The sequence below is a fragment of the Nocardia puris genome, from assembly GCF_036051655.1.
Classification (GTDB): Bacteria; Actinomycetota; Actinomycetes; order Mycobacteriales; family Mycobacteriaceae; genus Nocardia; species Nocardia puris.
In genome coordinates this window covers 2,293,849-2,351,519 of the sequence record NZ_CP107943.1, presented here as the reverse complement: position 1 = coordinate 2,351,519, position 57,671 = coordinate 2,293,849, and the positions used below count along the sequence as shown (strand labels likewise).

At 70.5% G+C, this 57,671-nt stretch carries 47 protein-coding genes (1 of these 47 running past the window's edge); 23 read left to right on the top strand and 24 right to left on the bottom strand.

Annotation, left to right across the window (positions count from 1 at the left end):
* Positions 1 to 72 precede the first annotated feature (72 nt).
* The 10 genes from OHB21_RS10495 to mnhG all read left to right on the top strand — a co-directional run bounded on the left by OHB21_RS10495 (position 73) and on the right by mnhG (position 10,895).
* Entirely contained in the window at positions 73 to 420 is a 348-nt protein-coding gene (locus tag OHB21_RS10495; RefSeq protein WP_195124587.1) for a UBP-type zinc finger domain-containing protein, read from the top strand.
* A 310-nt stretch (positions 421 to 730) separates the two neighbouring features.
* Positions 731 to 1,162, top strand: coding sequence for a hypothetical protein (locus OHB21_RS10490; RefSeq protein ID WP_195124586.1), 432 nt, complete (start codon positions 731 to 733; stop codon positions 1,160 to 1,162).
* A 32-nt stretch (positions 1,163 to 1,194) separates the two neighbouring features.
* Entirely contained in the window at positions 1,195 to 3,450 is a 2,256-nt protein-coding gene (locus tag OHB21_RS10485) for an AAA family ATPase (protein ID WP_067511402.1), read from the top strand.
* A 69-nt stretch (positions 3,451 to 3,519) separates the two neighbouring features.
* The gene (locus OHB21_RS10480) at positions 3,520 to 4,857 is read left to right on the top strand and encodes a hypothetical protein (protein ID WP_067511403.1); all 1,338 of its coding nucleotides are present in this window, start codon (positions 3,520 to 3,522) and stop codon (positions 4,855 to 4,857) included.
* Between the two features lie 92 nt (positions 4,858 to 4,949).
* Positions 4,950 to 7,787 (top strand): Na+/H+ antiporter subunit A, encoded by a 2,838-nt coding sequence (locus OHB21_RS10475; protein WP_195124585.1) that lies wholly within the window; start codon positions 4,950 to 4,952, stop codon positions 7,785 to 7,787.
* Entirely contained in the window at positions 7,784 to 8,164 is a 381-nt protein-coding gene (locus tag OHB21_RS10470; protein ID WP_067511405.1) for a Na(+)/H(+) antiporter subunit C, read from the top strand. Before OHB21_RS10475 ends, OHB21_RS10470 begins: the two co-directional genes overlap by 4 nt.
* Positions 8,161 to 9,765 carry a Na+/H+ antiporter subunit D gene (locus OHB21_RS10465; protein WP_195124584.1) on the top strand — a complete coding sequence of 535 codons (1,605 nt, stop codon included), beginning with the start codon at positions 8,161 to 8,163 and terminating at the stop codon, positions 9,763 to 9,765. Before OHB21_RS10470 ends, OHB21_RS10465 begins: the two co-directional genes overlap by 4 nt.
* Positions 9,762 to 10,298 carry a Na+/H+ antiporter subunit E gene (locus tag OHB21_RS10460; RefSeq protein WP_067511407.1) on the top strand — a complete coding sequence of 179 codons (537 nt, stop codon included), beginning with the start codon at positions 9,762 to 9,764 and terminating at the stop codon, positions 10,296 to 10,298. Before OHB21_RS10465 ends, OHB21_RS10460 begins: the two co-directional genes overlap by 4 nt.
* Positions 10,299 to 10,302: 4 nt before the next feature.
* The gene (locus tag OHB21_RS10455) at positions 10,303 to 10,563 is read left to right on the top strand and encodes a monovalent cation/H+ antiporter complex subunit F (protein WP_067511408.1); all 261 of its coding nucleotides are present in this window, start codon (positions 10,303 to 10,305) and stop codon (positions 10,561 to 10,563) included.
* The gene (gene mnhG / locus OHB21_RS10450; protein ID WP_067511409.1) at positions 10,560 to 10,895 is read left to right on the top strand and encodes a monovalent cation/H(+) antiporter subunit G; all 336 of its coding nucleotides are present in this window, start codon (positions 10,560 to 10,562) and stop codon (positions 10,893 to 10,895) included. The genes OHB21_RS10455 and mnhG overlap by 4 nt, the downstream gene beginning before the upstream one ends.
* Positions 10,896 to 11,120: 225 nt before the next feature.
* On the opposite strand, the gene OHB21_RS10445 is transcribed toward mnhG, so the two are convergent.
* From OHB21_RS10445 to OHB21_RS10425, 5 genes are all read right to left on the bottom strand, one after another.
* A complete protein-coding gene (locus OHB21_RS10445) occupies positions 11,121 to 12,440 on the bottom strand; it encodes a phosphatase PAP2 family protein (RefSeq protein ID WP_407675235.1) in 1,320 nt (439 codons plus the stop codon).
* A 106-nt stretch (positions 12,441 to 12,546) separates the two neighbouring features.
* Positions 12,547 to 13,689: a glutamate--cysteine ligase gene (locus OHB21_RS10440; RefSeq protein WP_067511410.1), complete on the bottom strand. Its 1,143-nt coding sequence runs from the start codon at positions 13,687 to 13,689 to the stop codon at positions 12,547 to 12,549.
* 15 nt (positions 13,690 to 13,704) lie between these two features.
* Entirely contained in the window at positions 13,705 to 14,406 is a 702-nt protein-coding gene (gene sodC / locus OHB21_RS10435; RefSeq protein WP_067511411.1) for a superoxide dismutase[Cu-Zn], read from the bottom strand.
* A gap of 126 nt (positions 14,407 to 14,532) precedes the next feature.
* Positions 14,533 to 15,099 (bottom strand): LytR C-terminal domain-containing protein, encoded by a 567-nt coding sequence (locus OHB21_RS10430; protein ID WP_067511412.1) that lies wholly within the window; start codon positions 15,097 to 15,099, stop codon positions 14,533 to 14,535.
* A gap of 61 nt (positions 15,100 to 15,160) precedes the next feature.
* Positions 15,161 to 15,487 carry a DUF3263 domain-containing protein gene (locus tag OHB21_RS10425; RefSeq protein ID WP_067511413.1) on the bottom strand — a complete coding sequence of 109 codons (327 nt, stop codon included), beginning with the start codon at positions 15,485 to 15,487 and terminating at the stop codon, positions 15,161 to 15,163.
* A 132-nt stretch (positions 15,488 to 15,619) separates the two neighbouring features.
* Here OHB21_RS10425 and OHB21_RS10420 point away from each other — a divergent pair, with 132 nt between their 5' ends.
* The 3 genes from OHB21_RS10420 to OHB21_RS10410 are packed head-to-tail and all read left to right on the top strand — an operon-like array spanning position 15,620 to position 18,041.
* On the top strand, positions 15,620 to 16,210 hold the full coding sequence (locus OHB21_RS10420) for a peptide deformylase (protein ID WP_067511414.1): 591 nt from the start codon (positions 15,620 to 15,622) through the stop codon (positions 16,208 to 16,210).
* Positions 16,200 to 17,180, top strand: coding sequence for an N-acetylglutamate synthase, CG3035 family (locus OHB21_RS10415; RefSeq protein WP_067511415.1), 981 nt, complete (start codon positions 16,200 to 16,202; stop codon positions 17,178 to 17,180). The genes OHB21_RS10420 and OHB21_RS10415 overlap by 11 nt, the downstream gene beginning before the upstream one ends.
* Positions 17,181 to 17,210: 30 nt before the next feature.
* Positions 17,211 to 18,041, top strand: a complete 831-nt coding sequence (locus OHB21_RS10410; RefSeq protein WP_067511416.1) for an exodeoxyribonuclease III — start codon at positions 17,211 to 17,213, stop codon at positions 18,039 to 18,041.
* Between the two features lie 63 nt (positions 18,042 to 18,104).
* Here the strand turns inward: OHB21_RS10410 and OHB21_RS10405 are convergent, their stop codons facing one another.
* On the bottom strand, positions 18,105 to 19,064 hold the full coding sequence (locus tag OHB21_RS10405) for an oxygenase MpaB family protein (RefSeq protein WP_067511417.1): 960 nt from the start codon (positions 19,062 to 19,064) through the stop codon (positions 18,105 to 18,107).
* A 32-nt stretch (positions 19,065 to 19,096) separates the two neighbouring features.
* Positions 19,097 to 21,013, bottom strand: a complete 1,917-nt coding sequence (locus OHB21_RS10400) for an acyl-CoA dehydrogenase family protein (protein WP_067511418.1) — start codon at positions 21,011 to 21,013, stop codon at positions 19,097 to 19,099.
* Positions 21,014 to 21,262: 249 nt separating this feature from the next.
* Between OHB21_RS10400 and OHB21_RS10395 the strand changes: the two genes are divergently transcribed.
* From OHB21_RS10395 to fahA, 3 genes are all read left to right on the top strand, one after another.
* Positions 21,263 to 21,889: a TetR/AcrR family transcriptional regulator gene (locus tag OHB21_RS10395; protein ID WP_067511419.1), complete on the top strand. Its 627-nt coding sequence runs from the start codon at positions 21,263 to 21,265 to the stop codon at positions 21,887 to 21,889.
* Positions 21,890 to 22,169: 280 nt separating this feature from the next.
* Positions 22,170 to 23,366, top strand: a complete 1,197-nt coding sequence (locus OHB21_RS10390) for a homogentisate 1,2-dioxygenase (RefSeq protein ID WP_067511420.1) — start codon at positions 22,170 to 22,172, stop codon at positions 23,364 to 23,366.
* The gene (gene fahA / locus OHB21_RS10385; RefSeq protein WP_067511443.1) at positions 23,363 to 24,562 is read left to right on the top strand and encodes a fumarylacetoacetase; all 1,200 of its coding nucleotides are present in this window, start codon (positions 23,363 to 23,365) and stop codon (positions 24,560 to 24,562) included. Before OHB21_RS10390 ends, fahA begins: the two co-directional genes overlap by 4 nt.
* A 7-nt stretch (positions 24,563 to 24,569) precedes the next feature.
* On the opposite strand, the gene OHB21_RS10380 is transcribed toward fahA, so the two are convergent.
* Positions 24,570 to 25,250 carry a TetR/AcrR family transcriptional regulator gene (locus OHB21_RS10380; RefSeq protein WP_067511421.1) on the bottom strand — a complete coding sequence of 227 codons (681 nt, stop codon included), beginning with the start codon at positions 25,248 to 25,250 and terminating at the stop codon, positions 24,570 to 24,572.
* Positions 25,251 to 25,345: 95 nt separating this feature from the next.
* On the opposite strand from OHB21_RS10380, the gene OHB21_RS10375 reads away from it, so the two are divergent.
* The 4 genes from OHB21_RS10375 (at position 25,346) to OHB21_RS10360 (ending at position 29,976) form a co-directional block, all read left to right on the top strand.
* Positions 25,346 to 26,725, top strand: a complete 1,380-nt coding sequence (locus tag OHB21_RS10375) for a lipase family protein (protein WP_067511422.1) — start codon at positions 25,346 to 25,348, stop codon at positions 26,723 to 26,725.
* Between the two features lie 222 nt (positions 26,726 to 26,947).
* Positions 26,948 to 28,582, top strand: a complete 1,635-nt coding sequence (gene thiC / locus OHB21_RS10370; protein ID WP_067511423.1) for a phosphomethylpyrimidine synthase ThiC — start codon at positions 26,948 to 26,950, stop codon at positions 28,580 to 28,582.
* Positions 28,583 to 28,745: 163 nt separating this feature from the next.
* A complete protein-coding gene (locus tag OHB21_RS10365) occupies positions 28,746 to 29,075 on the top strand; it encodes a type VII secretion target (protein WP_170160793.1) in 330 nt (109 codons plus the stop codon).
* Between the two features lie 61 nt (positions 29,076 to 29,136).
* Positions 29,137 to 29,976: a WXG100 family type VII secretion target gene (locus OHB21_RS10360; protein WP_067511425.1), complete on the top strand. Its 840-nt coding sequence runs from the start codon at positions 29,137 to 29,139 to the stop codon at positions 29,974 to 29,976.
* A gap of 1 nt (position 29,977) precedes the next feature.
* On the opposite strand, the gene OHB21_RS10355 is transcribed toward OHB21_RS10360, so the two are convergent.
* From OHB21_RS10355 to OHB21_RS10285, 15 genes are all read right to left on the bottom strand, one after another.
* Positions 29,978 to 30,850, bottom strand: coding sequence for a hypothetical protein (locus tag OHB21_RS10355; protein WP_195124582.1), 873 nt, complete (start codon positions 30,848 to 30,850; stop codon positions 29,978 to 29,980).
* Between the two features lie 197 nt (positions 30,851 to 31,047).
* Complete coding sequence (locus OHB21_RS10350; RefSeq protein WP_067511427.1) at positions 31,048 to 33,528, bottom strand: ABC transporter permease; 2,481 nt, start codon at positions 33,526 to 33,528, stop codon at positions 31,048 to 31,050.
* A complete protein-coding gene (locus OHB21_RS10345) occupies positions 33,525 to 34,247 on the bottom strand; it encodes an ABC transporter ATP-binding protein (protein ID WP_067511428.1) in 723 nt (240 codons plus the stop codon). Before OHB21_RS10345 ends, OHB21_RS10350 begins: the two co-directional genes overlap by 4 nt.
* Positions 34,248 to 34,511: a hypothetical protein gene (locus OHB21_RS10340; protein ID WP_067511429.1), complete on the bottom strand. Its 264-nt coding sequence runs from the start codon at positions 34,509 to 34,511 to the stop codon at positions 34,248 to 34,250. It lies immediately after the preceding gene.
* Complete coding sequence (locus OHB21_RS10335; protein ID WP_067511430.1) at positions 34,508 to 35,053, bottom strand: monooxygenase family protein; 546 nt, start codon at positions 35,051 to 35,053, stop codon at positions 34,508 to 34,510. The genes OHB21_RS10340 and OHB21_RS10335 overlap by 4 nt, the downstream gene beginning before the upstream one ends.
* Before the next feature lie 14 nt (positions 35,054 to 35,067).
* On the bottom strand, positions 35,068 to 35,931 hold the full coding sequence (locus OHB21_RS10330; RefSeq protein WP_195124581.1) for a class I SAM-dependent methyltransferase: 864 nt from the start codon (positions 35,929 to 35,931) through the stop codon (positions 35,068 to 35,070).
* 16 nt (positions 35,932 to 35,947) lie between these two features.
* Positions 35,948 to 36,751 (bottom strand): hypothetical protein, encoded by an 804-nt coding sequence (locus OHB21_RS10325; RefSeq protein ID WP_067511432.1) that lies wholly within the window; start codon positions 36,749 to 36,751, stop codon positions 35,948 to 35,950.
* Complete coding sequence (locus OHB21_RS10320; protein ID WP_067511433.1) at positions 36,748 to 37,548, bottom strand: class I SAM-dependent methyltransferase; 801 nt, start codon at positions 37,546 to 37,548, stop codon at positions 36,748 to 36,750. The genes OHB21_RS10325 and OHB21_RS10320 overlap by 4 nt, the downstream gene beginning before the upstream one ends.
* A gap of 15 nt (positions 37,549 to 37,563) precedes the next feature.
* Positions 37,564 to 38,409, bottom strand: coding sequence for an alpha/beta fold hydrolase (locus OHB21_RS10315; protein WP_067511434.1), 846 nt, complete (start codon positions 38,407 to 38,409; stop codon positions 37,564 to 37,566).
* A gap of 11 nt (positions 38,410 to 38,420) precedes the next feature.
* On the bottom strand, positions 38,421 to 40,034 hold the full coding sequence (locus OHB21_RS10310; protein ID WP_067511435.1) for a PfaD family polyunsaturated fatty acid/polyketide biosynthesis protein: 1,614 nt from the start codon (positions 40,032 to 40,034) through the stop codon (positions 38,421 to 38,423).
* The gene (locus OHB21_RS10305; protein WP_328438437.1) at positions 40,031 to 44,905 is read right to left on the bottom strand and encodes a hypothetical protein; all 4,875 of its coding nucleotides are present in this window, start codon (positions 44,903 to 44,905) and stop codon (positions 40,031 to 40,033) included. Before OHB21_RS10305 ends, OHB21_RS10310 begins: the two co-directional genes overlap by 4 nt.
* A complete protein-coding gene (locus tag OHB21_RS10300; protein WP_195124580.1) occupies positions 44,895 to 51,014 on the bottom strand; it encodes a type I polyketide synthase in 6,120 nt (2,039 codons plus the stop codon). Before OHB21_RS10300 ends, OHB21_RS10305 begins: the two co-directional genes overlap by 11 nt.
* A 379-nt stretch (positions 51,015 to 51,393) precedes the next feature.
* A complete protein-coding gene (locus OHB21_RS10295) occupies positions 51,394 to 52,851 on the bottom strand; it encodes a carotenoid oxygenase family protein (protein WP_067511807.1) in 1,458 nt (485 codons plus the stop codon).
* Between the two features lie 70 nt (positions 52,852 to 52,921).
* Entirely contained in the window at positions 52,922 to 53,329 is a 408-nt protein-coding gene (locus OHB21_RS10290) for a VOC family protein (protein ID WP_195124859.1), read from the bottom strand.
* Positions 53,330 to 53,616: 287 nt separating this feature from the next.
* On the bottom strand, positions 53,617 to 54,264 hold the full coding sequence (locus OHB21_RS10285) for a TetR/AcrR family transcriptional regulator (RefSeq protein WP_067511811.1): 648 nt from the start codon (positions 54,262 to 54,264) through the stop codon (positions 53,617 to 53,619).
* A gap of 89 nt (positions 54,265 to 54,353) precedes the next feature.
* Between OHB21_RS10285 and OHB21_RS10280 the strand changes: the two genes are divergently transcribed.
* Both OHB21_RS10280 and OHB21_RS10275 read left to right on the top strand, forming a co-directional pair.
* Positions 54,354 to 55,439 (top strand): epoxide hydrolase family protein, encoded by a 1,086-nt coding sequence (locus OHB21_RS10280; RefSeq protein WP_067511813.1) that lies wholly within the window; start codon positions 54,354 to 54,356, stop codon positions 55,437 to 55,439.
* A gap of 113 nt (positions 55,440 to 55,552) precedes the next feature.
* Positions 55,553 to 56,176, top strand: a complete 624-nt coding sequence (locus tag OHB21_RS10275) for an NAD(P)-dependent oxidoreductase (RefSeq protein WP_195124579.1) — start codon at positions 55,553 to 55,555, stop codon at positions 56,174 to 56,176.
* A gap of 224 nt (positions 56,177 to 56,400) precedes the next feature.
* On the opposite strand, the gene OHB21_RS10270 is transcribed toward OHB21_RS10275, so the two are convergent.
* Positions 56,401 to 57,549 (bottom strand): GTP-binding protein, encoded by a 1,149-nt coding sequence (locus tag OHB21_RS10270; RefSeq protein WP_067511817.1) that lies wholly within the window; start codon positions 57,547 to 57,549, stop codon positions 56,401 to 56,403.
* A gap of 81 nt (positions 57,550 to 57,630) precedes the next feature.
* Here OHB21_RS10270 and thiD point away from each other — a divergent pair, with 81 nt between their 5' ends.
* On the top strand, positions 57,631 to 57,671 hold the 5' end (the start) of the coding sequence (gene thiD / locus OHB21_RS10265; protein ID WP_067511819.1) for a bifunctional hydroxymethylpyrimidine kinase/phosphomethylpyrimidine kinase. 805 nt of this gene lie beyond the right edge of the window; only the first 41 of its 846 coding nucleotides appear in the window; the start codon lies at positions 57,631 to 57,633; its stop codon lies off the right edge, out of view.

The following is a 57,671-nucleotide window of genomic DNA, read 5'->3' as shown; positions in this document are numbered from 1 at the left end:
ACACAGCCCCGTAAACCCGCTTCACCCACCAAAGCATCAACAGAATGCGCCAACCACCCAGGAGGTCACGCGATGTCCATCGAAGGGATCGATCCGACCGCGGCGCCCAGCGGCCCCGGCTGCCTGGAATGCGAAGCGGCGCAAGGCTGGTGGGTGCATCTGCGCCGCTGCGCGGAGTGCGGGCACGTGGGGTGTTGCGACAGTTCGCCGTCCCAGCACGCCTCCAAGCACGCGAAGGACACCGGGCACCCGTTCATCCAGAGCTACGAGCCGGGTGAGGACTGGTACTGGGACTTCCGCACCGACGAGATGTTCAGCGGCGGGCCCGAACTCGCGCCCCCGCACAGCCACCCGGCCGACCAGGGCGTCCCCGGCCCGCGCGGGCGGGTGCCCGCGGATTGGCAGTCGCACATCCATTGACCGCGCGCCCTGCGATCAGCGATCGTTTGGGCGTTCACAAGCCACCGGGCGCACGGTGGTGGCACAAGGCCGTGCCCCCACTGGACAGCCGCCCACCTCCAACCCCATCATTGCGACCCGACCAGTAACATCCGCACCCTCCCAACCACAACGGAGGGGGCCTGACGACCGACCGTTCGCGGCCGTCTCGCGGACCAGCGCTCGAAGCGCATGCGCGCCAGCGCGAGCCTCGAGCGCTGGGACGCGAGACAGGAAGGGCCGCGAACCCGCGCGCCCCGGCGCGCCAACAAACACAGAGGTTTTACGAAGAATGAAGCGAGTTTCCGTCCTAGTCCTGGCGGTCGGCGCGGTGGCCCTGGCGGCGACCGGGTGCGGCGGCTCCGACGAATCGACCGACGCCAGCGGCCTGCGCAAGGGCAACACTTCGGCGAGCGCGCCCGCGGACCCGTCGACGCCCGCGTCCGCCCCGGCGGAACCGGCCGAGGACACGGAATCCCCGGAGTCCTCGCCCACCTCGCCGGTGGACACCTCGTCACTGGGCCCGGCCTCGCGCACCACGTGCGGTGAGTTCAAGGAGCTCGACGGCGACGCGGAGAAGGCGCTGATCGAGCGGATCCTCGCGGAGAACCCGGACAGCCCGTTCGCGGGCAGCCCGAATGTCGCCCTCGGCACGGCCAAGCTGGTGTGCCTGGCGCCGGACAACGAGGACAAGCCGGTCGCGGTCGCGGCGCGGATCGTCTAGGCGGCCCCCGCCACCGCGGCGGCGCGGGCACAATGGCGTGCGTGGCTGAACTGGCGTTGACCGCTCGACTGAATCCGTCCGCCGCCGATGCCAGGCGGGGGGTGGTGCGGCTGCATCCGGAGGCGCTGGCGGCGCTCGGGTTGCGCGAGTGGGACGCGATCGCGCTCACCGGTGCGCGGCGCACGGCGGCGGTGGCCGGTCTGGCCCCCGCGGGCACCCCGGCGGGCGTGGCGCTGCTCGACGATGTGACGCTGTCGAACGCCGGTCTGCGCGAGGACGCGACGGTGGTGGTGGCGCCGGCCCCGGTGGCGGGCGCCAAGCAGATCTCGGTGAGCGGCTCGGTGCACGCCACCCGCAGCATTCCGGCGGCGACGCTGCGCCAGGCGCTGCTGGGCAAGGTGGTGACGGTCGGCGACGCGGTGTCGCTGCTGCCCCGCGAGCTGGGCCCCGACATCCCGACTTCGACCGCGACGCAAGCGCTTTCGCGCGCGTTCGGCATCGCGTGGACGACCGAGCTGCTCACCGTCACCGCGACGGACCCGGCGCGCGGCCCGGTGAGCGTGCAGCCGAACACGGCCGTGGTGTGGGGCGCGGGCGCGGTGGCCGCGATGGACGCCGCCGACCGCGCGGCGACCGGGCGCCCCATCCCGGCGGGCGAGGCGTCGCTGGTCGCGACGGAGGCCACCCCGGATTTCGTGAACGGTCGCGCGGCGGCCGTGCGCGACGAACCGCCGGTGCCGGTGGAGGATCTGGTGGGCGTGCACACGCAGGCGGCCAAGCTGGGCGAGTGGCTGAGCCTGGCGCTGGACGAGCCCGAATTGCTCAAAACCCTTGGCGCGTCGCCGCATCTGGGCGTGCTGATCACCGGCCCGGCGGGCGTGGGCAAGGCGACGCTGGCGCGGTCGGTGATCGCGCCGCGCCGGTTGATCGAGCTGGACGGCCCCACGGTCGGCGCGGCGGAGAGCGGCGCGCGGCTGCGCGAAGTAGCCGCGGCGGTGGCCGAAGTGGGTTCGGGGCGCGGCGGCGTCCTGCTGATCACCGACGTGGACGCGCTCCTGCCCGCCGATCCGGAGCCGGTGGCCACGCTGATCCTGGACCAGTTGCGCGCGGCGGTGGCCGAACCGTGCGTGGCGTTCGTCGCGACGACGGCGCACCCGTCCGCGGTGGACGCGCGGCTGCGCGCGCCGGACCTGTGCGACCGCGAGCTGGCCCTGCCGCTGCCGACGGCGGCCACCCGCCGCTCGCTGCTGGAGCTGCTGCTGCGCAAGGTGCCGACCGGAGATCTGAAACTGGACGAGATCGCCTCGCGCACACCCGGTTTCGTGGTCTCCGATCTGGCCGCGCTGTGCCGCGAGGCCGCGCTGCGGGCGGCCTCGCGCGCCAGCAAGGAGCAGACCGATCCGCTGCTCACCCAGGAAGATCTGCTCGGCGCACTGGGGGTGATCCGGCCGCTGTCGCGTTCGGGCACCGAGGAACTCGCGATCGGCAGCCTCGGCCTGGACGATGTGGGCGATATGGTCGAGACCAAACAGGCGCTCACCGAATCGGTGTTGTGGCCGCTGCGGCACCCGGATTCGTTCGCCCGCCTGGGCATCGACCCGCCGCGCGGCGTGCTGCTCTACGGCCCGCCCGGCTGCGGCAAGACCTTCCTTGTGCGCGCGCTGGCCGGATCGGGCCAGCTCAGCGTGCACGCGGTCAAGGGCGCCGAGCTGATGGACAAGTGGGTCGGCGCCTCCGAGCGCGCGGTGCGCGAATTGTTCCAGCGCGCGCGGGATTCCGCGCCCTCGCTGATCTTCCTGGACGAGGTCGACGCGCTGGCCCCGCGTCGCGGGCAGAGCTCGGATTCCGGGGTCTCCGACCGGGTGGTCGCGGCGCTGCTCACCGAACTCGACGGCGTGGAGCCGCTGCGCGACGTGGTCGTGCTGGGCGCGACGAACCGGCCCGAGTTGATCGACCCCGCGCTGCTGCGGCCGGGTCGGCTCGAACGGCTGGTGTTCGTGCCGCCGCCCGACGCCGAGGCGCGCCTGGCCATCCTGAACACGGCGGGGCGTGCGGTGCCGCTCGCGGACGATGTCGACCTGGCCGCGCTGGCCGCGGATCTGGACGGCTACTCCGCCGCCGACTGCGCCGCGCTGCTGCGTGAGGCGGCGCTGGCGGCCATGCGCCGCGACGTGGACGCCGCCGATGTCACCGCCGCGGATCTGGCGCTGGCCCGCGCCACCGTGCGCCCCTCGCTGGAGCCCGAGCAGGTCGAGCGTTTGCGCAGGTACGCGCGCAATCGCGGCTGATCCGCGCCGCGCGGCCCGGTCGGGGCCGCAATCGCGAACAGCGGGGTGCGCGGCGGGTATGTTGCCGTAGTGCGGCAACGTATCGGTGCGGCGGTCGACGCGACAGCGGCGTTCTTCGGGGCCTCGGTCGCCGGTATCGCGCTGCTGTTGCCGATCGCGTTCTCCTGGACGGCCGCGGGCACCCCGACGCACGTCGCGGGCCTGGTGGCCAGCGTGCCGCGTGGCGCGACGATCGGCATGGTCGTCGCGGTCACCGTCGCGGTGCTCATCTGCTCGTTCGCACGGCCCGCCACGGGCTGGCTCGTGGCATTCGCCGGTGCGCTCGGCATCCTCGTCAATCATTCGGCCGGACGTGCCGCCACCTCCGCCGATCTGCTCATCACCCAGAACTACGTCGACTCGGTCTGCGCGGGCGTCGCGCTCGGCGCGCTGGGCGCCGCCGTGCTGCGCACCTCGTTGCCCGCCCTCGGTTTCGCGCTGGGCGCGGGCGGTGTCGTCGCTGTCGGCGACCTGGCCGACGTGCTCGGCATCCCCGGCCAGGACCCCTGGGCCGTCTTGGAGACGCCGCCGCGCTGGTTGATCGCGGCGGCCGTGCCGCTGCTGCTCATCGCGGCGATTCGCCACCGCGGTCGTGCGACATCGGACGAGGGCGACAGCGGTGCCACCACCACAATCGACCTGCCGATCACGCCGATCCTGGCCTCGCTCGTGCTGGGACTGGTGATACTCGCGGCCAGTGAGTGGCTGTCGCGTCAGTACAGCCACGTATCGGCGCCAGGTGACAACCGTCTCGACATCGCCATCGCCGTCGCGGCCACCGTGGTGGCCGCGTTCGTCGCGGCCATGCTACTGCCGGGCCGTGACGGGGCGGGAGTGCTGCTGGCCGTCGCGCTCACCGCGGCCGCCGATGCGCTCGGCGCCGCCCCGCGGCCGACGTGGAGCCTGTTCGCGGTGATCGTTCTCGTCGCGCTCGGGTTGTACGCGGGCTTGAAGGCGCCCGCGCCGTTCGCCGCGCTGGTGCTGATCGCGGGCTTGTGCGTGCTCGCATCCACCCTGACGAATCAGGGCGACAAGACATTCGTCGCGGGCACCGCCGCGCTCGCGCTCACGGTCGGCTACAGCTGCGGCGCGGCCCGTCCGCGTTACGGTCCGAGCGGCGTACTCGCCCTCGGCGCGTTGTACCTCCCGAGCGTGGTCACGGCCCTGCCGGTCGACGGAGCGGTGTGGCCGCCGCGCGACAACACCGCCGACCCGGCGACACCGGGCCGGGTCGCCCTGATCGTGACCGGCTGCTGCGCGCTCGCGTTACTGATCTTGTACCGGATGCGCCCACGCCCCCGGACCAGCGGCAAAGCCACCGATCCCGGCGTCGGCGGCGACGTGCGCAACACACGTTCCTGGCCGTAAAGAAATCATAAGTAGGGGGTGCGACCAATGATTTCGGCGGCACGTAGGATGAAACCGCACCACCTGGCCGAAACGACCGATGGAGCGCTGGTTTGCTCGTAATCCTTCTCGCACACGCTGTTGCCGCGGTCGCCGCACCGATGTGCGTACGAGCATTGGGGCGCAACGCGTTCGGCGTCCTCGCGCTCGCCCCGCTGGCCGGTCTGGGCTGGGTCGTCGCGAATTGGGGTACGACACAGCAGGTTCGGATCACCTGGGCGCCGTCCATCGAGATGAACATCGACCTGCGCTGGGACTCGCTCTCGGCGATCATGGCCGCGCTCGTCCTCGGCATCGGCACCCTGATCCTGATCTACTGCGCCCGGTACTTCACCGACGACGAACCGCGCCTCGGCGCATTCGCCGCACAGCTGGTCGGCTTCTCCGGCGCCATGTTCGGCCTGGTCACCAGCGACAACATGCTGTTGCTCTACATCTTCTGGGAAACGACCACGGTGCTGTCGTTCCTGCTGGTCGGCCACAACGCGGAGAAGGCCGCCAGCAGGCGCGCGGCCATCCAAGCGCTGCTGGTCACCGGCGCGGGCGGCTTGGCCATGCTGCTCGGCATCATCATCATCGGCCAGAGCTTCGGCACGTATCAGCTCTCGGAACTGCTCGCGATCGGCGTCGCCCCCGACAATGTGGCGGTGCAGGTGGGCGTGGTGCTGCTGCTGGTCGGCGCGCTCAGCAAGTCCGCGATCGTGCCGCTGCATTTCTGGTTGCCCGGTGCCATGGCCGCGCCCACCCCGGTCAGCGCGTACCTGCACGCCGCAGCCATGGTGAAGGCGGGTGTGTACCTGGTCGCGCGGCTGGCGCCGCTGTTCGCGTCCACCGCGCCGTGGCACCCGATGGTGCTGATCCTCGGCGCGGCCACCATGCTGCTCGCCGGTCTGCGCGCCCACCAGGTCACCGACCTGAAATTGCTGCTCGCCTTCGGCACGGTGAGCCAGCTCGGCTTCATGATCGTGATGGTCGGCATCGGCACGCCCGACGCGGCACTGGCCGGCGCCGCGCTGATCGTGGCGCACGCGCTGTTCAAAGCGTGCCTGTTCATGGTCATCGGCATCATCGACCACGGCACCGGCACCAGGGACCTGCGCGAACTGTCCGGGCTGGGGCGCAATTCACCCGTGCTGTTCGGTGTGGCCGCGCTCGCCGCGCTGAGCATGGCGGGCATCCCGGTGCTGCTCGGCTTCGTGGGCAAGGAGAGCGCACTCGCCGCCATCCTCGACGCGGGCAATCTCGCCGAACCCGCGCGGGTCGCGCTGTGCGTGGCCATCGTGCTCGGCTCGGTGCTCACCGTCGGATACTCCGCGCGCTTCGTGTGGGGCGCGTTCGCGGACAAAGCGGGCATCCCCCCGTCGCCGTGGCACGCGCCGGGCCCGATCATGCTCGGCCCGGCCGCGCTGCTCTCGGCAGCCGGACTGGTGGCGGGACTCGGCGCGAGCCAGCTGGACAAGCTGCTGAACCCGTACGCGGAGACCCTGCCCGGCGTACTGCACACACACCTGGCCCTCTGGCACGGATTCACCGTGCCGCTCGCGCTCACCGCCGTGATCATCACGCTAGGTATAGCCCTTTTCCTGGTCCGCAAAACCATCGGCGAATCCGAACATCCGCGCCTGGGTAACGCCGACCGCGTCTACGACGCCACCCTGCGCGCGATGGACAAGGTCTCGCTGCGCATGACCGGTTCCGTGCAACGCGGTTCGCTGCCGCTGAGCCAGGCCACCATCCTCGGCACCATGGTGATCCTGCCCGCGGTGCTGCTGGCCCTCGGCACCCGCACCGGCGTGGAGCTGCGCCTGTGGGACTCGCCGCTGCAACTGGTCATCGCGGCCATCATGATCGCTATGGCGATCAGCGCCACCGTGTTGCGCAACAGGCTCGCCAGCGTGCTCGTCGTCGGCGTCACCGGCTACGGGTGCGGTGTGATCTTCGCGCTGCACGGCGCGCCCGACTTGGCGCTCACCCAATTCCTGGTGGAGACGCTCACACTGGTCATCTTCGTGCTGGTGCTGCGGGTCTTCCCCGCCGAGATCGAGGAAGGCCGGATGGCCAGCCGGTTCAAGCTGGGCCGCGCGGCGCTGGCCGTGGCCGTCGGCTTCACCGTCGCGGTGCTGGCCGCCTTCGCCACCGCCGCCCGCAGCGCCGAACCGATCTGGCACCGCATCCCCGAGGCCGCCTACACCTTCGGCGGCGGCAAGAACGCCGTCAACGTGCTGCTGGTCGACATCCGCGCCTGGGACACCCTCGGCGAGATCTCGGTGCTCATCGTGGCCGCCACCGGCGTCGCCTCGATGGTGTTCCGCACCCGCCGCTTCGGCAGCGCCCCGCGCGCGGCCGACGCGCCGAACTACAATCCGGACCTGGTCAGCTGGCTGCCCGCGGCCCGGTTGGTGGACCGCAAGGAACGCTCGATGGTCCTGCAGGTCACCACGCGCCTGATCTTCCCCACGATCATGGTGATGTCCATCTACTTCTTCTTCGCCGGCCACAACGCGCCCGGCGGCGGGTTCGCGGGCGGGCTGACCGCCGGTCTGGCGCTCACGCTGCGCTACCTGGCGGGCGGGCGCTACGAACTCGGCGAGGCGCTGCCCGTCGACGCCGGGCATCTGCTGGGTGCGGGCTTGGCGCTGTCGGCGGGCACCGCGGCGGCTTCGCTGCTGCTGGGCGCGCCGCCGCTGTCCTCGGCCATCATCGAGGTGACGCTGCCGATCTTCGGTGACGTGAAACTGGTGACCGCGCTGTTCTTCGACCTCGGCGTCTACCTCATCGTGGTCGGCCTTGTGCTCGACGTGCTGCGCAGCCTCGGCGCCCGCCTGGACACCGAACTCGGCGACACCGCCGCCGAGGAAGAGCCCGCCGCGATGTCGGGAGGCCGCTCGTGAGCGCGAACCTGATCCTGCTGATCCTGATCGGTGTGCTCACCGCGTGCGGTGTGTACCTGATCCTGGAGCGCGCCGTCTCGAAAATGCTGCTGGGCATGATCTTGTTCAGCAACGCGGTCAACGTGCTCATCCTGACCGTGGGCGGGCCGAGCGGCCATTCTCCGATCGGCGGCCCCGACCAACCAGTCGACGGCATGTCCGATCCGCTGGCGCAGGCGATGATCCTCACCGCGATCGTCATCACCATGGGCTTGTCGGCCTTCGTGCTGGCTCTCGCCTACCGGTCCTACACCCTGACCACCACCGACGACGTGCAGAACGACCCGGGCGACGAAGAAGTCGCCGCCCGGCGTGATGGAGAGGACCCGGAAGATTGAGCCTCTCCCCGGAACTGCTGCCCGCGCTCGCACCGCTGCCGGTGCTGCTGCCGCTGCTCGCGGCGGCCGCCACGCTGGTATTCGGCCGCAGGCCGCGCACCCAGAGCGCGCTCACCCTCGGTACGCTCAGCGCGACCGTCCTCATCTGCGGCGCGCTGCTCTTCCTGGCCGACCAGCACGGCACCACCGCGGTGCAGGTGGGCGGGTGGGACACCCCGATCGGCATCACCTTGGTGGTGGACCGGCTCTCGGCGTCCATGCTGCTCATCTCCTCGATCGTGCTGCTGGCCGTCTCGATCTACGGCGCAGGCCAGAACATCCGCGACGGTGACGACCGCCAGCCCACTTCCATCTACCGGCCGACCTACCTGGTGCTGACCGCGGGCGTTTCCGCGGCCTTCCTGGCCGGCGACCTGTTCAACCTGTTCGTCGGCTTCGAGATCCTGCTCGCCGCGTCGTTCGTGCTGCTCACCGTCGGCGCGACCGCCGAGCGCATCCGCGCGGGCATCGCCTACGTCATGGTGTCGATGCTGTCGTCGGTGATCTTCCTGGCGGGTATCGGTCTGGCCTACGCCACCACCGGCACCCTCAATATCGCCCAACTGGCGGTCCGACTCGGCGAGGCGCCCGAGGGCGTGCGGACCGCGGTCTACGCCGTGCTGCTCGTCGCGTTCGGCATCAAGGCGGCGGTGTTCCCGCTGTCGAACTGGCTGCCCGACTCCTACCCGACCGCACCCGCGCCGGTCACCGCAGTCTTCGCCGGCTTGCTGACCAAAGTCGGCGTGTACGCGATCCTGCGCACGCATACGCTGTTCTTCCCCGACGGCGGCTTCACCACCATCCTGATGGTGTGCGGTCTGCTGACCATGCTCGTCGGCATCCTCGGCGCGATCGCTCAGAACGACATCCGCCGACTGCTCTCGTTCACCCTGGTCAGCCACATCGGCTACATGATCTTCGGCGTCGGGTTGGCCAGCACCAGCGGCCTGGCGGGCGCGGTGTTCTACGTCGCCCACCACATTCTGGTACAGACCGCGCTGTTCCTGGTGGTGGGCCTGATCGAGCGACAAGCCGGGTCCACCTCGCTGCGCAGGCTCGGCGGACTGGCCACGGCGAGCCCGCTGCTGGCCATCCTGTTCCTGATACCCGCGCTGAATCTGAGCGGTATCCCGCCATTCTCCGGCTTCATCGGTAAAGCCGCGCTGCTACAGGCGGGCGCCCTGGATGGCAGCGTCCTGGCCTGGGTGTTGGCCTCCGGCGCGGTGGTGACCAGCCTGCTCACCCTCTACGTGGTGGCGCGCGTGTGGTCCAAAGCGTTCTGGCGGCCCCGCGTCGAGGCGCCCGAAGGGCACCTCACGGCGGCGCGCCCGCCGACGCTGGTCGAGGACTCGACGGATGTGCTCTACGACGAGCGCACCGATCCCGGGCGTATCCCGGCGCTGATGCTGTTCGCCACCGGCGCCCTGGTCGCGGTGAGCCTGAGCCTGACGGTACTGGCCGGGCCGATGCTGTCGATCGCCGACCGGGCCGCGGAAGATCTGCACAACCCGGCGGTCTACATCGGCGCGGTGCTCGGCGGTGGGGAGGAGGGCTCACGATGACGAACTGGCGTCCGAGCAAGGAGACGGTGCTGCGCGTCGCGCTCCTGCTGTGGCTGGCGTTCGTGTACATGCTGTTGTGGGGACATCTGACCGTCGGCAACCTGGTCGCCGGCCTGGCGGTCGGCGCGCTGGTCATGGTGGCGCTGCCGTTGCCGCGCATTCCGGTCGCCGGGCGGTTGAATCCACTGGCGATCATCGAGGTCGCCGCCGTGATGACCTATTACGGCATCGAATCGAGCTTGCAGATCGCCTGGTTCGCCGTCCGGCCGGGTCCACCGCCCGTTTCCGGAGTGCTGCGGGTGGGCCTGAGCACCCGGTCGGATCTGGTGTTGGTGCTGATCGTCGACCTGTTGAACCTCATTCCGGGGACCATGGCGCTCGAGATCGACCGGCACCGATGCCTGGTCTACGTCCATGTGCTCGACGTCGGCAGCGAGGCCGCGGTAGCGAAGTTCTACCACCAGACCCGCCGTATCGAGCGCCTGCTGATCTCCGCTTTCGAGCGGCCCGTTCTCAAACCAGTGCGGAGGTGATTCGGTGACTGTCGTCGCGATCGTCGCGGCCGTGCTGCTGTCGGCCGCCGCAATCCTCACCAGCTATCGGATCTTGGCCGGTCCCAGCACCCTCGACCGGGTGGTGGGCATCGACTCGCTGATGGCGATCGCCATGGCCGGGCTGGCGGTGTGGGCCGCCTACTCCGGCGACACCGCGGTGGTGCCCGCCATCGTGGCGCTGGCGTTGGTCGGCTTCCTCGGTTCCGCGGCCGTGACCCGATTCCGTGTGAGGGACGACCGATGACCGCTTGGCAATGGGTGTCCTCGGCCTTGATCCTGAGCGGCTCGGTGCTGGCGTGCACGGCGGCGATCGCGATCGTCCGATTTCCCGACACTTTCACCAGGATGCACGCGGCTACCAAACCGCAGGTCGTCGGGCTGGTGCTGGTGCTGACCGGCACCGGCCTCGAGATCAGGGACAAGAGCGCCGACGTCTGGATGCTCGCCTTGGTGGCGCTGTTCGCCCTGCTCACTGCCCCCGTGATCGCCCATCTGATCGGCCGCACCGCCTATCGCGAGCAGCGGCACCGCGACGGCCTCCTGCGTGTCAACGAACTCGGCGACGAGCTGGACTGAGGGCCCCGCGCTGTTCCCCGTGCCATTTCCCCCCATGACCACGGACGAGGCGATGCTGGTGGGCACCGCACGCGCGCACCGGCGGACGTGAGCGAGTCCACGGAGACCGGCTCGGCGAACTGTCGTGCGCGCCCGTGCCGCCGAGGCGCCGACCGACCTTACGGAGCACTGGAATGCCCAGCGGTGATATCCCTCGCCGCCGGCCTCACACTCCGAGTGGCGTTCTCAGGAACGGGTCGACAGGGACGCCTTCTCGACGGGCGCCGCCACGGTCCGCTCCACGAACCACGTCGCGTGGAAGGCGGCCGCCATACCCGCCAGCATGGCGAGCAGTACGGTGCCCGCCGGGACCGCGTACTCCGCCATCGGCACCGCCAGGTATCGGTAACACAGCAGCAGGCCGACGAACAGCAGCGCGCCGCCCGCGACCAGCCGGATGCGGAACCAGCCCCAGCCGCGCTCCGGATCGCGCAGCGCCGACTCCACCGTCAGGCAGAGAACCGCGCCCGCGATCAGGTCGACACCGTAGTGGTAGCCGAACCCGAGGGTGGCGGTCACCGTGCACACCAGCCAGAACGTGCCGCCCCAACGCAACCAGCGCGGCGCGGGTGAACCGTCCGGGGCACGGCGGGTGTGCAGGAACACCGACAGCGCCCACGCCGTATGCATGGACGGCATGCAGTTGCGGGGGGTGTATTCGTCGAACGGCAGCGGCGCGGGGTTGCGGTCCAGCGGCGGCAGCGCGTCGGGCCAGTAGTTGCCGATCTGGAAGCCCTGCCCGTCGGCGCCGAACGCGAACATCGGGCCCACCACGGGGAAGAACACGTACACCAGCGGGCCGACCAGGCCGAGCACCAGGAACGTCCGCACCAGGTAGTGGCTCGGCCAGCGTCCGGAATCGGCCACTCGCCGCAGCTGCCAGGCCGCCACGACGATCGCCGCCACCGGCAGCTCGATGTACACCCAGTGCAGCACCGCGTACACGACCGGCCCGAGCGTGTCGATCACCCGGCCGAGCACCCACGAGGGATCGCCGAGCGCGTGGTCGGCCAGCAACAGGTACTCGTCGAGCACATCCGGCTGACTGATGACGGTGATGTGCAACCACACGTCGCCGACCTTGGTGGCCAGGATCAGCAGCGCGCCCAGGGCGGCGGCGTGCAGCGCGTTGCGGCGCTCGACGCCGGTCCACCGCCACCACGCGACGACCGCGAGTCCGGTGAGCACCAGGGTGGGACCGTTGCCGACGGCGAACGGCCCACCGGCCAGCAGCCGCGCCCCGGCGAACACCGCATCGATGCCGACGGCCAGTCCGACGGCGACGAGCCTGCACCGCGCGGTGATACCCACCAACGCGAGCAGGAATCCGGCCCACGGCACGGACATGGATTTCGGGGTGCCCGCGTAGTCGCGCCACAGGCTCGCCAGCGGGCCTTCGAAACCTTGCCGGACGGCCACGACCTGTAAGCCGATCAGCAGGACGGGCACCGCGGCGACCGCGATCGTCAGCAGGAGCCGCGCCGGCGGTATCCCCCACCGCCGCACCGCACTTCCCACATCGGAATTCGGGTCTTCGACAAGCACCCGACCATAGTAAACGGGAGATTACGAGGGTCATCCGGCGCTGTGAACGGCCGGCGACCGAAAGGCGCTACTGGTTGAGCTCTTCGACCAGTGCGTCCACCACCGCGACCAGATCGCCCTGGGCGGCGGCCGCCACCTTGCGCTGACGCTGGTAGGAGGCCCCACGCTGGGGAATCTCGGCGACAGCTGCGAGCTCGTCGGCGCAGCCGAGTCGCTTCGCGGTGGGCTCGAGCCGGTTCAGGAGGTCGTTCAGGTCGTCGGTCACCAACCGCTCGTTGCTGGCCGCGTCTGTGATGACGATCGCATCCAAGCCGTAACGTGCGGCGCGCCACTTGTTTTCCTGTACGTGCCAGGGCGGCAGCACGTCGAGTTGTTCGCCCGCCTCCACGCGCCGGTCCAGATCCACCACGAGACAGTGGATGAACGCCGCGAGCGCCGCGAGTTCGCGCTGGGTCGAGATCCCGTCGCAGACGCGGATTTCGATGGTGCCCCACTTCGGGGCGGGCCGGATGTCCCAGTGCATCCCGCCGAGTTGTTCGAACACACCGGTTTTCAGCTGGTCGTGCACGAAAAGCTCGAACTGGCGCCAATTCTCGAACTGGAACGGCAGCCCGGCCGTGGGCAGCTGCTGGAACATGAGCGTGCGGTTGCTCGCGTAGCCGGTGTCGGTGCCCGCCCACATCGGCGAGGAGGCCGACAGCGCCAGCAGGTGCGGATACGCGGAGAGCAGCGAGTTCAGGATCGGAAAGACCTTCTCCCGGTGCGAGACTCCGACGTGCACGTGCACGCCCCAGATCATCATCTGGCGGCCCCACCACTGAGTGCGCTCGATCAGTTCGTCGTAATGCTCGGAGCGGGTGAGCTGCTGGGCCGACCACTGCGCGAACGGATGGGTGCCCGCGCAGAACAGGTCCACGCCGAGCGGGTCCGCGGCGCGGCGCACCGTATCCATGGTGGCGCGCAGATCGTCCACCGCGGCACCGACCGTGTCGTGCACACCGGTGACGATCTCGACGGTGTTGCGCAGCAGTTCCTTGGTGAGCTGCGGGGTGCCGTCCCAGGCGCGCACGTCACCGACGGCGTCGAACACCGCCGAGGCGGTGTTCGACAGGTCGCGCGTCACCTTGTCGACGAGCGCGATCTCCCATTCGATGCCGATCGTCGGCCGAGGCGATCCTGGAAAAGGAACATGCTGGATAGCCCCGCCCATCTGCGCCTGCCTCGTCTACTGGATCACGCCGCAGGCGACGCGGCCGCCCGCGTCACCTGTCGCGAGAGTGGTTTCATCCGGCCCCGTAGCGCCTTCGCCATGGGTGTACCGGTCCGGGATGTTGGCGAAGTTGTCGGCGCCCGCGTGGATGATCAGCGCGCGGTCGGTGAGGTCGTCCAGGGTGACCTTGTCGGTGGTGGTGACCAGCTTGCCGCGGCCGTCCTCGCGGATCTGCAGCGAGGTCAGATCACCGCTGGCCGGGTGGCCGGAGGCGCCGCCGACCTGCAGGTGGCCGCCCGCGGACAGGAAGTCGCCCGGCGCGCCGCCGGTCGGGGCCACCGAGTTGGTCTCACACCTGCCCACCTGGTGGAAGTGCAGGCCGTGGAAGCCGGGGCGCAGGCCGGTGGCTTCGACGGTGATGACGAGGTGCCCGCCCTCGGCGGCGATATCGGCGGTGGCGACCGTGTTGCCCCCCGCGTCCTTCACGTCCACCCGCTTGGCGTCGGAGGAGGACGAATGGCCGCCCTCGTCGCCGTGCCCGTGCCCGTCGCCGTCGCCGTGGGCGGGTTCGGGGGCACCGGTCCACACCGGCGGCGTCGTACCCTGGACGTCACTCGACTCCTGACTGTTCGTGCAGGCAGCGAGGCCGAGGACCGCGATCGCAAGCGCCGGGGTCACAGTCAACCAGGACGGGCGACGAGTTGTGGACGGGGCCATCGGAGAACTCCTTTACGAGTACCGAGTTTACGAGTAAAGCTGGGTGGACACGTTCGTTACCGGACAAGATGATGCCACGGCCGCCGTGTCGCGCCGCGCATGGGTTGGCCGCACGAGGCGTGGCTCTCAGTTGCCCGTCAAGATCACCACGACGCCCGGGGCGCCGCTCGCCAGCCCTGACGTCTTCGGTTCGGCCACCGCGCCGATTTCCTCGGCGATAGCCACCGCCGCTTCCCGCTCCCCGGGTGAATTCCCGTAGTACACAGTCGTTCTCGCCAGATTCTCGCCCGCGTAGTTGCCCGCGGTCACGTTGGTCCAGCCCGAGGCGGTCAGCTGGTTCGCGGTGCGCTGGGCCAGGCCCGCCACCAGACTGTTGTTCAGCACCCGCACCGGCACCGCGCGATCGGCGGCGGCCTCGGTGGTCGTGGTCGTCGTGGTGGTGGTGGTCGGCGCCGCCGTGGTCGTGGTGGGCTCATCGGTGGTGGTGGGCGCGGCCGTCGTCGTGGCGGGGGCCGCCGTGGTCTGCGAGGTGGCCTGCGGCGCGGCCGTGGTCTCCTCGCCGGGCGCCGCCTCGGAGTCCGAACTCGACAGCGACATCGCCCCGAGTCCGGCGAACACGATGGCCAGCGCGATCAACACCATCGCCAGCGCGCGCAGCGGCGGCCCGCCGGAGGTGGGATTGGGGTAGCTCACGCCATCGACCCTAGTCCCACACCGGGCTCTCGCGCCCGTGTCACGCCGGGATCGATCGCCGTCATACCTGGAAACCGAGACGCCGTGCCGCCCTGGCCTTCTGCCTGCTGGCGCGCAGCCTGCGCAGGCGCTTCACCAGCATCGGGTCGGCGGCCAGCGCCTCGGGGCGGTCCACCACCGCGTTGAGCACCTGGTAGTACCGGGTGGGCGACATGCCGAACAGTTCCCGGATGGCTTCTTCTTTGGCCCCCGCGTACTTCCACCACTGTCGTTCGAAGGCCAGGATGTCGAGTTCGCGGCGGCTCAGGCCGCTCTCGTCCGCCGTGTCGTGTTCGCTCGCGGGGCCGTTGGGGATCGCGGAAAGGTTCCGAGCCGCTGCGCCGTCCATCTTGCTCCCTCGCCGAGTTGCCACCAGACGAAAAATGGTGCTTGTACGTCGCGGATCATTGAACCACGCGGCGGCGGGGTTGCTCCCCCTTCACCCCGGCGTGTTGTGTACCCGCAGGTAGGATTCGTGCCCATGGCCATCCTCCCCATCGTCATCGTCGGTGATCCCGTGTTGCACAACCCGACCGCTCCGGTCACCGAGACCCCGGAGGAGCTGGCCGGGCTCATCGCGGACATGTACGAGACGCTGGACGCCGCCAACGGCGTCGGGCTGGCGGCCAACCAGGTCGGCGTCGGCAAGCGGCTGTTCGTCTACGACTGCCCCGATATCGGTGGCGACGGCGTGGCGGTGCGCAGGCGCGGGGCGGTGATCAACCCGGTGCTGGAGACCTCCGCGCTGCCCGAGACCATGCCCGACCCCGACGACGACGAAGAGGGCTGTCTGTCGGTGCCCGGCGAGCAGTTCCCGACCGGTCGCGCCGAGTGGGCGCGCGTCACCGGCACCGACGAGCACGGCGAGCCGGTGGATATCGAGGGCAAGGGTTTCTTCGCCAGGATGCTCCAGCACGAGGTGGGACACCTGGACGGGTTCCTGTACGTGGACATGCTGATCGGCCGCAACGCCCGCGCCGCGAAGAAGGCCATCAAGCGCAACGGCTGGGGCACGCCGGGGCTGAGCTGGGTGCCCGGCACCGTCCCCGACCCGTTCGGGCATGACGACTGAGCCCGCGCACCCGCAGATCCCGCTCGGCCGCCGCGTCGTCATGCGCTACCGGCTGCCCGCCGGCTATCCCCAACCGCTGACGGATGTGATCGGCGAGCTGCTGGCCACCGACCCGCCGACCGTGCGCGCAGCCGACGGCACCGTCGTGTCGGTCGCGCCGGATCAGGTGGTGGCGTTGAAAGCGCTGGGGCCCAGGCCGATTCGCACGCGCGAGATCCGGGCGCTGGAATCGGCCGCGGCCGACGGCTGGCCGGGGGTGGAGCACGCGTGGATCGACGGCTGGTTCGCGCGTGGCGGATACGATTACACGCAGCGAGCTAATTCTGCTGTACCGCTGGGGATCTCGGGACAACCCGCCGCGCTCACCGCCGACACGCTGGACCGGATCGTCGCGTGGTACGCCGAGCGCGGGCTGCCCGCGACGCTGCTGCTGCCCGACCGGCTCGCGTCGGCGCCGCCCGGGTGGAACACCTGGAACGAGACGCTCGTCCTCGGCCTGGACATCGAGAACTTCGTTCTGCCGCAAGGCCCTTCGATGGTGCGCTTCGCCCCCGAGCCCAGCGCCGAGTGGTTGCGGATGCACCGGTATCGCGGCGAGGACCCGGCCACCCACACCTCGCGCGAGCCCGTCGTCGAGGTGCTCACCGCCGTGCGCGACGGGAATGTCACCTTCGCCACGCTCGGCCTGCCGCAGCCGATCGCGATCGGGCGCGGCGCGCACACGGTGGCCACCGACGGGCGGCACTGGGTGGGCCTGACGTGTGTGGCGGTGGCGGCCGAGCACCGCAGGCGTGGCCTGGCCGCGCTGATCTGCGCCGAGCTGATCCGCTGGGGTCACGAGCGCGGCGCCACGCACGCGTACGTGCAGGTGGAGGCGGGGAACGCGGCGGCGCTGGCGCTGTATCGCGAGCTAGGTTTCGTGGAGCACCACTCCTACCGCTACGCGGTGCCCGGCACCGGCGGACAATAGACATCACCCACCCACTGCGAAAGGCATCTCGTGCGCTTGGCGACCTGGAACGTCAATTCGATCCGCTCCCGGCTGGACCGGGTGGCGGCCTTCCTGGACCGCCAGGACATCGATGTGCTCGCCCTGCAGGAAACCAAGTGCCGCGACGACCAGTTCCCCTTCGAGCGTTTCGAGGAACTCGGGTACGAGGTGGCGCACCTGGGCGTGAACCAGTGGAACGGCGTGGCCATCGCCTCCCGCGTGGGCCTGGCCGACGTGGAACTCGCGTTCCCGAACCAGCCCGGTTTCGACAAGGACGCGGGCGAATCCCTGCTCAGCACACCGGTTGTCGAGTCCCGCGCATTGGGCGCCACCTGCGGCGGGGTGCGGGTGTGGAGCCTGTACGTGCCCAACGGCCGCGCGCTGGACGACCCGCACTACACCTACAAACTGGAATGGCTCGCGGCGCTGCGGGACAACGCCGCCGCGTGGCTGGCCGCCGAGCCGGAGGCGAAGATCGCCCTGGTCGGCGACTGGAACATCGCCCCCACCGACGACGACGTCTGGTCGGTATCGTTCTTCGAAGGCAAGACCCACACTTCCCAGCCGGAGCGCGACGCCTTCACCGCCGTACTCGACACCGGCTTCGCCGACGTCATGCGCCCCTTCGCCCCCGGCCCCGGCGTCTACACCTATTGGGACTACACCCAGCTCCGCTTCCCCCGCAAAGAGGGCATGCGCATCGATTTCGTCCTCGCCTCCCCCGCCCTGGCCGCCACGGCCACCGACGCCCTGGTCGACCGCGAGGAACGAAAAGGCAAGGGCGCCAGCGACCACGCCCCGGTGATCACCGAATTCGCCCTCCCCGCAGACCTTTCCTGAGAAACGGAGGAGACCGCGCACCGGGGGTCCGCGGTCTCGCCGACTGACCGGTCGGCGACCGGATCAGCCCGTCGAGGCGGTGCCGCGGGCGGCGCGGCCGTAGCGGGTGCGGGCTTCGGCGGGGGTGACGGTCACAGGGTTGCGCGGGACGTCCGCCGCGAGGTGTTCGCGGTAGAGGCGGGCGGTCATGGGGCCCAGGAAGTTTCCGAGGACGGCGAGTTTGGCCGACTCGTTGTGCAGGGCCTTGACCGCCGTGCGGACCAGCGGGCGGTAGCCCTTGTCGACGAAGGCCGGGTGGTCGAATCCGCCGGTGACGCGCATCCACTTCGGGAGGGTGGCGATGGCGGCGGGGGCGACCAATCGGCTTCCCGCCCACAGCTTCACACCGCGGTCGCGCGGGGTGTGCAGCAGGTAGTGCATGCCCTGGTGGGCGCGTTCGGAGGTGCACAGGCGGGGACGCGCCTCGGCGAAGTACTCGCGCACCTCGGCGCGCGAGCGCGGCACGTCGGCGGCTTTGCAGGTCTGCAACTCGGCCGCGATCACGCATTCGGCCCAGTACCGGTCCTCCTCCTCGGGCGTCAGCGGCCCCGGCCCGTACATCTCGTAGCACTTGAGCACCGAGTGCCACCCGGTGACGTGGATCCACAGCTGCGAAGCGGGATTGTTGGCGCTGTAGCGCTTTCCGGTGATCGGCTCGATCCCCGTGGCCTTCGCGTGCACCGTCATCAGGTGCTCCGACGCCTCGATCGCCATGCGGCTGTCGGCGACGGCGGCGATGAGGAAGTAGGCGAAGGTGTGGTCGAGACGTCCTCGCGGATCGCGGTAGATGCCGTGGACATCGGCCACCGCGGCGGTGAGATCCGGATCGAAGTGCTCGAGCACGACCGACCGCTGGAACCCGATCACGGCGGTCGGCGCGGTCCACACCTTCCATGTCGGAGAGTCCGGCCCGAAGAAGCCGTAGTCGACTTCCCGGATGGTGCGCGCGGGCGCGGCGAACTGGGGGCGCGCGGTGTCCGTCATGGTCTGCTCCTTTGCTCGACCGTCGGTCCGTCTCAGGGGTTCATCTCGTAGGCGCCGGCGTTGGCGCGCGCCGCGCCGAACACCAGGGCGAACCGTTCGGCGTCGGCGGCGGGCCTGCGCACCAGGTCCAGCGCCCTGACCTGCTGCGCCTTCGTCGCGGCGGGCTTGCCGTGCAGGGTGAGCGCGTGCCGGGAGAAGTCCCGCACGAAGTTGTCGAAGAGCTGGTCCAGCACGGCCGGATCGGTGCCATCGAGCGCGGCCTGCTCCAGGATGAGCTGCGCGTACGGGATCGCGGTGAACAACTCGCCGAGCACGAACAGGAAGTCCACGTCACGCTGCTGGGTCGCGGTCGGCTCCGCCGCCACCAGCAGCGACTGGAAGGCGAGCGCCTGCTCCAGGAAGATCGCCACGTTCGGCACATGCGCGAACTTCTCGAACACCGGCCGCCAGTCGGCGAACCGGATGCGCCCGAGCCCGGCGCTGGGTCCCTGCCGGAACAGGAACTCGTCGTCGGCCGCGTCCCGGCGCGTGGGCACCGGAACATACCGCGCCGCAGCGAGTTCCGAGTGCAGCTTGGGCACCGCGCCGCCCGCGCGCGGCACCGCCTTGCGGCTGGCCCAGCTCAGCGCCGTCGCGGCCGCGCGCACCGCGCCCTTGGGTGTGGCCGTCGGCAGCGCGCGCAGCGCGACCAGTCCGGCGTCGGCGGGGTGGAACATGTAGTTGGCCATGAACTTCAGCGACAGCGCCATGTTCACGTGCACCGTGCCCTCCAAGCGCGGGAGCCCGAACAGCCCGAGAATCGCCATGGGGAAGTACATGTCGTTCTCGAACCCGCGCGCGGCGATCACGTCGGCCAGGTCCTCGACGATGCGCTGCCCCTGCCGCGTCACCGTCATCTTCTCGATGGCGTTGAACAACAGGTAGCGCCGGTCCCGCGGCGAGGCCGACCGCATGTAGTCGACGGCCCGCTCGCTGTAGAGCTTCATCCCGATCAGCCGCGCGTAGGAGTCGGTGAGCAGCGAGCGCACCTGCGGGAACTCGGTCACCTTGTGCCCGAACAGGATTCGATTGTCGGCGTGATTGATCGCCTCGTAGAAGGCGTGCTCGCAGGCGCCGATGGCGCCGAAGCCGAGGTTGAACTTGCCGACGTTCACCGTGTTCATCGCGGCGTGGAAGGCGGCCTCGCCCCGGTGCAGCACGTCCTCCTCGGCCACCGGGTACTTCTCCAGATCGAAAGCGGCCACGTACATCTGGCTGTCGACCACGTTCTTGCGGAGCTTGTAGTTCTTGTGCGAGCTGTCCGCGACGAAGAACAGATACCCCTCGTAATCCTCCTGCGTCGGTTTGCTTTCCAGCGCTTTGGCGCTGTCGATGATCGGCTTGTCGGCGCGGCGGCCGAACACCGAGACCATCGCGGCCAGGTTGCCGTTGCCGATGTAGTACTTGCCGCCGTCGGCGGTGAAGCCGCCGCCCCGGCGCGGTGTGAGGACCATATCGGTGGAGTACACGTCGGCGCCGTGCTCGCGCTCGGACAGACCGAACGCGAAGATCTCCCCGGAGTCGAGCAGCGCCGCGGCCTTGCGTTTGGCGGCCTCGTTCTCGCTCTGCCAGATCGGGCCGAGCCCGAGGATGGTGACCTGCCAGACGTACCAATACGACATCCCGTAGAAGCCGAGCACCTCGCTCATCTTCGCGATGCGCGCGGTGTCCCAGCGCTTGTCCGGGTCGCCGTCGGCCAGCGCGGCCGGGGTCAGGAAGGTCGCGAAGACCCGCTCACGCTTGACGAAGTCGAGGAACTCGGCGTACCAGACGCGATCCCGGTCATCCCGCTTGAGCGCCGCTTTGCCGCGCGTCTCGAACCAGTCGACGGTGGCGCGCAGAATGCGCCGGGTCGACTCGTCGAACTCGGCGAAATCGCAGGTCTTCGGGTTGAACAGGGTCGCGGTCATCGGTGACTCCTCGGCCGTGACGCTCGGCCACGGCGTCCGTTCGGGGCATTTTCCTTCACAAATGTAGCATTATTATTCATCAATGTAGGAACCTGAACGCGACAACGGATCCAGCGAGAACATGGGTAACTCGTCGGGTACGGGCTGACCCAACCCGCTCCACCGAGAGACGGCAGCTCGAGTCACCCCAACTCCTGACGCAGCCGCCTTATACGCGGAGAGGCGGACCAGCCAGCTATGTTGGTGGTTATGGGTTCCGAGCACGCCGTCCGTTCGCGTCGGCGCGCGGCCCATCTAGGTCCGGAGCGCCGCCGCCCGCAGGTGCTCGACACCGCGCTGGCCATCGCCGTGGAGCACGGCGTCGCGGCGGTCACCATCGCCGCGGTGGCCGAGCGCATGAACGTCACCCGCCCCGTGGTGTACGCGTGCTTCGCCGACCGCGTCGAACTCATCCAGGCGCTGCTCGCCCGCGAAGAGGACTACCTGGTGCGCGGCCTGTTCGAGGCCACGCCGAAGCGCGCGGTGGACGCGGGCGAGTCGGTGTTCGTGGAGGGCTTCCAGGCGCTGCTCCAGATCGCGGCCAAGCGGCCGGATTCGTGGCGGCTGCTCTACGGCAACCCCGATCCGGCCGTCGCCGGTTCGTTCGGGCGCGGGCGCGCGCTGGCGGTGCGGCGCTGCACCGAATTGCTGCGGCCCACCTTGCGCGCCTGGGGCACCGAGGACGCCGAACGCAAGCTGCCGGTGCTGGTGGAGCAGTGGGTGTCGGCGGGCGAGGGCGCGGTGCGCTCCCTGCTGGCCGACGAGGGCGACTGGACGCCGCAGACGCTGGGCGCGTTCGTGGGCGCGGCGGTGTACCGGGCGCTGCGCAACGCCTGAGGCGCGGCAGCCCGGACACCGCCGAACCCAACGCCGGCGTGCGCCGCCGATGGCGGCGACCGTGGACGGGCAGAGCCGCCGGCCTTCCCGCCCGCGCGGAAACCTGAGCGATCCGGCAATTATTCGGCCCTCGGGACTCGCAGCCGCTGATTCGACTCCCCAGTGCGCATCTCAGCGTCAATCTTTCTCCCGTCGCCGCAGCGATTTCCGATCATCGATCCACCCCGCTCACTACCATGGGTGGCGAGATCCGACCGGTGTCCTGGCGGGAGGTGCGACGATGACGTTCTACCGGCGCGTGGGTGCCGTGCCGCCGAAACGGCACACCCAGCATCGCGATCCGGACGGCGCGCTCTGCTACGAGGAGCTGATGGGCGAGGAGGGCTTCTCCGGCGACTCCTCGCTGCTGTACCACCGCGGACTGCCGCCCGCCATCGTGGACTCCCGGGTCTGGGAGCCGCCCGACCAGTCCACGACGCCGAATCATCCACTGCGACATCGCCATCTGCGCCTGCACGACCTGTTCCCGCCCGAGGTCGCCGCGCGCTCGGACCTGGTGACCGGCCGCCGTCTGCTGCTCGGCAACGCAGACGTGCGCATCTCCTACGTGGCGGCGAGCGGCGTTTCCCCGTTGTACCGCAACGCGATCGGCGACGAGCTGGTGTATGTCGAATCCGGCGCCGCGACGGTGGAGACCGTGTTCGGTGCGATCCCCGCCCGCCAGGGCGATCACGTGCTGATTCCGCGTGCCACCACCCATCGCTGGCTCCCCGAGGGCCCGGATCCGTTGCGCGCGTATGCGATCGAGGCCGCCAGCCACATCACGCCGCCCAAACGCTACCTGTCGAGATTCGGGCAGCTGCTGGAGAATTCGCCCTACTGCGAGCGCGACCTGCACGGACCGGACGAGCCCTTGCTCGACAGCGGCACCGACGTGCCGGTGCTGGTGAAGCACCGGCCGGGCGGACAGGTCGTGGGCACCGAGTTGATCTACGCCACCCATCCCTTCGACGTGGTGGGCTGGGACGGCTGCCTGTACCCGTTCACTTTCAATATCGCCGACTTCGAGCCGATCACGGGCCGCGTGCACCAGCCGCCGCCCGTGCACCAGGTGTTCGAGGGCGGCAACTTCGTGGTGTGCGATTTCGTGCCACGCAAGGTGGACTACCACCCGCTGTCCATCCCGGTGCCGTACTACCACTCGAACGTCGATTCCGACGAGATCATGTTCTACTGCGGCGGAAACTACGAGGCGCGCAAGGGTTCCGGGATCGGGCAGGGTTCGGTGTCGGTGCATCCGGGCGGCTACGCGCACGGCCCGCAGCCCGGCGCCTACGAGCGCAGCATCGGCGCGGAGTTCTTCGACGAGCTCGCGGTCATGGTGGACACCTTCCGCCCGCTGGAACTCGGCGAGGGCGCGCTGGCCTGCGAGGATCCCGAGTACGCGTGGACGTGGTCGGGCCGGGGGCCGCGGTGACGCGCCCGGAGGTGGCGCCGGACTCGCCCTTCGGGGCGGACAACCTGCCGTACGGGGTGTTCGCGCCGCGCGGCGGAACAGCCCGCTGCGGTGCGCGTTACGGGGATTACGTCCTCGATCTCGCGGTGGCGCTGGACGATCCGATGTTCGCCGCGCCCACACTGAATCCCTTTCTCGCGCAAGGCCCTACGCGCTGGCGCGAAGTACGCGAGCGGCTGCGCGCTCTGGTCGACGGCGAAATCCCGGCAGCCGCGGTGCATGCGCTGAGCGATGTGCTGCTCGGGCTCCCGATCCGGATCGGCGACTATGTCGACTTCTACGCCAGCATCGATCACGCCACCAATCTCGGCCGTCTGTTCCGCCCGGACGCCGAACCGCTGCTGCCGAATTGGCGGCACCTGCCCGTCGGCTACCACGGGCGCTCGGGCACCGTCGTGGTGTCGGGCACCGAGATCATCCGGCCGCAGGGGCAGCGCGCAACACCTTCCGGGACACCGGAATTCGGTCCGTCGCGGCGCCTGGACATCGAAGCCGAGCTCGGTTTCGTGGTGGGCGCCGGTTCCACGCTCGGCGTCCCGATCGGGGTGGACGACTTCGCGGAGCACGTGTTCGGCGTCGCCCTGGTCAACGACTGGTCGGCGCGCGATATCCAAGCCTGGGAGTACCAGCCGCTCGGCCCCTTCCTGGGCAAATCCTTCGCCACCTCGATGTCGGCCTGGATCACGCCGCTGGACGCGCTGGACGCCGCGCGCGTCCCGCTGCCGGAGCAGTCCCCGCCGCCACTGCCCTACCTCACGGCCGCCGAGCCGTGGGGTCTCGACATCGACCTGCGCGTCGACTGGGACGGCGTCACCGTCGCCCACCCGCCCTACCGCCGGATGTACTGGTCACCGGCGCAGATGCTGGCCCACCTCACCGTCAACGGCGCGGCCACCCGCACCGGCGACCTGTTCGCCTCGGGCACCATCTCCGGCCCCGGCCGCGACCAACTCGGCTCGTTCATCGAATTGACCAGGGGCGGAACGGAACCCGTCGATCTGAACGGTGCGCCGCGGACATTCCTCGAGGACGGCGACGAGGTGGTCATCACCGCCACCGCCCCGGGAACAGGCGGCACCCGCATCGGTCTCGGCGAAGTGCGCGGGCGCATCCTTCCGGCGGGCTGGATCCCGCCGCAGCCGCAATCGGAAACCTGAACTCCGCTCAGCGCGACTCGCGGCCCGCCTGCACCACCTGCACGAATTCCGTCAGGTCCGCGATGAGCGTCTCCACGCTGTCGCGGTCGCCACCGTCGTCGTGGTGGTGCAACCAGTCCGCGACGAGTTCGAACATGCCGCCGATGGTGGCCAGCGCGAGGGCGAGGCGCCGGCGCGCGGCGCGCTCGTCGGGGGCGGGGCCCGGTGACCACTGCGCGTCCAGGAACGCCGCGGCCCAGCGCCGGTTCTCGCGGCGCTGCCGCTCCACCGCGGGAGAGATGCCGCCCGCCTCGCCGAAGGTCACCTTGGCCAGGCGCGGATCGTCCGCGATGGCGTGCACGAACGCCTCGACCACGGTCGCCGCGAGCTCGGGCCACTCCTTGCCCGCGCTCTCGGCCGCCACTTCGGCGACCCGTTGCTGGATCTGCGCGGTGATCTGCCCCAGCAGGGCGACGTAGCACGCCTCCTTGCTGTCGAAGTGGTCGTAGAACCCCTTCGTGCCGACGTAGGCGCGCTGGCAGATCTGCTCGATCGAGGTGCCCGAATAGCTTTGCTCGGCAAACAGTTCGGTGGCCGCGGCAAGGAGCTGGCTGCGCCGCTGGGCGCTGCGCTGCTCGGCGTCGAGGCCGCGGATCCGGCGGCGCGCCGGTGCCGGAGCGGGCCGCGCGGCAGAGTTGCTGCGGGTCATGCCACGACGATAGTCGGCGCAGTTTCAGAAAGAAGTCTTGTTGATAACACGGCATCGTGCTGTAATCGCTGTCACAGTCGAGGAAGGGACCGCACGTGTCAGCGATCAAAGGCGATCCGGCCGGGCTCCGGCGCGCGTTCACAGCACTGCTGGCGGCGATGACGCTGGTGCTCATGGGCGCGGTCGCCGCCCCGCGAGCGGCGGCCGTGCCACTGCCGCAGCATGATTCGTTCTACGCGCCACCCGAGGGTTTCGAGTCGGCCGAACCCGGGACCGTGCTGCGGTCGCGTGAAGTCCAGCTCGCGGTGCTGACCGCGTTGCCGCTGAACGTGCGGTCCTGGCAGTTGATGTATCGCACGACCGACCTGTTCGACCGGCCGACCGTCGCGGTGTCCACCGTCGTCCTGCCCGCCGGGGCGGACCCGAACCGGTCGCGGCCGCTGGTCTCGCTCCAGTTCTATTACGACAGTGCGAGTCCCGCGTGCGCGCCGTCGTTCGTGTTGCGGCAGGGCGCCGGACTGCCCGGACTCGAAGGCATCCACTCCAACAGCGAGCTCATCGCGCTCGCGGCGCTGATCAGCAAAGGGTGGGCGGTGTCCATCCCCGACTACGAGGGGTTGAACGGGCATCTCGCCGTCGCGAAGGAACCCGGCTACATGACCTTGGACGGCGTCCGGGCCGCGCAGCGTTTCGAACCCCTGGGGCTCGACGGCGCGAATACCCCGGTGGCCCTGTGGGGTTTCTCCGGTGGCGGTATGGCGTCGGGCTGGGCCGCTGAGATGCACCCGGCCTACGCGCCCGAGCTGAACATTCGGGGCATCGCGATGGGCGCGCCCGTCTCCGACGTGGAATCGCTGCTGCACGTGAACGGTTCGATGTTCTCCAGCCTGATCGGCATCGGCATCGCCTCGCTGTCGAACGCCTACCCCGCGTTCAAGGAGGTCACCTACCGCCACCTCACACCGGAGGGCCGAGCCCTCATGGACCGCACGAACGCGCAGTGCCTGCCGCGCAACGCGCTCACCCAGATGTTCGTGGATTACCAACGGCTGCTGACGATTCCGATCGCCGAGTTCCTGGCGCTACCCGAGATCCGAGAGGTCTTCGACGCCACCGTGCTCGGCAAGAACACACCGACCGCGCCGATCTTCCTGTACCAGGGCGTATTCGACGAAGGCGTGCCCGTGTGGACGAATGATCGCCTGGCCCAACAGTATTGCGAGGGCGGCGCCTCGGTCGTCTACACCCGTGACCACCTCAGCGAACACCTCACCCTCCCCACCCTCGGCATGCCCGCCACCTTCAACTGGCTGAAACAACGCCTCGACCCGACCGCCACCACCCAGTCCGGCTGCCGCACCGACAACGTCGTCTCCATGCTCGCCGACCCCACCGCCCTGCTCACCCAACTGGAGATCAACCTCAACGCCACCTTCGGCGCCTTCGGCTACCCCATCGGCCCCCACGAACGCTGACCCGCCGCACCGGTCGGGGTGATTCACGGTGAATCACCCCGGCCTGTGAGCCCCGGACGTGCGCGGATCGGGGGTTGCGGGGCGCGGTATGGTCGGTCGGGACAATTTCATCGCCAACGGGGGCTCGCACCAGCGGGCTGAGAGGACGGCTAGCCCGCGAGGGCGGTCAGGGCCGTCGACCGTATGAACCTGACCGGGTAATGCCGGCGTAGGGAGGAAAGTATGGCTGACATCCGCGCGTCCGTGGACACCGTCACCACCGGCCCCATCGAGGGCAGCGTGAAGCACTACCGCGAGGTCGACGACCTGCGGATTCCAGTGCGCCGCATCAATCTCACCAACGGCGACACCTTCGACGTGTACGACACCTCCGGGCCGTACACCGACGACAACGCGACCATCGACCTGGAAGCCGGGCTGCCGAAGCTGCGCGCGAGCTGGGTGACGCCCGACGTGCCCGGCCCCCGCACCCAGCTCAACTGGGCCCGCCAGGGCGTCATCACCCCGGAGATGCGGTTCATCGCCGCCCGCGAGGAGGTCGCCCCCGAACTGGTGCGCGAGGAGGTCGCCGCCGGCCGGGCGGTGATCCCCGCCAACCACCGGCATCCGGAGCTGGAGCCGACCATCATCGGCAAGAAGTTCCTGGTCAAGATCAACGCCAATATCGGCAACTCGGCGGTGTCGTCGTCCATCGCCGAGGAGGTGGAGAAGATGGTGTGGGCCACCCGGTGGGGCGCCGACACCATCATGGATCTGTCCACCGGCAAGAACATTCACGAGACGCGCGAGTGGATCCTGCGCAACTCCCCGGTACCGGTCGGCACCGTGCCGATCTACCAGGCGCTGGAGAAGGTGAACGGCGACCCGGTGAAGCTCACCTGGGAGATCTACCGCGACACCGTGATCGAGCAGTGCGAGCAGGGCGTGGACTACATGACCGTGCACGCTGGCGTGCTGCTGCGCTACATCCCGCTCACCGCCAAACGCGTCACGGGCATCGTGTCGCGCGGCGGGTCGATCATGGCGGCGTGGTGCCTCGCGCATCACCGGGAGTCGTTCCTGTACACGCACTTCGAGGAACTGTGCGAGATCCTGGCCCGCTACGACGTGACGTTCTCCCTCGGCGACGGACTGCGCCCCGGCTCCATCGCCGACGCCAACGACGCCGCCCAGTTCGCGGAGCTGCGCACCCTGGGTGAGCTCACCAAGATCGCGAAATCCCATGGCGTGCAAGTGATGATCGAGGGCCCCGGGCACGTGCCGATGCACAAGATCGTGGAGAACGTGAAGCTCGAGGAAGAGCTCTGCGAGGAGGCGCCCTTCTACACGCTGGGCCCGCTGGCCACCGATATCGCGCCCGCCTACGACCACATCACCTCCGCCATCGGCGCGGCGATCATCGCGCAGGCGGGCACCGCCATGCTCTGCTACGTGACGCCGAAAGAGCATCTGGGCCTGCCCAACCGGGACGATGTGAAGGTCGGCGTGATCACCTACAAGATCGCCGCCCATGCCGCCGATCTCGCCAAGGGCCACCCCCTCGCGCAACGCCGCGACGACGAATTGTCCAAGGCCCGTTTCGAATTCCGCTGGCGCGACCAGTTCGCCCTGTCCCTGGACCCCGACACCGCGCGGGAGTACCACGACGAAACCCTGCCTGCCGAACCCGCCAAGACCGCCCACTTCTGCTCCATGTGCGGCCCCAAGTTCTGCTCCATGCGCATCTCCGCCGACGTCCGCGACTACGCCGAGAAACACAACCTCACCGACGTGGAAGCCCTCGAAGCGGGCATGGCCGAGAAGTCCGCCGAGTTCGCCGAAACCGGAGGAAAGGTGTACCTGCCGGTGGTGTCGTAACCGGACCGCCGCGCCGTCGCCCGAACGGCGGCGCGGCGCCCATCCGGCGCAAACCTCACGGATTCATGGAACCGATCCGACCGATCGTGCGTCGAAGAACTATGAACAGATGTACCGGGCGGTCGGTCGCCGCCCCCACGCCGTACGGGTGAAGGAGCGGACCGTGAGCGATCAAGTCCAAGTCAGCCCCCGGCAGTTGTCCGGGCACTCGAAGCAAGTGGCGGGCATCTCCGACCGCATCCACGCGGTCGCCGAGGCCGCCAGGAGCGCGACGCAGTCGGCGGATCTGGCCATGGCATTCGGCATCCAGGCACAGCCGATCGGCATCATGTTGCGGACCTTGATCCAGGAACCCGCCGCCGAGCAGATCGGCCAGATCAGCGCGGCGTTGCAGACCGCTGCCGACCGGCTCGCGACCTGCGCGGACCAGTTCTCGGCGGTCGACGAAACTGCCGCGTACCGGATAGGCAACCAGAAGGACGGTCTGACATGAGCCGATCCGACCGACCGCACCACAACACTGCGCATCAGCTCCCTCGGGAAGGTGGCCACCGGTGCTGAATCCGAGCACGATCGACGTACAGGGCAACGACGCAGGCGACTACATCGGCGTCACGGCGGTCGAGGCGCTGGTCCAGATCGGCCACGGCGCAAGCAGCGGCAGCATCTTCAATGCGTTCTCCGGTGCGGCGGCGCTGAGCATCGACATGCTCAGCGCCGCCACCGACCCCATCGGCTACGTCTCGGGGCAGTTGATCTCCTGGATGATCGAGCACTGTGAGCCGATACGCGAGGCGTTCAACTCGGTAGCGGGCGATCCCGGTGTAATCAAGGAATCCGCGGCCGCGTGGTCCGCCATCCAGCAGGAGCTCACCCAGCTCGTCGCCGACTTGTCCACGACGGTCGAAGCCGGTACCACCAACTGGACGGGCGCCACGGCCACCGCCTACGGCACTCGCTCGACGGACCTGGTGCAGCACCTCACGGCCGCCGCGCAGACCGCCGACATCACGGCGCAGCTCACTATGAGCGCAGGGGAATTCGTCGCGGGTATACGCACCGCGATCCGCGACGTCCTGGCGGCGCTGGCCGGCGGACTGGTCACCGACGCGCTCATCATCATGGGCACGCTGACGACCGGGACGCCCGCGGTCGTCTCGCGTGCCCTCGCGCGGATCGCCTCCTCGACGTCGAAGGTGGTGCAGATCTTGAACACGCTGATCCAGGCGATCAAAGCGCTCGGCCCCGCCGCGTCCTCGGTTCGTGACCTGATCGATGGCACGTTCAAGTCGCTGGCGGTCTTCGTGAACTCAAACCCGGCACTTGCCGGCGTCGCCGCCGACATCGGAAAGGATGTTCTGCTGCCGCCGGGGATCGGTGCGATGGTGCGCTGAGTTACGGCGCCTCCGCACGGGTGCGGAGGCGGTGGATGCGGCGGGTGAGGATCTCGGTGGCGGCGTGGGCGTCGTCGACGGGGATCGCGATGGGGTGCGGGGAACGGTGGGTGCGCAGGACGACGGCTTGATCGTGGTGGGGTGGCCAGGCGTAGCCGTCCGGGGATACGTACCAGCGATGGGTGCCGTCCCGTGGGGCGTGGACCGGCCATACCGCGGCGATGTCCGCGTACGACACTTCGATGCGCTCGGCGGGGAACAGCGGTAGGTTGCCGCGCGCGTCCAGCCAGTGGATCCGGTCGCGGTACGCGTAGACGATGATCGCCCGGACCCCGTGCTTCATCGGGTCGATGCGGTGCTCGAGCTGACGGGTGAGCACGAGATCGATGTCGAGATCACCGAGTTCGGCGCACAGCGGCACCGTCATGCGTTTGCGCGCCAGCCCCGCGCAGATGTAGCCGACCATCGGCACCACCAGCCCGCCGGGAATCGCGGTCCGCACCTCGAACGCCGACAGGTTCGTCCCCGGCAGCGCCAAGAACAGCACCGCCGCCACGGCGACCTGCCCGTAGCCGCTGAGCATCACCCTGGTCCATTGCAACCAGTCCCGAATACCTTTGCGGTACAACCAGAGCAGTGCCCATACCGCCGGCACAGCCACGCACACCGCGCATACCACCCCCGCCGCGAGCCCGGCCGCGTCCACCGGCCTGCCCTCCGGCACCCCCGCCACACCGGCCCACACCACCAGCAGCGCCGGAATCCCGATATAGCTGAGGTAGAGGAGCCGACGAGCCCGCCGCCAGCGTCGCTGCAATTCCGGCGCGGCAGCCGGGTCGGTGAAGTTCGGCACGACCGCCGGGAAGAGGCTCATCGACGCCGATCGTATCGACCGGCCGAACGCACCGGGGCGCGGCAGCCGTCGCGCGTGAAGTTCGATCACCGGGTCGACCGGGACGGGATGTGGGTTGCCCCAACGAGGCCGCCTACGTCAGGGAAGCCGGTCGCCGTGCTGAGAACTGTCGAGTCGACGCGGCTTCGACCGCGCGCGGAGATGCCCGCGGGCCCCGGTCAGTCGACGGCGATGGCCGCCACAATCGGGAGGCGCACCGCGCGCAGTGCGGGCGGTACCGCGCCGATCAGCGCCAGGGCCAGCGCCGCGACGGCGTAGACGACCAGCAGGGGGCTGGGTTCGTAGCGCACGTCCACCGTCACCGCGTGCGACATCGCCGAGGTCGCGATGTACTGGGTGAGGGCGCCGACCGCCAGCCCCAGGCCCGCACCGGCCACCCCGATCCCCGCGGCCTCGGCCAGCACGGAACGCAGCACGAAGCGCCGCCCGGCGCCCATGGCGCGCAGGACACCCAGTTCGCGGCGGCGTTCCAGCACCGAGAGCATCAGCGTGTTCAGCAGCGCGACCGCCGCGACCAGCACCACGATCCACAGGATGGCGTTGCTCATCGCCGCGCCCTGGCCGACCGAGGCCGCGATCGCGTCCAGTGCCTGCGCACCCGACTCCACCGCGTACTGCGGTGGCACCACCGCGCGCACCCGCTCGAGCACCGCCGCCGCGTCGGCGTCCGGTTCGAAGAACACGTTGAGGACGGTCGCGCCGTCGCTGCGGTACCACTGCCTCATCACGTCCAGGTCCATGACGACGATGCCGCCCAGCGCGGAGAAGTACGGAACCACTTGGAGCACTTCGACATCGCGTGGCCCGGTGGGCGTCGGCAGCACCAGCCGCGCGCCGGAACCGGCGTCCAGCGAGGCGGCCACGTCCCGGGAGAGCACCACGCCCTCCCCCGCGATCATCCGTTCAGCCACCCCCGGCTCCAGCGCGTGCAGGACGTCGTTGGGCGTCCCCGGCTGGAAACCTTGCAGCACCACGCGATCGCGCCCGAGCGTGGCGTAGGCCATCTGCCCGGGACCGACGGAGTCGACGCCGGGCACCGCCTCGATCCGCGCGCCCAGATCGCCGGGCAGGGCGGGACCGGTCGGGAAACCCCGCATGCCCGACGGCGTGACGAACGCGTCGATCCGCGCGAGGTCGTCGAATGTCTCGGTGGCCGAATCGATCATGTTGGCCGAGGCGCTGCCCAGCGCCACCGTGGCGGCGACGCCGATCATCACCGTCATCGTGGTCGCCCAGACCCGCCGGGGCGCGCGCTCGAGCGTGACCGCGGCGAGCGCGCCCGGCGCACCGAAACGCCGCGCGACCGCCGCGCAGCAGGCGACGATGGGACCGGTCGCGGCGAAACAGGCCGCCAGCGCGGCGCCGAAGGCGAGCGTGATCGCCGCCAGGGAGTAGCGGCCGAAGTCGATCCACGCGACGGCGACCGCGGCTACCGCGGTGACCACCGCGACCAGCACCGCGCCCCACCGCAGCACCGGCGACACGGCGTCGGCGCGCCCGACCCCCACCGGCGCCAGAGCCTCGATGGGTTCGACCCGGTACACCTGCCGCGCGGCGACCGCGGCGGCGCACACGCCCGCCGCCACGCACGCGACGATCGCGATCGGGATGGCCGTCCACGGCACCACGTATTCGGTCCGCGCCTCCACCGAATCCACGATCGCGGCGGGCAGCGCCGCCAGGGACAGCTGCCCGGCGAACACGCCGACCACGGCCCCGCCGACGGCGCCGTAGGTGGCCAGCAGCGCCGCTTCGAGCAGCAGGTCGCGGACCATCGGCCGCTTGCGTCCACCGAGCACCCGCAGCGTGGACAGCATCGGGCGGCGTTGGGCGACAGCCATGCTCATCGCGTTGTAGATCAGGAACGCCGACACCACCAGCGCGGCCGCCGCGGCCATCAGCGTCGAGTACCGCACGAGCGCGATCGCCCCGCCCGCCTGCGCCGTGCGCAGGCCCGGATCCGCCACGACCGCCTGCCCGCCCACCGCGGTGACCAGGTCCGCGCGCAGCCGCTCCACGTCGGCGCCCGGTTCGGCGACGATCTGGATCGAGTTCAGCTGATCGGTCTGTCCGGCCAGCTGCTGGGCGCGGTCGAGGATCGCGACGACCAGGTGGCCGCCGTTGAGCCGGTCGGATACGTCCTCGGCGAGCACGCCGGTGACCCGCGCCGCCCGTCCGTCCACCCGCACCTCGTCGCCGACCTGGTATCCGGTCGCCGCGCCGACCACCACCCCGCTGAGCAGTTCGGTGGCCAGTCCGCGCAACGGCTCGGCGAGGTCGCTCTCCAGCGCGGTGACCGAGGCGTCGGCGCCGACCAGCAGCATCGGCCCGCGCTCGGTGCCGATCCTGGTCCGCACCATCGGCACCGCCGCGTCGACCCCGGGCACCGGCGCTACCCGCGCGAGAACCGCCTCGTCGAAACCGGTGCCGGTGATGCCGGTGATCTCGAGGGCGGCGTTGCCACCCAGGCCACGGGCCAGGCGGTCCACCGAACCGGTCACCGAGCCGGAGATGCCGAGCATGGCGACCAGCAGCCCGGCCGACACCCCCATGACGACCATGGCCATCAGCGTCCGGCCGGGATGGGCGATCAGCTCCCGGATGTGCAGGATCCGGAATCGCGTCCACGCCGTGATCATCGCGCCTGCGCCTCGACTCGATCGGCGTCCTCGTCCGCACCGGCGGTGCGGGATTCCACCGATTCCACCGACCCGTCGCGCACCCGCACCACCCGGTCGCAGTAGCGCTCGGCGGCGGGGTCGTGGGTCACCATGACCACGGTGTTCCCGCGCCCGGTGATCTCGCGCAACAACTCCAGGATCGAGGTGCCCGACGCGGAATCCAGATTGCCGGTCGGTTCGTCCGCCAGGATCAGCGGCGGGTCCATGATCAGCGCCCTGGCCACCGCGACGCGCTGCATCTGCCCGCCGGACAGTTCGGCGGGCCGGTGGTCGGCCCGCTCGGACAAGCCGACCAGGTCGAGCAGTTCGAGCGCCCGCGGCCGGGCGCGCCGCAGCCGCCCGCCGTCGAGCAGCACCGGCAGCGCGACGTTCTCCCACGCGGACAGGGTGGGCAGCAGGTTGAAGAACTGGAAGACGAAACCGACCTGGTGGCGCCGGAACTCCGACCGGCGCTCGTCGTCGAAGTCGCCGACCTCCTCCGCGCCGAAGCGGATCGATCCGGAATCCGGTGCGTCCAGCGCGCCGAGCAGATGCAGCAGCGTGCTCTTGCCGGAGCCGGAGGGCCCCACGATCACGGTGAACTCACCGACGGGGAAACTCAGCGACACCCGGTCCAGGGCACGCACCACATGGCCGCCGACCCGGTATTCCTTCACCACATCGGTCAGTTCCAGCATTCAACTCTCCCTGGGTGTTTCGGTGCGGGCGGACGGCGGTGAGCCCGCCGAATCGAACAGGCGCCGGACGGGTCCGCGCAGGAACGGCGGCAACAGTTCCAGCGCGCTCAGGCGGGCCGCGCGCAGTTGCGCCACCCGCCGGGCCCGCGCCTGCCCGATCCGGGCCGCGAGCTCGGCCTTGGCCGATTCCGGCAGGTCCGCAATGGATTTCGGCGCGCCGGCGAGCACTCCCGCGGCGAACTCGGCGTCGGTGCTCCCGCTCATGCCGGGCCGCCCTCGAGGTCGGAGCCGTCATAGAAGGAGGTCTCGGCGATCTCCGGCTCGGCGACCCCGGGCGCGGCCAGCCCGGCCCGGCCCCGGCTGGAGTAGGACTGGCCGCGCGCGACCGTGGTGGGGGCGAACCGCGCCCACCCGACGGTGTTGTCCATATCGGTGTAGAGCAGGTCCACCCCGCCGGAGATGAAGTACGCCTCGTGCCAGGCCGCGGTCGAGCGTTTGGGATCGCCCAGGAACCGCCGCCACCAATCCCGGTGCTCGCCGGTGTGGGCGTAGCGGTCCAAGCTGTCGGGATCGCGCCAGAACTGCCGGAAACCGACGTGCAGCGGCAGGAACGACCAGTAGAAGTCCTCGTGGGCGAGCATCCCGTCGGGCGGGTGCGCGGCCAGTTCCCGCAGCTGGGCCCGCATCTTGATGATGTGTCCGTAGCCGCTCGGGCGGACCGCCTTGATGCCGAGGTACAGCACGACGGCGTCCGGCGTGGCGGTCAGATCGACGGTCAACCGTTCTCGAGAACCCTTGTCAGCCATGATATTTCTTTCGCTCAGGTGCGCTGTGCGTCCGGCTCGGGCGCGATGGTCAGCAGGAAGTTGCGCGGCCGGAACTCCCGGACCACCGGCAGCACTCCGAGGAACGGGTTGAGATAGCCGAACACCAGCCCGCGTCCGGGCGGGAAGCCGATGTCCCGGGCCGCGGCGATGCGCGGATGCAGCGCGCGCAGCCGCTCGAGTTCACCGAACCGGGTGCCCCACGCCATCTCGGGCAGGCGGTATTCGCCGTCACCTCGGGTGCGGTTGCCCCGCATCATCAAGGTGCGCAACCACGAGCCGCCCGTCAGCCACGCGGGCATCGTGTCGAAAATCAGTGTGGCGCCGGGAAAGCGGTCGGCGCACGCGCCGATCAGCCGGTCGACTTCGGCACGGTCGAAGTACATGAACAGGCCCTGCGCCACGACGCACACACCGTTCTCGGTGGCCACCTCGTCCATCCAGCGCAGATCCAGCGCCGAGCACGCCAGGCTGCGGCGGCGCTGTCCGTCGGGCAGCAGCTTGCGGCGCACCTCGATCGTCTCCGGCAGATCCACCGTCAACCACCGCGCCGTACCGTTGTCCACCCGCCAGAACTGGGTTTCCAGCCCTTCGCCCAGCGACACCACGGTTCCTTCCGGATGCCGCGCCAGAAAGTCCTCGACGTACTTGTCGAAGCAGCGCGCGCGCAGCGCGAACGCCGCGCTCGGCCGCCCGAATCGCTCCTCGAACGGATAGTCGACGCGATCGGCGACCGCGACCGCCCGCGCGTCGCGCAGCACTCCGTCGCGCCGCCTGGCTTCGGCCGCGCGGCCGTACAGGGGCCACAGCAGGGTCTCGGGAACGCCGTCGAGCCCCACCGCGATCTTGTCCGTACTCATAACTCGTTGTCGCTCCTCACTCGTCGCTCTCGGGGACACCGGCCGGCGCGCCCGCGGCCACCGCGGCGTGGAACCGGCCGGCCACCGCCTCGCCGAGTTCGCGCGCCGCGCGCTCGGCGACGGCCCGGTGCTCGGCGGGCAGGTGCGGCGCCAGCGCGTCGAACTCGTCCCACAGGTCCGCCTCGGCGACCGCGGCCAGCAGGCCCGGCACCCGCGCCACCGGCGCCGCGCCGATCACCGTGGCGAGGTCCTGTCCCGACTCGACCATCGCCGCGGCGCCGATCAGCGCCCGATCGCTCAGTTCGGCGATGGCGGCCCGCACCGCCGCCTCGGGCAGCTCGCCGACGAGTCCGCCCAGACTCACCCAATCCTGCCGCCGCGCCAGCTCCCGCGCGACCTCCGCGAGCACTCGGGCGGGCAGGCGGCCGACGATCGCCCCGGCGTCGCGGGGCTCGAGTTCGGCGGCCACCTCCGCCAGGAACGCGGGCGGCAGACCCGCCGCCACCTTCGCCGCCCGCGCCGGCTCGATCGCGGCCGCAAGGCAGGCCACGAACACCGGATTGCCGGTGCGCCGCGCGACTTTGGCCATGAGGCCGGTCGGCAGGATCGACGACGCCGAAGCCAGCGCCGCGATCACCTCGCCCGAATCGCGGCGCAGTTCGTCGGCGATGCGCACCCGGAACTCCCGCAGGTCCGGATCCGGTACCTCGGCGAGGAATTCGAGGGGGTCGCCCGGTGCGCCGAGGGTGCGCGCCAGATGGGCGAGCGCGGGGCGCGCCACGCCGTCCCCGCGCGCCGTGTCGTCCGGTGCGGCGTTCATGCCGAACCCACCCGGACGATGCTGGGCAACAGGTCGCGCAACATCGGCATGCGGTCGAGCGTCGCGGCGGGCACCACACCGCGCGACGGACCGTACGCCAGCACGGAGACACCGGTGATCCGCGCGCTCCAACTGCGCACCAGCGGACCCACTTCGCCGCAGTCCACACCCCACGGCATGCGCGGCGTCGTGTAGTACTCGGTGAGCGCGTGGCCTTCCTGGGTCTTGCGGGAGAACCAGCGCGGCACCACGTCGAACACCAGTGTCGCGCCGGGGAACCGGTCCAGGATCCGCGCGCACAGCGCCCGCACCTCCGATTCGCTGAAGTACATGAACAGGCCCTGGGCGCTCACGAAAACCCCACGCGCGGCGTCGACTTCGTCGAACCACGCCCGGTCCAGGGCGCTGACCGGCAGGCAGCGATGTCGCGGCGTGGACGGCAGGAAGCGCTCGCGGACGGCGACCGCGTCCGGCACGTCCACCGCGAGCCAGCGCACCAGGCCGTCGTCGCACCGGAGCATCTGGGTCTCGAGGCCGGCGGCCAGTTCGATCACGGTGCCGCCGGGATGATCGCGCAGCCACGGGCGCAGCGCGTCGTCGAACGCGGCGGCGCGCACCGCCAGGCCGCGGTCCGGCGGACCGAAGCTGCGGTGGTAGTCGTAGTCGATGGACTTGTAGATGCGCACGCAGTCCGGGTCGTGCAGAACGGGATTCGCTTGTCCGTCCTCACCCGCCCGGCCGTGCAGGGTCCACAGCATGGTCTCGGGCACTCCGGTGAGCGTCACCGCCGTTGACATGTTCTCTCCTTCCGGTCACCGGACCGCGGGAATCGCCCGGCCCGCACGCGATTCGGTGATCCACCGATGGATCCGGTCGGTGGTGGCGCGCGGGTCGACGATCCACGCGTTGTGCCCTTCGGTCGGCGCCGTCCACCGGGTCACCCGGGCCGCGCGCATCTTGGCGAGCAGATGTTCTACCGAGCGGTGCGGCGCGAGCCGGTCCGCGTGCTGCCGGATCGCCAGCACCGGCACGGTCATCCGGGCGATCAGCGCCTCGTAGTCGACCGTCGCGCCGTGCGGCTCGAATCGCCCGGTGCGCACCACGTGCGCCCAATCCCGGTGGAACCGGCGGGAATGCGCGGCGAACGCACCGAACGGATCAGCCCGCCCCGACGGCCCGGCACCGCCCGCGAGCGCGCCGAGCAACAGTATCGCCGACATGCCCCGGCCGTGGACGCGGTGATAGTTCGTGCCGGAGGCGACCAGGATCAACCCGTCGAGGCCGCGACCGCCCGCGGCCCCGTACAGCGTCGCCAGCTGGCCACCGATGCTGTGCCCCAGCAAGTAGCGCGGCCCGCCGCCGAACCGTTCCCGCACCGCCGCCAGCACCGCGGGCAGATCGTCCTCGACAATCGTGCGGTAGCCGTATCGGTCACCACAGCAACGGCTTTCACCCTGACCACGCACCTCGCAGACCGCCGCGGCCAGACCCTTCGCGGCGAGGGCACGCGCGAAGAGTTCGTAGTACCCCGCGGCGACACCGAGTCCGGGCACCACCACCACGACGGGCGGTGGACCGGTGCCGGTGCCGCCGCGCGGCGGCACGCAGCGCACCGGAGCGGTGCCGCCGTCCGGGGCCGTCGCCCAGATCTTCTCCACCGTCCACCGCCTCACCGGAGGAGCTGTCGCGCGTACGCGGCGCAGTCGGGAACGGGCCGGAACAGTTCCACCGCGGGCGGCATCCGCACGCCGAGGACCCGCAGTTGGTGCACCCGAAGGGAATACGCGGCGCCCACCATCAGGTTGGCGGCCACCTCGGTGACCGTGCGACGCCCGAGGTCCGACAGCACCGACTCCGCGGCCCAGTCGTTGAACGCGCCTAGCGCCGGGCCCGCCCACAGCTGGTAGTCGACGGTCCGGTCGGCCCGGCCTTCCTGCGCCCACCGCGAGGACAGGCCCAGGTACCACCGGAACACCATCGCCATCCGGCGGCGCGGATCGAGGCTCTCGGGCGCGAGATCCGGCTGGGCGCGGCGCAGGTACTCACACACCCGCGCCCACGCCTCGTCGAGGGTCATCCGCAGCACCCGCCGCTCGAGCCACATCCGATCGTCGGCCGTGAGTTCGTCGAGGCCGCCGTACCTGTCGTACAGCTGCCGCAGGCGCTGGGCCCGCTGGGCGAACATCGTGCCCTTGCGCAGCACCTGAACCTGGGATCCCATCTCGAACATATCGGCCGAGGGCGCCATGGCGGTGTCGGCCGCACCCGCCGCCACCAGCATCGCCTTGGCCGTGTCGGAGACGTCGGCCTCCACGCACGCCTGGTTGACCGAGCCGGTGACCACGTAGTCGGCGCCCAGCGCGAATGCCGCCGCCACGGCGGCGGGCGTGCCGAGTCCGCCCGCCACACCGAGCCGCACCGCGCCCGCCGGTGCCCAGCGTCCGCGCGCGGCTTCCCGCTCCTGCGCGAACTGCGGCAGCAGTGCGGTCAGCGACCGGCCGTCGGTGTGCCCGCCGGAATCGGCCTCGACCGTGATGTCGTCGGCCATCGGCACCGTGCGGCCCAGCTCGGCCTGCTCGGCGGTGAGCAGACCGCGCGCCACCAGGTCGGCGACCATCGGCTCGGGCGCCGGTGCCAGGAACCGGGACCCGACCTCGAACCGGGACACCTTCGCCATCAGCCGGTGCCCGGTCACCGCGCGCCCGCCGTGGCGCGTCAATCCGCTCAACCGCCACCACACCAGGGCGGGCGTGATGTCCAGGAAGGCCGAAGCCTCCACGGCGCGCACACCGTGGCGGGCCAGCAGTTCCACCGTGCCGAACTCCAACCGCGAATCGTGTGGCGAATGCAGCAGATTGACCAGGAACGGGCGGTCGGGAACGGACTCGCGCAGCTCGCCCACCCGGCGGTCGATCGTCTCCAGCGGTAGTCCGCCGGAGCCGAACGAGGCCAGCAGACCGGCCCGCGCCATCGCCCGCACCAGCGGCACCGAGGCGATGCCGTGCGCCATCGCCCCCGCCAGGTATGCCAGATCCACACCGTGTTCGCGCCGGAAGGAACTGGCGCCCAAGCGATCCGGCGGACACGGCGGGACGGTCGCCAGCACCCGCGCCGGTGCGGGCGGGACGGTCGTGCTCACGCCGAGCCGCCCGTCGTCGGACACGACGTGACAGGGCGAGTCGAGCCGCGCGAGCACCGCGCGCATCCCCGCCAGGTCGGTCCGCACCACCGGACCCGCGCCGGGCGCCGCGGGCGCGGATCCGATCCGCTGCGCCACCGTCATGACCGCACCTCCCGCACTTCGACCGCGAGGCCGGAGAATTCGTAGATCCGCATGCCGGGTTTGAAGACACTGGCGTCGGCGACGACCACCAGCCCGGTCTCGGTCCTGCGGACCTCGGTGACATCGAGTTCGACGTCCATCCGCTCCTCGTGCCGCAGGATCTGCCCGCGATAGCTCCAGGTGAACGGGATCCCGGTGGGGACGGCGAAGCGGACCTCACCCAGGTCGTCGGCCAGTCCGGCGGCGATCACGTAGGTCTGCAACCCCTGCATGGCGGCCTCGACCCCGAGCGAGCCCGGCATCACCGGATCGCCGTGGAAGTGGCAGTCGAAGTACCAGTCGTCGGGGTCGATGCGGCGGGTCCCCTTCAGGTAGCCGAGCCCGTTGCGGCCGCCGTCGCGCACCACCCAGACCCGGTCCAGCAGCCCGAAGTGCCCCTCGCCGAGGCGAAGGCCGTTGTCCGGCAGCCACTCCCGCTGCCCGGTCAGGTCGAGTTCGGCGACCTCGACGTCCGGGCCAGGAGCCTGCTCGTCGAGGCGGCAGCCGACCTCTTTGCCGCCGTCCAGGCCGACCTGGGAGGCCAGCGCCTGGTCGGTGAAGTACCCGAACAGCGAGGTGCCCTCGTAGTACGGGACACCGTCCACCTCCAGCGTGTAGCGGAATCGCTGCAGCACCTGACCGACCACGTGCGTGGTCGAGAGCAACTGCGTGTGCTGGCGCCAGGTACGGCCGCGCACGTCGATATCGGCCAGGAAGGTGGCCGTGCCGTCTAGGTTGCGGACCGAGAGCTTCTGGTCCAGCGGCATCACCGTCATCGTGCCCATGCAGGACCCGGTCACCGCGGCGGCCTGCAACGTCGACTCCATGACGATCGATCCCGGGATGCCGTCGAACGAATTGTCGTGGAAGTACCAGCACTGCCTCGCCGCGTCGTACTCGGTGACCAGCGACCCGCCGCGCAGCTTCGCATCGGCCAGCGTGAAGTCGACGATGCGGTCGACCAGCCGGAACTCGCTGTTGGGCAGGTGCAGCCGGGTCTTGCCCCGGTAGCCGTCGACGACCTGGCCCATCGCCACCGACAGATCGCCGCTCTCCATGTGCGCGAGGTGGAATTCGTTGAGCCAGGCCACCTCTCCGCGCGTGCCGTACCGGCCGAGGAAGACCGACTCGCCGTCGCGCAGTTCGGGACGGTAATCGGAACCGGGGACCTCGCGCACCTCGATGCCGAGGGTCTCGACGGTCGCCACCAGGGCCTCGCCCGCGTAGACGTGCACGTTCGCGATCACTGCCGGGCGCGGCACCATGGCGATCTCGACGACCTCTAGTTCGTAGCGCAGCGTCTGGGCACCGGGATCCGGGACGGGGCCGCAGCGCAGCGTCGCCGCCATGTCGCGGGCGGGCAGCAATTCGGCGTCGGCGAACACGAGCGGCAGACCGAGCCCGATCGCGTACACCCGGACCAGTTGGGAGGCCGCCTCGACCAGCGACGCCGCCGGATGGTCGCGCCACCCACACCGCTCCGCCGCGTCCGGGCGCAGCAGGGCGGTGGCTGAGCCGAAGCGGAATTCGCCACCGCGACTGTCGATCTCGGTGACCTCGGCCAGCAGCTGCGCGCCCGGTGGCGCGGCCGCGATCCGGGAGTTGCCGCCCGGTCTGCGCTGATCCCAGCGCGGACCGAACACCTCCACCATCCGGCCCCGCGCCAGCCGCTCCAGATCCGCGGCCGCCAAGCCGGTGCGCCCGCTGTCCTCGATGGGCTTGAATCCCTTGCGGCGCAAAGCGCGCCGCGACAGCGCACGCGGTTCGACCGGCGCGGGCGCCGGGCTCCGGTGGTCGGTCGCGGCGACGACGCCGTCGGTGACGTCGGCCAGCACGGTCGTCGCGGAGGTGAACCGGCCGATGCACCGCAGGGTGGCCGCGTCGGCCGGATCGCGAGTCAGGTCCAGCCGCAACCGGATCGGCGCGCCCGCCACGGGTGTCCGATCGCGGTGCACCCAGCTCAGCCGCGGTGTCCGAACCGCACGATCGGGGCCGAACGGCGCGGCGAGGGCGAGCACCTCATCGACGGCGCGCACGAACGCCGCGGCGACCACGCGGCCGCCGAGCACCCAGCTCTCGTCCCATGGCGAGTCCAGTTCGGCGAGCACCGTTCTGGTGTCGCCGGTGGTGGAATCGCCGACGATTCGAAGCCCCGCGGCCGGCGCGTCGGGTTCTCCGTGGTCCAGGCCGGCCTGGTGTTCCAGGCGGGTCAGCAGCAGCGTCTGAAACGCCGACTGCGCCTGCAATGCCGCGATATGGGCCTGCGCCACCCATGCGGCCGATGTGGCGACCCCGCGCAGCCCGAGACCGGCCAGGTGGGCGGCCGCGTCGGCCCGCCCGTTCGCCGCGGGGGCGTGGCCGTTCGCCGCGGGGATCGGACGCCGGTCCGGGATCGGCTCGGGCGCAACCGGTTCCGGCGCGCGAACCGGCTCGGGCGGTGGCGGATCGCCCGCCTCCCACAGCAGTGGTTCTTCGATCCGGATGACATCCCAGTCGTCGTCTCCGGCACCGCCCCGCGGCGCGGGCGCGGCGGCGGGGCCGTCGGCCGCCCCGACCGGTTGCCGACCCGTCATCTCCGCCTCCGTCTCCTCGGCCGTGCTTTCCGGCGCGCCGAACAACCTGCTCAGATCGACCTCGAGTCCCGCGCTGATCAGCCGGGCCAGGGCGCGCGCCAGCGACATCGCCAGCGCGCCGCCGCGCTGGTCGATGCTCACCGCAACGTGCGGGCGCTCGGCCAGATTCCGCCCGATCCACCGCGTGCCGTCCGATCCGGGCCCGACCTCGATGAAGTACCGGTAGCCCGCGTCGTGGACCCGCGCGCACAGCGCCGCGAAGTCGACCTCCGAGCGGCACAGCTCCTCGACGACGCCCGCCACCGCCGCGGCATCGCGCAGGTCCACGTCCGGGCGCGTCGCGAAGAACAGCTCCGGCAGCTCGGCGCGGCCCGACAGGTCGTGCTCGGTGAGCGCGCGCACGCTCGCACCCGCCCGCTCGACCAGCGGCACGTGCAGGACCGGACCGCCGCCCGGCAGCGGCACCGACGGCGCGCCCAGCTCCCGCAGCACGGCGCGGCACTGCGCGGGATCGCCGGCGAGGACGACCTCGTCGGCCATGTCGACGTGGGTGATGAACACCCGGTCGTAGCGCTCGACCACGGCCCGGACCTCGGTCACCGGGGCCACCACGACCACGGTCAGCCAGACCTGATCGTCGGGGACCGACGCGTCGAGGTCCCAGGCGCGGCGCACCACCGACCGGCGGCCGAACAACTCGTCGGTGAAGATCGGCGAGCGGCGGACGCCGAGCCCGATCTCCTCGCTCTGCGCCCACACGCCCAGGCCCCAGAGCATGCAGATCTCGCCCATGCTGTAGCCGAATCCGCCGTCGGGCACGATGCCGAGCAGGTCTTTGAGCATCGGTGTGCTGAGCAGTCCGAAGTACACGCCGGCCGAGGAGATGAATCCGACGTCGGAGCGCAGGGCCGTCGCGTGCGCGGCCACCTCGTCGGGCGTGGGTCGGTGCGGGGCGCGCAGGTAGCTGTCGGCGATCGCGAGCGCGTCGAACGGCCTGCTCTCGAAGCTCTCCACGCCGGCGAGCAGCCCGGGAAACAGGCGGAATAGTCCGGCTTCGGCGCCCGGGTGCATGGCGAAGGTGCCGGGGTAGACGAAGGCGACCTTGCCGTCCGGCCCGAGCGGGCGGCCCGTGCAGAAGCTGCCGCCCGGGGTCGCCCACGACCGCTCCTCCCGCACCGCGTCCGCGAGATGTTTTTCGGCCGAATCGAGTTCGCGCCGCAGGCCGTCGGCGTCGGTGGCCACCAGGACGGCGCGCAACCGGCCGGACCCGGTCACGGCCGCCGCGCGACGCGCGATCGCGAACGGGTCGAGGCCGCGCGCGAGATCGGACCGCACGCCCGCCACGCCGGCGAGCAGGGCCGGACCGTCGTCGCCGTCCAGCACGATCAGCGCGGGCCCGCCGTTATCGATCCAATCGATAGGTGTGTCGTAGCCGGAGCCGAGTTCGTTCGACAGCACGAGAGCGCCCGCGCCCCCGGCACTTTCGGGCACGCACAGCATGCCGGTGCGCCGTCCGTCGCGGCGTCGGCGCACCCACGGCTGCCGGGTGACGCTCACGCACACCGGGGCGCCGCCCGATACCGCGCCGGCGATCTCGTCCGGCGTCGCGGGGAGCGTCGCGGTGTAGATGTCGTGGACCAGCCCGAGCACCGCGCCCAGCCCGATCCGCGCCGACCAGCCCGCCACGCACGACAACTCGCCGGCGTCGGCGTACTCGCGCAACGCCGTGCGCACATCGTCGACCTGTTCGGCGAGGCCGTCGAGCACACCCGCGAAGCGAAGGTGCTCGACCAGGGCCTCGGGCCGCTCCGGAACCGCCAGCGCGGAACGGACCGCGGCGCCCGCGCCGGCCGCCGACACCGCGGCGCCCTCGACCCGCGCGAACTCCCGGTAGCCCGTCGCGTCACCGGAGGCCACCAGCAGCAGCGCACCGGCGGGCGCGTCGTGGCCGCTGCCCACGACCAGCACCGCGTCGGCCGCGCCCGCCGCCGTCAACTCGGCCGCGCGCACCAGCTCGGGCACGCCGGAGGCCGAGGCGGATACCGCCTCGACCGGCCCGCGTCGCGGCGAGCCGGCCAACACGGCGAGTTCCGACCAGAGTTCCCCGGCCCGCTCCGGATCGGCCGCGAGCACCGCCACCCGCTCCGTCGCGGGTCCCCGCAGGCGGCCGACGGCCCGGCGGACGGCCTCCGCCGCGGTCGCGCCCGAACCGTAGGCGACGACCGACAACGCGATGCCTACGGTTCGCTCATCGGACATCGGAGGTCTCCCGCGCCGCCGCGTCGCCGTCCGCACCCGGCATCGGGCCGCCGGCGAACACCTCGTTGAGCGCTTCGCTCGCGATCGCCACCAGCCGGCCGACGACGCACATCACCGCGCCCGTCGCATCGCAGACGGTGATGCTGACCTCGATCGTGTTGGCCGACTTGCGGACGAAGTCGTGACCGAACACCACGAACGGCTCGTCGAACGGGATGCGCCCGAACATGTCGACCCACTTGACCTCCGACGGCAGGCAGCTCATCCCGAGCTTGCGCCGGACCCAGGTGCCGACCACCTGCAACGCCACATCCGACAGCACCGGATCGAAGATGTCGGTCTCGAAATACGGTTCGCGCCGAACAGGTTCGGGGACAAGGCATTCCAGCACGATCTCGGTCTCGGTCTCGCGCAGGATGCGGCGCAGCCCCCGGAACGCCGGTCCGTGGAACATGGTGCCGTCCCGGTAGACGGTCACCGGTTCACCGCTGCCGAACGGCGGCAGCGCGCGCGGCGCGGGCCGCTCGACCGGTTCGCGCGGATCGAGCACGGTGAGCCGGTAGCGCGGCCGGCCGGACTCCTCCCTGGCCACCACGCCGACGGCGCCGTCCGCGCCGCGCCGGATGTCCAGTTCGAGTACCTCCGGCTCGCTGCCATCGACGATGACGCCCTTGAGCACCGAGTAGTTGCGCCACGAGCGCGGCCACACCCCGCACACCTGGGCCACCGCGTTGAGCATCCCGCCCGCCGCGTACGACGCCGGAACCACCACGTGGCCCGCGAGCTGATGATCGGCCAGCACCGGGCTGCGGTACAGCTCGGCCATCTGCCTGCGCACCACCCGGCCCGCGCCGAGCAGGTCGACGCGCGGCCTGCGGACCGCGTGTTCCGGCGGACCCACCAGGTGCACCACGTCGGCCCCGGGCGTGCGCGCGAACAGTTCGGCACAGCACCGGGCGCCCACCGCCACCGGAATCATCGCCACCCCGCGGTCGCGGAACAGCTTCGCCAGTTCCGGGCGGACCATCCCGCCCTCCCACGGCCCCCAGTTCACCGCCGTCACGGCGGTGTCCGGATGGTCGGCGGCGTAGCGGATCCCGAGGCGGCACAGGGCCTCGTTGGCCATCGCGTAGTCGGCCTGGCCCGCGTTGCCGTAGAAGCCCGCCACCGACGTGAACAGCACCAGGTGCCGCAGCCGGGCCGGATCGACCGCGGCCAGGACCGCCTCGATCCCGCCGAGCTTGGGGGCCAGCACCGCGCGCACGTCCTCGGCGGGCTTGTCCACGAGGTGCTTGTCCATGAGCACGCCCGCGCCGTGCACGACACCGGCGATCCGGCCCGCGAACGGGTCCAGCGCCCGCGCGACGGCGTCGGCGTCGCGCACATCGACGGAGAGGTAGTGGGCGCGCTCGGCCACCTCCCGCAGCGCGGCCAGGGTCGCCCGGATCTCCCGCTGCGCGACGAGTTCGCGCACCCGCGCGTCGACCTCGCGCAGACGCACCGGCTCGTCCCGCGACTTCAGCTCTCGCACCAGCGCCGCCCGCAGATCGCCGTCGGCCACGCCATCCGCCCACCCGGGATCGTCGGCCTGTTCGGTACGCCCGAGCAGCACCACCTCGACGGCCGACAGCTCGGCCAGGGCACGGGCGCAGGCAGCGGTCACACCGCGGCCGCCGCCGGTGAACACCACGACGTCGTCGGCGCCGAGCGCGACCGACTCCGGCGCCGGATCGGCGAGCGCCGGTTCGGCCGCCGACGCGGTCACGGTGCGACGGGTCCGCTCGGCGTCGATACCGACCTCCAGCAGCGCGTGATCGCTGTCGGTCAGCTCGGCGACCAGCGCGGCGCACGCCGGCGCCTCGTCGAGGTCCGGTGCCACGTCGACCGCGCGCGCGAACAGGTGGGGCGCTTCGAAGCCGATCGTCTTGACCAGCCCCGTCACGCCCGCGGCCACCGCGCCCGCCGCGCTCGGATCGCGCATCCCGAGGGCACCGTCCACCCGGGTGACGGTGAGGAAGGCGCGTCGGCGTTCACCGGCTTCGGGGGCGGCGCGCAGGAACCACGCGCCGAACATCGCGGCGTCGACCAGTCCCCGTTCGGCATCGGCCGGATCGCCGTCCTCGGGCATCACCCACAGCGCCAGGTCCACCTGGGCGTCCTCGGCGACCTCCGCGCCGGCACGGGCGACCGTCCACCCGCGCTCGGTCAGCGTGGCCACGAGCGCGTCGGCCAGTGCCGTGCGGGCTCCGGCCACCACCGCGACGGGGTGCTCCCGGTAGGCGTCGACGAGGGCGTCGGCCGCGGGCAGCGAGGTAGTCGCGACGATCCGCCGCACCACCTCCTGCCCGCCGTCAGCTTTTGGGTCGGACATCACCTCGGCGGGCACCTCGATCGCCTCGGCGGGCTGCCCGCCGCGCGCCATCTCGGCGATGAAGTCGACGACATCCTGGAGGGTGGCCAGCGCGAACAGCTTCTCCGGCTCCGGCGGCGTGATGTCGGGGTAGCGTTCCTGGACCGAGCTGAGGATCTCGACGCGCTTGATCGAGTCGATGCCCAGGTCGGCCTCCATGTTCATGCCGAGTTCGAGCATGTCCGGCGGATAGCCGGTCTTGTCGGCGATGACCTCGATCAGCATCTCCCCGATCACCACGGGATCGGTCGGGATCTCCGCGGCGGCGGGCACCTCGGCGGGCGCGCTACCGTTCACCGCGGCCGGTTCGGGCGCGGCCTGCGGCGCCACCGGCGCGGCGGGCGCGGGCTCCGGTGCGGCGGGCGGGGTCGCGGGCGGCGGGGTCGCGGGCGGTGCGGTCAGCGCGCGCGGCGGGGCGAACGGCTCCAGGCGCCCGCCGTCGCCGCCGAGGACCCGGCCGTCGAAGTCACCGGGACGCGGCCGCGCGGGTGTGCGCACCCCCGAACCGGATTCGAGTTCGGCGAAACTGCGCAGCACGTCGCTGGCGTGCACGTGCCCCTCGCTGATCGCCTGCGAGTGCCGGGCGATGGCGTCGATACCGCCGATGACTTCGCTGCGCGCGCCGTTGCCCGCCTCGTGGGTCAGCAGATCGCTGATCCGTTCGGCGACCGAGAGCTGGTTGGACAGGTACTCGCGGTGCATGTTCAGGTGCTGGGCCGCGATATCCCAGATCGAGCCCGCGTGCCCGTTGCCGGCATGGCCGTTCGCCGCGTGGTGGGCGACCGGTTCGGCCTGCGCCGGGTGCGGCTGCTGAACGTCGTCGGTGTTCATCGAAGTTGTCGACCTTTCGATCCGATAGCCGTTGGTCAATGCGTCCCGGTACGCCGTGCGGCGGTGTTCGGGCACGTACTCGGCGCCGTTGAGCCACACGGTCGCCGGGCTCAGCGACCGCTCCGGCTCGCCCGTGCCGAGGTCGACGCCCCGGTTCAGCCCGGCCAGCGGCACGCCGAGCACCGCCAGCCGCGCGGCCGCGCTCAACAGGGCGAACTCACCGTCCCCGCCGGGGCCGCCGTCCACCGCGAGGGCGATCGCGTCATCGCCGAGGCAGTCGCGGACCATCCCCGACAGCACCGACTTCGGGCCGAACTCGACGAACACCCGGAAGCCGTCCCGGTGCATCTCGGCGAGGCGATCCGCGAACGCCACCGGCCGCACGATCTGCTCGGTGAGCACCTCGGCGTTCGCCGCCGGATCGGCGCCGTAGGAGGCACCCGCGGTGTCGGCGTACACCGGAAAGCCGGGCTCGCCGATCGTCACCCCGGCCACCGCGTCGGCGAACGCCGAGACGGCGGGCGCCACGAGCGGGGTGTGGAACGCCGCCGCCACCGGGAGCGGACGCGCGCCGATCCCGGCCTCTCCGCAGGCCCCGACGAACGCCTCGACGGCCGCGGTCGGTCCCCCGACCACCACCTGCTTCGGCGCGTTCACATTGCAGATCTGGACGTCCGGGTGTTCGGCCAGCACTTCGCCGACGCGATCGGCGGACGCGTTCACCGCCGCCATGGCACCGGAATCCCCTTCGGCGGTCCCGCATTCCGCCATGGCCCGGCCACGGGCGCGGGCCAGCGCGCCGAACTCCTCGGCATCGATGCTGCCCGCCGCCCACAGCGCGGTCAGTTCACCGAAACTGTGGCCGAGCGCCCCGTCGATGCTCAGTCCCAGCGACCGCAGCTGGTCGAACTGCCCTTGGGCGAGCGCGCCGATGGCGGGCTGGGCGAAATCGGTAGCCCGCAGCCGGGATTGCTGCGCGGCCTGCGTTGCGGGGTCGAAAGCCGAAGGCGGGTAGACGGTTCCGTGGAACTCCCCACCGGGGAACCGGGCCGCGGCGGCGTCCAGCGCGGCGCGGACCGCGGGGAACGCCATGGCCGCCGCCGCGCCCATATCCGTGTACTGACTGCCCTGTCCGGCGAACAGGCCCGCGATCTTTCCGGTCTCGCGCGCCCGCGGTTCGTAGCACACGCCGTCGGGCAATTCGGCGTACCCGTCGGTGCCGATGTGCTCGATCAGCGCCTGGCGCAACGGCGCCAGTTCCGCGCCGTGCGGGGCGACGATCGCCGCCCTGGCGTGGTCGCCGGGCACGGGATCGTCGGCCATGGGCCGCACCGGTTCGCGGTCCAGCGCCACCACCAGTTCCTCGGGAGTCTCGGCGTGCCACAGGTGCACGACGAACCGGCGCCATCCGCGCGTGTCGTTGCGGTCGGCCCGCGGCGCCTCCTCGAGCACGCAGTGGAAGTTGGTGCCGCCGAACCCGAACGCGGACACGCCCGCGCGCCGCACGCCGACACGCGGATCGACCAGCCAGGGCCTTGCCTTGGTGTTGGGATAGAACGGCGAGTCGTCGAACCCCATCTGTTTGTTCGGCGTGACGACGTTGATCGTGGGCGGCAGCACCTTGTGATGCAGCGCCAGAATCGCTTTGATGATGCCCGCCGCGCCCGCCGCGCATTTCGTATGGCCGATCTGCGATTTCACGGTGCCGATCGCGATGCTCTGCCGGTCTATTTCCCGGCCGCTGTACAACTCCTTCAGGGCACCGACCTCGACCATGTCGCCGATCGGTGTTCCGGTTCCGTGACATTCGATGAGGCGCACCGTCTCCGGTGCGACGCCGGCCGCCCGATAGGCCCGCTCCATGGCGTCGACCTGGCCTTCCAGGCGCGGCGCGTAAATACTCTTGAACCGGCCGTCGCTGGACGAACCCATTCCTTTGACAACGGCGTACACGCGGTCGCCGTCGCGTTCGGCATCGGCGAGCCTTTTCAATCCGAGCATTCCGATACCCTGACCGATGAGCGTGCCGTCGTTACGCTCGTCGAAAGGTTTGATCGTGCCTCCCGCGGACAACGCCGGCGTCTTGGAGAAACACAGATACATGATCGGGCTGTTCTCCAGATCGCAACCGCCGGCCAGCATGAAATCGGCCCGCCCGAGCGCCAGCTCGGAGATCGCGAGATTGATCGCGGCCAGCGAGCTGGCACAGGCCGCGTCGGTCGTGCAATTCAGTGCGCCGAAATTGAATCGGTTCGCGATACGCCCGGCGACGACATTTCCCAGGATGCCCGGGAAGGTGTTCTCCTGCCAGGGCGCGAACGCCGTCTTGTATTTTTCCGCGATGGCCTCGGCTTCGTCCTCGCTCAGGCCGCTGCTGCGCAGCACCTCGATCAGCATCGGCGCCTGCATGCGCAGGATCATGTCGCGGGCGAGCGGACTCGCACCCGCGGTCCCGAGCACCACGCCGGACCGGGCGGGGTCGAACCAGCCCGCGTCGGGAATCCCCGCATCGGCCAGCGTCTGCTTGGCCACCAGCAGGCTCAGCAGCTGCAGACCGCTGGTGGCCTCGACCGTCTTCGGAGGGATGCCGAATTCCATCGGGTCGAACGGAATCGTCGGGATGAATCCGCCACGCTTGGAATACGTACGGTCCTCGGCTCGCGGGTCCGGATGATAGAAGTCCTCGATGCGCCAGTGATCGGCAGGAACATCCGTTATGCAATCCTCGCCGGATACGATATTGGCCCAGTAATCGGCCAGCCGCTCCGCTTTGGGGAACAGCGCACCGAGACCGATCACGGCGATGGGCACATCGCTGGGAGCACCCGGCGTATCGAACGTGCGCGCTTCGGATTCAGATTCACTCATACGGCATCCAAGGATTCGCTTCGAACAAGTCGGTAGAACATGTGGGCATCGGTCGGCTGCCCATTCGGCAGTCAACCTTCCCAGGGCACGGCGAATCGCCCGCCGTGCCGTCAGGATTTCGACAAGAAGAACTCTCCGCGAGGAGAGTCCTGGGTCAGCTCGCGCCAGATGTCAACGCACGGAAAAGATGTCGCCCAAGCGCTCGTTCATACATTGATTCTCCCCACCTTCGACAGCCGCCGTCAGGAATTTCACCTTCAGTTGCAAGCACTTAGATGCTGTCACAACGCGATGGGGTCCGCAAGTGGTTCAGTTCACAAATTTCGCACGTAAGTGATCTTGATCATTAAAATATCCGAACAGTATTACTGATTTGCTATCACATAGGAGGCGGGGTGACAGACCCGCCATTCGCGGGGACCCAGTTGCCATGGAATCCGGCCGGAATCCGGTGCGGCAGATGCACCCTCGCGAGTTCTTCCAGGGAGCTCGCATCCAGGATCGCCAAGGCGCTGGTATCGGTGGCGAAGTCGTAGACCAACCCCATCAGCACGCCGTCGTCCTCGGCGGCGTCCGGCGAATTCGGGTGAAATACGAACTCCCCCAGATGCTTTCCCGTGCCGAACGTCTTGACGTCCGCGCCGCCGCGCGCCAGATCGTGTTTGAACAGCATCGAGGTGTCGGCCGGTTCGGCGCTCTCGGCCACCGTGTACCCGTACCGGTGGCGCTTCCCGAGGCGCCGCTCGTCGACCCGGGGGAACTCCTGCACCCGGTCGTCGGACCGCGATTCGCGCACCGCGCCCCGGGCTAGGTCCACGATCCACCGGTCCAGGGTCGGCGACCCGTCGGGGCCCGCTTGGCCGGCGTCGAACATCCTCGGGTACCGGACGACATCGAGCACCAAGGTGTCACCGGCCTCGAAGGCGTTCATCGTGTGGAAGACGTAGCAGGGCTCGACCTCGAACCACCGCACATCGGCGCTCACGCCCTCGCGCGGCATGACGCCCACCCTTGCCGGGTAGCGGGGATTCCAGCGGTACGGGAACCGATGGTCGCCGCGCCGCGTCGGGCGCCGGGCGGCGAACGCGTCCGGGATGCGGACGCGGCCCACCGCGGCCGACAGCAGCATCCGCGCCGGCCCGCGCAGGGCCGGCGCGACGGCCATCTCGACGGCCCGGCGCGCGTCGAACGTGACCGGCAGATCGAAGAACACGACGTAGTTCTCGGTCAGCGCGAAGTCGTGCATCATCGGGCTGCCGCCCACCTCGATCGCCACCTTGCGCCGCGCTCGCCCGTCGACGCCCACCACGGAATACCGCACCGTGTTACCGCGATCGAAGGAGTACGTCACGGCGTGCAGTTCGCCGGTGTCCGGGTCGCGCTTGGGGTGGGCGGCGTACCCGCGGCTCAGCGTGCCGCCGAAGTCGCAGACGCCGACCGTGTCCAGCTCATCGGTGAGTTCGTAGTTCGCCACGCCGCCCTCGACGAGTGCCAGCGTCTTGCCGGCGTGCCCGATGACGTTGGTGTTGGCACCGATTCCGGTGACCGCGCCGCCGCCGTCGGCGCCCTCGCCGAGCGCCGCCGCCGTGGCCGGGCCGCGCACCCAGCGATTGCGGTACCACTCGGCCTTGCCGTCGCGGATCCGTATGCCGTGCACCATGCCGTCGCCGACGAACCAGTGGTAGCGCTCGGGGTCGATCTCCCCGATCGGATTGGGGCCGTTGCGCAGGTATCTGCCGTCCAGATGACCGGGAATCGTGCCGGTGACCGTCAGCTCGGTCAGCGTGTGTTCGCGGCGGACGGGAGCGAAAACGCCTTCGAGGAATCGATTTCCCACCGTTGAACCATCACACGAATCAGCCGGGAGCGCCGCAGTTTTCCGATTCGCCACCGGCGCGCGGCGTCCCTCACCCCCGGCTGGAGATCTGCTGGATGGCCCACTCGTTGCCGTCGGGGTCGGCGAAGAAGAGGAAGCCGACGTTGTCGAGGGGGTCGGGCACCGGGCGGGGGTTCTCGCCGAGCACCTGGACCTCGCCGATGTCGAGGCCGCGCTCGAGCAGTTCCGCGCGCGCCAGGTGGATGTCGGGGACGACCAGTTGCAGGCCCTTGAGGGAGCCCGGCGGCATATCCGGCACCGCCCCCTTGCCGATCACGATCGAGCATCCCGAGCCCGGGGGCGTGAGCTGCACGATCCGGGTGTTCTCGTCGATCACCGTGTCGTGGTCGACGGTGAAGCCGAGCAACCGCGTGTAGAAGTCCTTGGCGCGGTCGATATCGGTTACCGGCACGATCACGACCTCGAGCGTCCAGTTCATGGTCTGCCCTTTCACGTGAGGATGGGTCCGTTCCTACCAGCGGACACGGCACGCCGGACGCGTTCGCGCAGACATTGTCGAACGTAGCGCCCACCGGCCCACCTGACCACGATCGGCTGGCACACCGCGCGCATGGCGTGGCCGAGACGGTAGCCCGACAACGCGACCGCATGAGCTCCGCACCTCACACCGCCCCGCGCCGTCGCCCCCGCCGGAACCACGCGCGCCCGAACCTCCCCGCGCTCAGTGCCGCCGCCCCCGGCGAAACCGCCCGAACCTCCCAGCGCTCAGGTGCGCGGTTTCCAGCGCCAGGCGAACTCCCCCGCTTCGGGCGGGGGGCCGGGCAGGTCCCCCTCGGCGGCCAGGCCCGCGACGAGCAGGGCGAGGGTGCGCCGACGCAGTTGCGCGGTGCGCTCGGCGTCGGGCAGGACGATGGCCGAGCACGCCTCCAGGAGCAACCCGAGGTCTTGGGCGTTGACCTCGGGCCGCAGCCGGCCGGTGGCGTGGGCGCGGCGGACGAGTTCGCCGGTGACCTCGGCGGCGTGCGTCACGGCGGGCACGATCTCGTCGTCCGGGGTGAACGTGCCCGCCAGGTGCACGGTGAGCGAATGCACGTCGGCGTCCACGACTCGCTCGAGGAAGCCGACCAGCCCGCGCCAGCCGTCCGAATCCTCCAGCGCCGCATCGGCTTCCGCGTTGTAGCGGTGTAAGCCCTCGTAGCAGAGCGTGCGCAGCAGCACTTCCTTGCTGGGGTAGCGCCGGTACAGTGCGCTGATCCCGACGCCGGCGCGTTCGGCGACGGCGGCGATGGGGGCGCCCGGATCGGCGAGGAACACCGCCCGCGCGGCCTCGAGGATGAGCCCGTCGTTGCGCGCGGCCTGCGCTTTGCGGCCCGGCAGACCCTTGCGAGCTGGGGCGTCGGATGTCTTCGGCATGAATTCGAGGATAGCACTTGAAACGGAATGATCCGTTCTGCTACTGTTCAAACAGAACAGAACATTCCGTTTCAAAACGAGGAGTCGTCATGACCGCCATCACCCCCTTCCGCATCGACGTCCCGCAGGCCGAGCTGGACGAGCTGCGCGACCGCCTGGCCCGCACCCGCTGGGCCGACCAGATCCCCGGCTCCGGCGACGAGTACGGCGTGAGCACCGACCGGGTCCGGCACCTGGCGCAGCTGTGGCGCGACGGGTTCGACTGGCGCGCGGTGGAGCGCGATCTCAACACCCTGCCGCAGTTCACCACCGAGATCGACGGACAGACGATCCACTTCGCGCACGTGAAGTCCGAGCGCGACAACGCTTTTCCGCTGATCCTGGTGCACGGGTGGCCGGGCACCTTCGTGGAGTTCCGCGCACTCGTCGCCCCGCTCACCGCGGCGGGCTTCGATCTGGTGATCCCCTCGGTGCCCGGCGTCGGATTCTCCGGCCCCACCACGGAATCCGGCTGGCACAGCGCCCGGATCGCGCGTGCTTTCACCGAATTGATGGCGCGCCTCGGCTACACCCGCTACGGCGCGGTGGGCAACGACGGTGGCGCGATGGTCGCTCCCGAGATGGGCCGCGTCGCGCCGGAAAACGTGGTGGCCGTGCAGGTTTCGCAGGTCTACTCGTTCCCGAGCGGCGATCCCGCCGAGCTGGCCGACCTCACCGAGGACGAGCAGCGCGCACTCGAGACACTGACCTGGTTCGCGGAGAACAAGATGGGCTTCAACATCCTGCAGTCCCAGCAGCCGCAGACCCTGGCCCACGCGCTGGCGGACTCGCCGGCCGGCCTCGTCGGCTGGCACGCGCAGCTGCTCGGCCCCGACCTCGACGACGAGTTCGTGCTCACCAATATCGCCATCCAGTGGTTCACCGGCACCGCGGGCTCGGCCACCCGGCGCTATTTCGAGGACAAGAACGCGCCGCACCCCACCGAGCCGACCACGGTGCCGCTGGGCCTCTCGGGCTCGAACGGCGACTTCCACGGCATCCGCCGCTTCGCCGAGCGCGATCACGCGAACGTAGTGTCCTGGCGGACCCACGACGTGCACTCCCACTACCTGCACCACGCCGCGCCCGAGCTGATGGCGCGGGAGATCGCCGACTTCTTCGACCGCTACCGCTGAGACACTCGCTTATGTCTTGGAGACGCGTGGCCATGGATCGTCTCACCTGGCGCTGTTGTACTGGATTCACCGAGAACACAGGGGCTTTCACCAGCCCGGACAGGGAGCACACCATGAGGATCGCAGTCTTCGGAGCCACCGGAACCGTCGGCCGTCTCGTCGTCGAGCGAGCGCTCGGCGAGGGCCACGAGGTCACCGCGTTCACCCGCGACGCCGGGAACATCACCCGCAGCCACGAGCGCCTGCGGGTGGTGGCGGGCGACGTCTTCGACACGCACGCCGCCGAGCGCGCGGTGGCGGGCCAGGATGCGGTGATCGTCGCGCTCGGCGACGGGCGCACCGGGAAGGTGCGCTTCGGCGGCACCAAGGCGGTGGTCGAGGCCATGCACCGCACCGGCGTGAAGCGGTTGATCTGCCAGAGCAGCCTCGGCGTCGGCGACAGCCGCGGCAATCTCGACTTCCTCTGGAAATACGTGCTTTTCGGGGTGATCCTGCGCCGCGCCTACAACGATCACGTCGCCCAGGAGACGTATGTTATGGCGAGCCAACTGGATTGGACGATCGTGCGGCCCAGCGCGTTCACCGACGGCCCGCGCACCGGGACCTACCGGCGCGACTTCCCGGGCACCGAACCCGGTCTCGCACTGAAGATCTCGCGCGCCGATATCGCGGACTTCCTGCTCGAACAGCTCACCGACGACACCTACCTGCACCGCACCCCCGGCATCTCGCACTGATGCCCGCCACCTTGTCGCGACCCACGCCCCCTCAACACCGCGTGGGTCGCGACGTCGACCATCGTTCGGACCACCCGGTACCGAACCGGCTATACGCCGTACTGCTCCGGCGTGTCACCGTCGGCGCGCCACGCCACTTCGCGCGCAGAACGACCCTCCACGAACGCTCGCCTACGACGCGATCGCGGTGCACCACGCGGGCGTTGGCGAACCCACCCCCGCACTCACGCGTGCTGGTGCAGCTCACCCCAGGCCGGGAACGGATCGGCGTACCTGGTCCACACTCGCGGCCCCGCGGCGAATTCCTCGTCCGTCAACAGCGCGGCGTCGAGCAGCGCGCGCACCTTGCCCCCGTCGAGCCGCACGCCGATGAACACCACCTCCTGCCCGGCGGACACCTCCAGCGACGACCACCACGCGGCGGGCTCGAAGGTCAGGTTGGGGCCGGCCTGCGACCAGACCGCCGCCAGCTCCGGACGGCTCGCGATCCAGCAGAATCCCTTGCTGCGCAACATCCCCCGCATCCCGTTCAGCGCCTCGGCCAACCGCGCGGGATGGAACGGGCGGTCCGCGGTGTAGGTGATGCTGCGGATGCCGTACTCCTCGGTCTCGGGCACGTGCCCGCCGGCCAGCTCCTCCTCCCAGCCCTCGCTGGCGGCGGCGACCACCGGGTTGTAGCGGCCGGTGGCCAGCACCTCGGACAGGTCGACCACGCCGCGCTCGGCGCGCAGCACCCGGGCGCGCGGGTTGAGCCTGCGCACCATCGCCTCCACCGTGCCGACGGCGTTCGCGCTCACCAGATCGGTCTTGTTGATCAAGAGCACGTCGGCGAACTCCACCTGATCCACCAGCAGGTCCGCGATGGTGCGCTCATCGCCGTCCCCGGCCTGGAGGTCGCGCGCGGCCAGCGCCTCCCCGCGCACCACCTCGCCGAGGAAGGTCGAGGCGTCGACCACGGTGACCATGGTGTCGAGGCGGGCGATGTCGCCGAGCTTGAAGCCGTCCTCGAACTCCCACTCGAACGTCGCCGCCACCGGCATGGGCTCGGAGATACCCGTGGATTCGATGACGAGCTGGTCGAAGCGCCCCTGCCTGGCCAGTTTCCCGACCGCCTCGATGAGATCCTCGCGCAGCGTGCAGCAGATGCAGCCGTTGGTGAGCTCGACCAGTTTCTCCTCGGTGCGGTCCAGGTGGCCCTGACCCGCGACCAGCGCCGCGTCGATGTTCACCTCGCTCATGTCGTTCACGATGACGGCCACGCGGCGGCCGTCGCGGTTGGCGAGGATGTGGTTGAGCAGGGTGGTCTTGCCCGCCCCGAGGAAACCGGACAGCACGGTGACGGGCAGCGGATCGACGCTCGGCGAAGTGGTCATGCCTTAATGATAATGGTTTTCATTTATGACAGGGCGGCGGGTGCGCGCACACGCGGCCGCGGGGCCGTAGATTCTTGCGGTGTGAAACTGCTGCCCCTTCCCGACAGCGGACAGACCCCGGT

Coding starts and splice junctions, on each gene's coding strand:
- OHB21_RS10285 (WP_067511811.1), bottom strand. CDS start 54,264: ATGCCGAAGACATCCGACGCCCCAGCTCGCAAGGGTCTGCCGGGCCGC.
- OHB21_RS10275 (WP_195124579.1), top strand. CDS start 55,553: ATGAGGATCGCAGTCTTCGGAGCCACCGGAACCGTCGGCCGTCTCGTC.
- OHB21_RS10300 (WP_195124580.1), bottom strand. CDS start 51,014: ATGAGTGAATCTGAATCCGAAGCGCGCACGTTCGATACGCCGGGTGCT.
- OHB21_RS10400 (WP_067511418.1), bottom strand. CDS start 21,013: ATGACCGCGACCCTGTTCAACCCGAAGACCTGCGATTTCGCCGAGTTC.
- OHB21_RS10305 (WP_328438437.1), bottom strand. CDS start 44,905: ATGTCCGATGAGCGAACCGTAGGCATCGCGTTGTCGGTCGTCGCCTAC.
- OHB21_RS10420 (WP_067511414.1), top strand. CDS start 15,620: ATGGCCATCCTCCCCATCGTCATCGTCGGTGATCCCGTGTTGCACAAC.
- OHB21_RS10320 (WP_067511433.1), bottom strand. CDS start 37,548: ATGTCAACGGCGGTGACGCTCACCGGAGTGCCCGAGACCATGCTGTGG.
- OHB21_RS10405 (WP_067511417.1), bottom strand. CDS start 19,064: ATGACGGACACCGCGCGCCCCCAGTTCGCCGCGCCCGCGCGCACCATC.
- OHB21_RS10330 (WP_195124581.1), bottom strand. CDS start 35,931: ATGAGTACGGACAAGATCGCGGTGGGGCTCGACGGCGTTCCCGAGACC.
- OHB21_RS10280 (WP_067511813.1), top strand. CDS start 54,354: ATGACCGCCATCACCCCCTTCCGCATCGACGTCCCGCAGGCCGAGCTG.
- OHB21_RS10490 (WP_195124586.1), top strand. CDS start 731: ATGAAGCGAGTTTCCGTCCTAGTCCTGGCGGTCGGCGCGGTGGCCCTG.
- OHB21_RS10325 (WP_067511432.1), bottom strand. CDS start 36,751: ATGAACGCCGCACCGGACGACACGGCGCGCGGGGACGGCGTGGCGCGC.
- thiC (WP_067511423.1), top strand. CDS start 26,948: ATGGCTGACATCCGCGCGTCCGTGGACACCGTCACCACCGGCCCCATC.
- OHB21_RS10485 (WP_067511402.1), top strand. CDS start 1,195: ATGGCGTGCGTGGCTGAACTGGCGTTGACCGCTCGACTGAATCCGTCC.
- mnhG (WP_067511409.1), top strand. CDS start 10,560: ATGACCGCTTGGCAATGGGTGTCCTCGGCCTTGATCCTGAGCGGCTCG.
- OHB21_RS10380 (WP_067511421.1), bottom strand. CDS start 25,250: ATGACCCGCAGCAACTCTGCCGCGCGGCCCGCTCCGGCACCGGCGCGC.
- OHB21_RS10350 (WP_067511427.1), bottom strand. CDS start 33,528: ATGATCACGGCGTGGACGCGATTCCGGATCCTGCACATCCGGGAGCTG.
- OHB21_RS10345 (WP_067511428.1), bottom strand. CDS start 34,247: ATGCTGGAACTGACCGATGTGGTGAAGGAATACCGGGTCGGCGGCCAT.
- sodC (WP_067511411.1), bottom strand. CDS start 14,406: ATGGCCCCGTCCACAACTCGTCGCCCGTCCTGGTTGACTGTGACCCCG.
- OHB21_RS10355 (WP_195124582.1), bottom strand. CDS start 30,850: ATGAGCCTCTTCCCGGCGGTCGTGCCGAACTTCACCGACCCGGCTGCC.
- OHB21_RS10335 (WP_067511430.1), bottom strand. CDS start 35,053: ATGGCTGACAAGGGTTCTCGAGAACGGTTGACCGTCGATCTGACCGCC.
- OHB21_RS10270 (WP_067511817.1), bottom strand. CDS start 57,549: ATGACCACTTCGCCGAGCGTCGATCCGCTGCCCGTCACCGTGCTGTCC.
- OHB21_RS10425 (WP_067511413.1), bottom strand. CDS start 15,487: ATGGACGGCGCAGCGGCTCGGAACCTTTCCGCGATCCCCAACGGCCCC.
- OHB21_RS10495 (WP_195124587.1), top strand. CDS start 73: ATGTCCATCGAAGGGATCGATCCGACCGCGGCGCCCAGCGGCCCCGGC.
- OHB21_RS10395 (WP_067511419.1), top strand. CDS start 21,263: ATGGGTTCCGAGCACGCCGTCCGTTCGCGTCGGCGCGCGGCCCATCTA.
- OHB21_RS10340 (WP_067511429.1), bottom strand. CDS start 34,511: ATGAGCGGGAGCACCGACGCCGAGTTCGCCGCGGGAGTGCTCGCCGGC.
- OHB21_RS10460 (WP_067511407.1), top strand. CDS start 9,762: ATGACGAACTGGCGTCCGAGCAAGGAGACGGTGCTGCGCGTCGCGCTC.
- OHB21_RS10440 (WP_067511410.1), bottom strand. CDS start 13,689: ATGGGCGGGGCTATCCAGCATGTTCCTTTTCCAGGATCGCCTCGGCCG.
- OHB21_RS10415 (WP_067511415.1), top strand. CDS start 16,200: ATGACGACTGAGCCCGCGCACCCGCAGATCCCGCTCGGCCGCCGCGTC.
- OHB21_RS10290 (WP_195124859.1), bottom strand. CDS start 53,329: ATGAACTGGACGCTCGAGGTCGTGATCGTGCCGGTAACCGATATCGAC.
- OHB21_RS10310 (WP_067511435.1), bottom strand. CDS start 40,034: ATGACGGTGGCGCAGCGGATCGGATCCGCGCCCGCGGCGCCCGGCGCG.
- OHB21_RS10390 (WP_067511420.1), top strand. CDS start 22,170: ATGACGTTCTACCGGCGCGTGGGTGCCGTGCCGCCGAAACGGCACACC.